This window comes from Sphingobium sp. (assembly GCF_035511395.1).
Lineage (GTDB): Bacteria > Pseudomonadota > Alphaproteobacteria > Sphingomonadales > Sphingomonadaceae > Sphingobium.
The window spans coordinates 1-57,532 of the sequence record NZ_DATKFP010000126.1 but is presented as its reverse complement, the minus strand read 5'-3'; the positions used below and the strand labels follow the sequence as shown (position 1 = coordinate 57,532).

The window sequence follows — 57,532 nt, the reverse complement described above, 5'->3', positions numbered from 1 at the left end:
CGACCAGCGCCTTCGTAGCGCTCACCGCACGCATGTAACCACGGCCGATCGCTTGCAGGAAGGTGTCGGGATGCGGGTCGGACCACGCGGCCCAGCCCGCCCATTTCCCTTCGGTCAGCGGTTTCCCGCCCGCAACGCCGTCGCTCGTCAACTTACAGCTGCCGTTCGACCATCATCTTCTTGGTTTCGGCGATCGCCTTGGCCGGCGAAAGACCCTTGGGGCAGACATTCGCGCAGTTCATGATGGTGTGGCAGCGATAAAGGCGGAACGGATCTTCCAGATCGTCCAGACGCTCGCCGGTATATTCATCGCGGCTGTCGGCCAGCCAGCGATAGGCCTGGAGCAGGATCGCCGGACCGAGGAACTTGTCGCTGTTCCACCAGTAGCTGGGGCAGCTGGTCGAGCAGCAGGCGCACAGGATGCACTCGTAGAGGCCGTCCAGCTTCTCGCGGTCGGCGGGCGACTGGAGCCGCTCCTTGCCGCTGGGCGCAGGGCTGACGGTTTGCAGCCAGGGCTTGATGCTGTTGTACTGGGCGTAGAAATGCGTGAAGTCCGGCACCAGATCCTTGATGACGTCCATGTGCGGCAGCGGCGTGATCTGCACCTGCTTGCCGGCGCACTCGTCGATCGCGGTCGTGCAGGCCAGGCCGTTGCGGCCGTTCATGTTCATCGAGCAGCTGCCGCAAATGCCTTCGCGGCACGACCGGCGGAACGTCAGCGTCGGATCATATTCATTCTTGATCTTCAGCAACGCGTCCAGAACCATCGGACCGCACGTATCGAGGTCGATCTCGAACGTGTCGTAGCGCGGATTTTCGCCGGAGTCGGGATCGTAGCGATAGACCTTGAAGCTGCGGACATTGGTCGCACCGTCGGGCGCCTTGTGGGTTACACCCTTGCCGCTGATCTTGCTGTTCTTGGGCAAAGCAAATTCGGCCATCGCTCGTCGAGCCTCTTCGTCGATGTCTGTCTGTTGGGGGTCCGCATAACGAAAAATCTGCAAAGGTCCAGCACTGAGGACCATGTTTCTGCCCTCAAGTCCTTGTTGCAAATGGCTTGCAATTATTCGGACGCAACCCTGGCTCCTTCTTGCTTCCTCCAATATCCACGCTAGGGCGGCGAAATCTGTAGGAAACTTCATATTGCCGATCGACATCGCCTTTCTCGCCATCGCAGAAGCGCAGCAGCTCTATCACTGGCTGCCTGCCGCGCTGGAACTGGCGCGCCGGCCCGATGTCCGGGTCAGCGTCCTTTCACCCTCGGACCAGATATTGGCGCTGATCGGCAGCTATGATGCCGAAGGCAGCCTGCACCATATCCGGCTGCGCCGCCCGCTGGCCGGCCCCGACTCGCTGTTCCGCCAGCCCTCGCGACTGGCGACGCTGCTGCTCAACTACGCGACCATCGCCCGCTTCCCGACGCTGGTGACGACCGAGATCAGCAGCGCCTGGCTGCGCCGCGTCCCCGGATTCCGCTCCCGAATGATCCTCATCAAGCATGGCGCAGGCGACCGGGAGGGCGGCTACAAGAAGCGCCACGCCGATTTCGACCTGACGCTGGTCGCTGGCGAGAAGGATCGGCGTCGGATGATCGATCGCGGCCTTTGCACGCCCGATACGGTCGCGGTCGGCGGCTATCCCAAGTTCGAACTGAAGGCGGAACGCCAGCGCTTCTTCCCCGACGACCGGCCGGTCCTGCTCTACAATCCGCATTTCGACCCGGCGCTATCCTCCTGGGTCAAACATGGGCCGGAAATGCTGGCGACCCTTGAGTCGCTTGAGGGCTGGAACGTCATCATCGCGCCCCACACCAAGATGGCGCGAAACGTGCCGCCGATCGCGAGCAGTGCGCCGCATATCCGCATCGACATGGGTAGCCGCCATTCGATCGACATGAGCTACACCGTGATCGCGGACGTCTATCTGGGCGACGTGTCGAGCCAGGTCTATGAATTTCTCATACAGCCCCGCCCCTGCATCTTCCTCAACCTCGACCATCGCGACGCATCCAGCGAAACCTTCGCCCATTGGCGGCTGGGGCAAGTGATCGAGCGCGCGGATGCCCTGCCCGACGCCCTGTCCCGCGCGAACGACTTGCAACCGACCTATGTTGCTGCGCAAAAGGCGGCGATGCAGCAATCCATCGACCTGTCTCCGGTCCCCGCCTCCCAGCGGCAGGCCGACCTGATCCTGAATTTTGCCAAGAGTCCTGCATGAGCCAGATCCTGACCACCACCCTCGGCCCCGTTCGCCTGATCGGCGAGAATGCGACGCCGATCTGGGGCATGTCCAATGCCGAGCGCAACCGGCGCATGGCGGAAAGCGCCGCCAAGAACGGCAGCAAGCTGGCGGAGGGGCATGAACTGCTGTTCAACCTGACCTATGCCTTCGACCCGCTGCTGCTGCGCCTGGCGCTCGAAACGCCGGGCACCTTGTTCGCCTGGGCGGGCACGCCGATCGTCGGGCAGGTGGCGCAGGGGAGCGATCCACTTACGGCGCCGCATGTCGTCGACCTGTCGGACGGCCGCAAGCTCTACAACCGCCAGCTGCGCAAGCTGGAGCAGCCGATGGTTCGCGAACTCACCCCATCGACCCGGCGGGAGATCGAGCGGCGCAGCTATTTCGGCGCCTACAAGGGCGTGACCGACCTGCTCACCAAATATCTCTGGCCCGAACTGGCGCTGATCCTCACCCGCATCGCCGCGCAGCTGAAGATGACACCCAATATGGTATCGGTGATCGGCGTCACCCTCTGCCTCGTCGCGACCTTCCTCTTCGCCAAGGGGATGTACTGGACCGGCTTCCTGTCCGGCTTCATCTTCATGGTGCTGGATACGGTCGATGGAAAGCTCGCCCGCTGCACCATCACCTCGTCCAAATGGGGCAATGTGATCGATCATGGCGTAGACCTCGTCCACCCGCCCTTCTGGTGGTATTTCTGGGGTACCGGCCTTGTCTATTGGGGTCTGCAACTCTCACCCGGCACCTTCACCTTCATCATGACGGCCGTGATCGTGGGCTATGTGCTGCAACGGCTGATCGAAGGGATGTTCCTCAAGGACTTCAAGATGGACATCCATGTCTGGCGTCCGTTCGACAGCCAGTTCCGCCTCATCACCGCGCGGCGCAACCCGAACATGGTGATCCTGCTCTTCGCGCTGATCCTGGGTCGCCCCGACATCGGCCTGATCGCGCTGGCGTGGTGGACGATCATATCGCTCGTGGTCCATGCCGTGCGGCTGGCACAGGCCTATGGCGTGAAGCGGTCGGGCAAGCCCATCGTCAGCTGGATGGATGAAGCCGAGGCGGCAGCCGCATGAACGCGACCATCGAGAAATTCGGCCACCCCGCGACGCTGATCGCGGAGTTTGAGCATTGGGTCGTGCTGCTGCGCCCCGCCCAGCCGACACTGGGTTCGCTGGTGCTGGCTGCGAAGAGCGACGCGACCGCTTTTGGCGACCTGCCGGCGCAGGCCCATGCCGAACTCAAGACCGTCACGGCCACGATCGAGACCGCATTGGCCCAAGCGGTGAACTACAGCAAGATCAACTATCTGATGCTGATGATGGTCGACCCGCACGTCCATTTCCACGTCCTGCCCCGCTATGAGGGCGAACGGAGCGCCGCCGGCGTGACGGTCGCGGACGCAGGATGGCCCGGCCAGCCCGACCTGGGCGCGGCGGTGAAACTGGACGATGATCTGGACAATCTGCGCGACTGGCTGAAGGGCTGTTTCGGCAATAGCGCAGCCCGTCCCTGATCGGTCACACGCCTGCGACAGGCAGCAGCGGGTTCGGATGCGCGGCATCGGGACCGCCGCTGCCATAGGGTCGGGTCAAGACTTCGAGTATGTGCCCGTTGGGATCGTCGAAATAGACGCCCCGGCCATCGTCCCAATGATTGATCGCGCCGGCCAATGTGTGAAAGGGGTCGGCCCAATAGCGCAGCCCGCGCTTCTCGATCCGCATCATGACGTCCGTAAATTCCGCCTCGCTCACAAGGAAGGCGAAGTGGCTTGCAGCGATGGCCTGATCGGTCTGCAACATGTCCAGCGACGTCTCGCCCACCTGAAGCACGGTGAAATGTCCCAGCTGGCGGGCCGGCGGCAGGTTCAATATGTCGACATAGAAGGCGGCTGTTGCGGCCGGGTCCGCAGCATGGACGATGATATGGTTCAGAGTGACCGGCATCGACAGCCTCGGTAACGCGGCGCGGAATGACCAGAGATGTTATATACGGACCGTCATCGCGATGGAAGACAGACCGATTGTTCGGTCGGCTTTCCCCTGTCCTACACGGTCCGGGCAGGTTATAGGGACAGGCAGGCTCCTTGAACCTGCCGCCGCTCAGCTGACAAAATCGAGCAGGAAACCGATACCCAGCCCGATGGCGATGCCGCCGATGATTGCGACCTGGCATTTCTCGAAAATCGACAAAGGGCGGCAATAGCCATTAAGCTCTTGATCCACAGGCGACCTTTCTTTCGTCAGAAGTCGCCGCGGCTATTGCATCCCTGCATCCTGTGCGCCGTGACGGGGATCACGCCATGCCGCCGCAGCCCACTATGTGGGTTAATCGGCGGAAACCATGATTGGCACATCCGGCAACGAACGTAATAAAATGTCGGGAGGAAGACAGGAAATTTCAGGATATGCGGGACATATGCGAAGTTAAGCCCGCAAAATCCTATTTTGCGTAGCGCCCTTCGGCCACCCACCTGGCGGTCAACTTCTTGGCCGCCTCGACATCCTGCGGGAAATCGACTTCCTGCCAGTCCAGCCCTTCGATCGACACGGTGCCGACGCGATTGCCCTTGGCGATGATGTCGATCGCGCGCAGATACCAGCGCTCGACGCCTTCGGGCGTGCGCATCATCTGGTCGATCTGGTTGCGGAAGATCGCCGGACCTTCGCCCCGGAACGCCAGCATGCCGATCGATTCGGCGTTGGTGTCGGGCGGCAGCAGCCGCTTGCCGATGGCGTGCAGGCGGCCGGTCGCGTCGCGGTTCACCTTCATGTCGTCATCGTCATATTCGCCGTCCGCCTTGATATCGACGGTCACGGTTATGGCGTCCTGCGCGCCGTTCACCAGCCTGGCGACGATCTCGTCCGACACGATGGTGTCGCCGTTCAGGATGATGAAGTCCCGGTCCATCTCCTCCCGCACGATCCAGCAGGTGCCAAGATTGTCGGCGACCTGGAAGAAGGGATTGAAGACGGTGCGGATGCGCGCGCCCGTTTCACGATAGAGTTGCAGCGCATGATCCTCCACACGCTCGGTGCGAAAGCCGGTGACGACGACGATGTCGGTCACGCCATTGGCCACCAGCGCCGCGACCTGCCAGCTGATCAGGCTTCGTCCGTTGAAGTCGATCATGCATTTGGGAATGTCGCGGGTCAGCGGCAGAAGGCGCGAGCCCTGCCCCGCCGAAAGGATGATAGCTTTGGTAATCGTCATGGCGCGCGCTTTAAAACGCAATTGGGCCGAAAAAAAGGCGACTTCAAACGGGCGGCCTCAGCCCTTAGATAGGCGCGCGCCGGACGACCGGCTTCAGCATTGAAAGGCCGGCAGTCATAAAGATGTTCAAGCGCGGATCGGGAGCGGCAGGCGACGGTTTCGCCCGCATCCTGGCCAATACCGGCTGGCTGCTGGGCGGCAAGGGCGTGGGCGCGGTGCTGAGCCTCGCCTATCTCGCCATCGTCACCCGCACGCTGGGGGTAGAGGATTTCGGCCGCTTCGCGCTCGTGTTGAGCGCCGCCAACGTCATCAAGGCGCTGGTCAGCTTCGACAGCTGGCAGATCGTCGTGCGCTACGGCCAGCCGCATCTGACGGAGGGGAATGGCGATGCCCTCAACCGCGTGCTGCGCTTCTGCATCGTCATCGACCTGGCGTCCGCGCTGGCCGGCGGCGTCATCGCGGCCGCCATCATCCTGATCTTCGGCGACGCGCTGGAACTGGGCGCGGGTATGGGATGGCAGGTCTGGCTATTCTGCATGGTGATGATGATCACCATCCGGTCCAGCCCGACCGGCGTACTGCGCCTGTTCGACCGGTTCGATTCGGCCGCTTTCGCCGAAACCATGATCCCGGTGGGCCGCATGATCGGCGCGGCCGTCGCGCTGGCGGTCATGCCCAGCATCACCGGCTTCCTGATCGCCTGGGCCTTTTCCGAACTGCTCTGTGCGATCGCCTATTGGTGGCTGGCGCTGCGCGTCGGACGCGGCCGCATCGGCAGCTGGCGCACGGGCCGGGCGCTCGACGCGCGCGCCGAAAATCCCGGCATCATCGGCTTCCTCACCGCCACCAACCTCCAGACCAGCCTCGGTTCGATCAGCCAGCAGGTCGCGGTGCTGATCGTCGGCGCCTTTGTCGGCCCGACCGGCGCCGGCCTCTATCGCCTCGCCAACCAGCTCGCCAATTCACTGACCAAGATCAGCAGCCTGCTCTCGCGCAGCATCTTCGTCGAACTGTCGCGCACCAGCAGCCATGGCAGGGAAGCGCTGGGCGCGCTGTTCCGCCGCACCAACCGGCTGGCGCTGGTCGCGGGCGCGGTCATCATCGGCCTGATAGTGACGATCGGCCATCCGCTGCTGGGCCTGATCGCGGGCAAGGAATTCCTGCCGGCCTATCCATTGCTGCTGATGCTGGGCGTGTCGGCCTGCATCGACCTGATCGGGGTCAGCTATCGCCCGCTGCTGATGGCGACCGACCGGGCAGGCCTGTCGCTGCGCATCACCTTCATCTCGACCTTCCTGCTGCTGGGGCTGCAATCCGCGCTTCTCCCCCATTTCGGGACGAAGGGCGCGGCGATGGCCAATATCATCACCGCGCTGGCCAGTTTCGCGATGATGGGCCTCGCCAGCCGCCGGGCGATGGCGACGAATATCTAACGACGCGCGAGGATCGATTCGATCAGGGTGACGTCCGCCGGCTTGTCGGCGTCGATGCAGGCTTCCGGGCTGTTCATCGCCACCAGCCGCGCGGCAAGGCCGAAGCGCCGCCCGATCCGCGCGATCCCGCCGCGCAGGGTGAGGATGCGCAGCAACGCCCCGATCAGCGCGAAGGGGCCGAAGGCGGACAGGATCTTCCAGCCCTTCTTCCGGTCCTGCTCCACCTCCTGCCAGAGGGCAATCACCGGCTTCGCCTTGGCGCTGCCGAACCAGAAGATGTTAGCGCCCGACCACCAGCCGTCACGGAATTTGAGCCAGGTCCGCCGCGATTCCGGGTAGCGCGCCAGCAGCGTTGCCCGCTCCACCATGGCGACGGCGATGTCCGCGCCCTGCGCCTCGCCGACGAACTGGTCGAGCATGGCTGTGTCGAGCAGCACATGGTCGGCGGTGGTCAGCAGCAGCGGGAAAGGTAGGTCGCCCTGCTCCATCAGCGCCAGCAGAGAGGAGGCGATCCCCTGCCCGCCCGTCTCGAACCGCACGCGCGGCTGCTCGGCGAGCCAGGCGGTGGCGGGATCGGCGGCGAAGACGTCCGGCCGCTGCGTCAGCACGACCATCTGCCCGATGGCGGGATGGTCCAGCAGGGCGCGCGCGGGCCGGTTGATCATCGGCTCGCCCGCGACCGGCGCGAGCGGCTTGACGGGCACGCCAGCGGCCAGGGCCAGCGGATCGGGAATGGGGCGCGCGCCTGCGAGCAGGATGGCGGTAACGGAACCTGTCATCGCCGCGCGTTAGAGCGATTTCCAGTCAGATGGAACATCTGACGGCTCGGAAATCACGGAAAGCACAGAAATTGGCGCACGATCCGGCTCAACAGTATCGGATCATGTTCGATCGGCGTGGGCGGAGCGCAGGAAGCGGCTTATTTGCCGCTCGCTACCGGAGCGGCCGGGGTCTTCTGCGCGAAACTGTCGTGCAACCCGACCCGCAGCCCCTGATATTGAGCCAGCCGCCCGCGGAAGGCGGCGAGTTCGCGGCCGGCCAGCTGCGCCGTCGTGGTGAACTTGACCGACAGCGGATTGACCGTCGCGCCGCCGCGATACAGCTCATAATGGAGATGCGGCCCGGTCGACAGGCCGGTCGAGCCGACATAGCCGATCACCTGCCCGCGCCGCACCCGCTGGCCCGCTACCGCCGCGATACGGCTCATATGGGCATAGCCGGTGGCGAGGCCGCCACCATGCTGGATGCGGACATAATTGCCATGGCCGCCATGTCGCCCGGCAAAGGCCACCACGCCGTCGGTCACGGCATAGATGGGGGAACCATAGCGGGCGGCGAAGTCGATGCCCGCATGCATGCGGGTATAGCCCAGTATCGGGTGGCGACGCTGGCCATAACCCGACGACATGCGCCCGGCGACCGGCGCCGACAAAACGCCGCGCCGTTCGCCCACGCCCGACGCCTCGAACCATTCGGTGCGGCCGTCCCTGTTCCATTTGAGCATCGCGACCGACTTGCCGCGCGACCGCTTGAGGCCGGCATAGAGCAGGTCGCCCACCTCCACGTCGCCGGTTTCGGCGCGGCGATATTCGCTGACGATGTCGTAGCGATCGCCCGCCGCGATGCCGCCCAGGTCGACCTGCTGCGCGATGACGCGTAGGAAGGCCTGCACCGCCTTGGGCGGCGCGCCTGCCGCGCGGGCCGACCGGTAGATGCTGTCGCCGACCACGCCCTGAATGCGCAGCGGCGTATTGTCGACACGGATCGGAACGCGCTTCACCGACAGCACGCCGCCATTGCGGGTCAGCTCGACACCAAGGTCGAGCCGCGCCCGGAAGGCGAGCTTGTCGAGCGGCCGGGGCCGGTCGCGGCTGGCGCGACGGCCAAGGATGATATCGAGCCGCGTGCCGGGCTTCACGCCCGCATCAATGTCGCCGCCGACCATCGCCATCACGGTCGCGACATCGCCGCTGCTGACGCCGGCGCGCGACAGGGCGCGGGGCAAGGTGTCGCTGCTGCCGACCTGGGCGCTCAGTTCGATCTGCGGGCGCTCAGGCGTTTCGCGCAGCGGCTGCACCGCGTCGGTCGGCCCCATATGCCGGCCGCTGTCCGCGCCCATCGCCAGCGGCGTGATCATCTGGCTGCGCACTTCGTCATAATGCGCGTCGGACAGGATCGGGCCGGACGCGCCGGGAACGGGCTGGAAACCGAGGGAAAGATAGAGAGCGGTGGCGCACAGGCCGAAGCAGGTGGCAAGGCCGCGGAACCAGGTGAGGCTGCCGATGCGCTGGCCAAGGTCGGGAACCAGTTCCACATCATCGGCCCAGTCGCGCAGGCGGCTGCGCCAGTCCTGCGACGGCGGAGCGACCGCCCGATCGAGCGAGTCCGCCAGCCAGAGGGATGCGGATGCACCGCCCTGCTGAGACCCGAACTGCCTGTCCTGAAACAAAATCCGCGACCCCCAAGGGTGTTTTTCATTGCCGCGCCAGCAACATCCCCGCCACGCGTGAGCGGCACCGTTGTGAACGCACAAGGTTAAAGTCAAATAAAGACGATGCGGTGATGGGGATCGATGCGGCGAACCGTGCCCGTCCCCGGACGGGACCGGGAACTGCATGCTGATGCCGCGAAACCCCTTGCCCCCCGCCCCGTCCTCCCCGACATAGGGGGCATGGCCCAGTTCGCCCGTTCTTCCCTCACCGCCGTCCTGGGACCGACCAACACCGGCAAGACTCACCTCGCCGTGGAGCGCATGTGCGGCCATTCCAGCGGCATGATGGGCTTCCCGCTGCGCCTGCTGGCACGCGAGGTCTATGACCGGGTGGTCGCGATCAAAGGACCACAATTGGTCGCCCTCATCACCGGCGAGGAAAAGATCGTGCCGCCGGGCGCGCGCTATTTCCTCTGCACGGCCGAATCCATGCCAATCGGCGGGGGTAGGGAGACTGGCATTAAGGAGGATTTCGCCTTCGTCGCGCTCGACGAGGCGCAACTGGGGTCGGACCCGGTGCGCGGCCATATCTTCACCGACCGGCTGCTGCGCGCGCGGGGCCGCGAGGAGACGATGATCCTCGGTTCCGCGACTATCAGTCGCGTGGTCAAGGCGCTGGTTCCCGATGTCGATATCATCGGCCGCCCGCGCTTTTCCACCCTCTCCTATGCCGGTGCGAAGAAGCTCTCCCGCCTGCCCAAGCGCTCTGCCATCGTCGCCTTCTCCGCCGAGGAGGTCTATGCCGTTGCCGAAATGCTGCGCCGCTTCCGGGGCGGCGCGGCGGTGGTGATGGGCGCGCTTTCCCCCCGCACTCGCAACGCGCAGGTGCAGATGTTTCTGAATGGCGAGGTCGACTATCTGGTCGCGACCGACGCGATCGGCATGGGCCTGAACCTCGACGTCGCCCATGTCGCCTTCGCCTCGCTGCGCAAGTTTGATGGCCGGCGCAGCCGCCGCCTCACGGTCAGCGAAATGGCGCAGATCGCCGGGCGCGCGGGGCGGCATCACAGGGACGGCACGTTCGGCAGCCTCGGCCATGAGGATGGCGATGCCGCCTTCACGCCCGAAGAAATCGAGGCGATCGAAGCGCACCGTTTCCCGCCGGTCGAACAGCTTTTCTGGCGCAATGGCACGCCGCGCACCGACCGGCTCGACCATCTGCTCTTCGACCTGGAGCAGAAGCCCGAACGCCCCGAACTGCGCGCCGCGCCCGAAGCCGTCGACCATGCGGTGCTGCGCCGGCTGGCCGACGATCCGCTGGTCATCGAGCGGGCGAAGGGCAAGCGCCAGGTCGACCGGCTCTGGGCCGCCTGCGGCCTGCCCGATTTCCAGAAGCTGGGCGCGGAACATCACGCCCGCACGGTCAGCCGGATCTGGCGCTTCCTGTCGGAGGGGACCGGCCATATCCCGCGCGACTGGTTCGCGCAGCAGGTCGCCCGGCTCGATTCGGTGCAGGGCGATATCGACACGCTGTCGGGCCGGATCGCCGCCGCGCGCACATGGTCCTATATCGCGCACCGCCCCGACTGGCTCGCGCATCCGGTCGAAATGGCCGAACGCACCCGCGCGCTGGAAGAAAAGCTGTCCGACGCGCTGCACGCCGCGCTGACGCAGCGTTTCGTCGACCGGCGCACATCGGTCCTGCTGCGCGATATCGGCCAGAATGCCAGCAACTTGCCGGTCACGGTAGAGCCGGATGGGAGCGTCTGTGTCGATGGCGAGACGATCGGACGACTTGACGGCTTCCGATTCTCGGTCGATCCCGCTACGCGGCATCAGGATAGAAAGATGCTTTTGGCGGCCGCGGAACGGCGCCTTGGAAAGGTATTACGAGTGAAGGCTGACGAACTGGTTGCTGCGACGGATACGGATTTTGCGCTTCTGGACGAGGCGGGACAAAATCCGGGCATCGCCTGGGGCGAGACGCCGGTAGCGGCCCTGCTGGCGGGATCGAGCCTGCTGACGCCCGAAATCCGGCTGGATCGCGCGCTTCTGGCGCTTGGCCAGGATGTGCAGAAGCAGGTCGTTGCCCGCCTCGCCGCCTGGTTCGAGGCGCAGAAGCAGAAGCATCTGCTGCCACTGGTCAAGATGGCCGACAGCGCCGCTGATCCCGCCGTGCCCCCCGTGGTGCGCGCCGTTTTCGCGCAGCTGGCCGATGCCAGCGGCGTGATCGCGCGGACCGACCTCGATTCGGCGCTGGGGCATCTCGACAAGGAGCAACGCCACCTGCTGCGCAAGGCGGGCATCGATATCGGCGTGCTCGACATTTATCATCATGGCCTGCTGAAGCCCGGCGCGGCGCGCTGGCGTTCGGCGCTGCTGGCGGCGCGCATCGCCAAGCCGTGCCTGCCGCTGCCCCAGCCCGGCCTGACCCTGATTCCGGCGGGCGAGAAGCCCGCGCAGATGGGCGCGCGAATCGCGGGCTTTCGTGGTTTCGGTGAGCAGATGCTGCGCATCGACATGGCCGAGCGCATGGCCCGCGCCGCGCATGAGGCGATCGCCAAGAACGAGCCGTTCACCCATAGCAGCCCGCAGATCGTGTCGCTGGGCCTGTCCGAACCGGCCTTCCTGCAACTGATGCGCCTCGCCGGTTTCCGTCCGATAACGCCGCAGCCGGTCGTGCCCGCACAGGAAACCGCCGTCAGCGACGCCGAAGCGGAGGCCGTGCCCGCCGTCGCTGCTGAGGGCGACGAAGCGGTAACAGCAGCCGAAACGCCGCCTGTGACCGGCGCAAACTGGGCGTTCAAGGGCCGGCAGAAGGCGCGCGGCGATCGCCCGCAAGGCGGCCGGCCGCAAGGACAGCAGACGCGCGGCCCTCAGTCGCGCGACGGCAAGCCGGCCGGCGGCAATCGCCGTCCCGGCAAGGATGGCGGTTCGCCCCGTCCCGCTTCGCCGGGCAGCAGCCCCAAGCCGGTGAACAACGCCTTTGCCGGTCTGGCCGAACTTCTGGGCCGCAATGGCTGACACGGTCTCCGGCCATGGACCGGCGCTGCGGATCGACAAGTTCCTGTGGTTCGCGCGCCTGTCCAAAAGCCGGTCGACCGCGCAGAAACTGGCCGAGGACGGGCATATCCGCCTGAACGGTCGCCGCGTCGATCGCGCCCATGCCGCAGTGCGGGCGGGCGACCTCATCACTTTCCCCCATTTCGACAATGTGCGGGTGGTGCGCGTGATCCAGCTGCCCGCCCGACGCGGCGCCGCGCCCGAAGCGCAGGCCTGTTATGAGGAGTTGACCGTCGGAGGCTGAAGTTCAGGCTGTTGGCGATCAACAATATCCTCATTGACCTTCGCGCGCGCCGGGCATAGCAGGGCGGCGCTTTTCCAAACGATAGAGTGCCCTGACAATGACCTATGTCGTGACCGACAACTGCATCCGCTGCAAATATATGGATTGCGTCGAGGTCTGCCCCGTGGACTGTTTCTACGAGGGCGAAAACATGCTGGTCATCAATCCCAACGAATGCATCGACTGCGGTGTATGCGAACCGGAATGCCCGGCCGAAGCGATCCTGCCAGACACCGAGAACGGCCTTGAGAAGTGGCTGGAACTCAACACCAAATATTCCGCCGAATGGCCCAACATCACGGTCAAGGGCGATGCGCCCGCCGATGCCGACGAGATGAGCGGCGTCGAGAACAAGCTGGAGAAGTTCTTCTCTCCCGAGCCCGGCGCGGGTAACTGACAAGGGCGGCGTTCAAGCCGCTCTTCTAGCGTCCCAAATTGCGGCACACCCCCAGACTTTGTGTCCGGGGGTGGTAATTTTGTTACGAATCTGCTAAATAGCGCCCCAACGGCCGGATACCCCCTATCCGGTCCTGGAGAATAAACTTCATGTCTCGACGGGTCGCGCCGTGGACACATCGGTATTCGGCCATCCCACGGCTTGGTACCCCTGCCCGCGACGACCCGTTCCCCGGGTGAATTGGAAAGGTATCAAATGGCTGCCAAGGCGCTGTCCTTTGACGTTGGTGATTATGTCGTTTATCCCAAGCATGGCGTTGGCCGTGTAATCGAGCTGCAGAAGGAGCAGATTGCAGGCATGGAGCTGGAGCTGTACGTGCTTCGCTTCGAAAAGGAGCGCATGACGCTCCGCGTTCCCACCAACAAGGCCGAGGGCGTGGGCATGCGCAAGCTGTCCTCCAACAAGACCCTCGAAGAATCGATGGAAACGCTCAAGGGCAAGCCCAAGGTGAAGCGCACCATGTGGTCGCGCCGCGCCCAGGAATATGAAGCGAAGATCAATTCGGGCGACCTGGTGTCGATCGCCGAAGTGACCCGCGACCTGTTCCGCGCCGACGATCAGCCCGAGCAGAGCTATTCCGAACGCCAGATCTTCGAAGCGGCCTCCAGCCGCCTCGCCCGCGAACTCGCCGCGATGGAAGAGACGGACGAGCCGACCGCGCTCAAGAAGATCCTGCGCATCCTCAACGAAGCGGCGCCCAGGCACGTCCGCGTCGAGGGCTGACAGACTTCTGCCGAGCCGACCACGGCAGGTTGATACAGGGAGGGGCGTTCCGACCGGGTCGGGACGCCCCTTCTCCTTGGATTCTTACTTGGCCTGCTATCGCCGGCGTTACTGGTCCTTGACCGTACCGGCTGCATCCTTGGCAGCATCGCCGACATCGCTTGCGGCCTGGCCGACCTGAGTCGCCGCGGTCGACACGGCATTGTCCTTGCGGCTTTGGCTGCTGATCAGGAAAAAGGCGGCGACCGCCACCACGACCACCAGCAGCAATATGGCGAACATCGCACCGCCGCCACCGCTGCGCTTTTCAATGATCGTGGTCGTCGTTGCCGGACGTTCCTGATCGACCTGATAATCGGCCATGTATCTCTCCTCCTCTTCAAGCCACCCGTCCGCTTCAATGCGCAGACTCATGGCGTTGTTCCGGAAGGCAGGAGGGCCGCGTCAGTCCGCGACGGGCACGAAAGCGCCCTTGGCGCGGTCCTTCACCACCTTGTCGGCGCGGAAGACGGAGCCGCTCATGGTGATATAGACGCCCGGCTCCGCGACCTGTGCGGTAGCGAAGGCCATGCCGAGGTTGAAGCTGGCGTCGCTTTCGCCAAAGCGCGCCGGGGCGAGCGCGCCCACCAGCACGATGGTCTTGCCGGTCATGTCCTTCAGCAGCTTCGCCGTCTCGGTCATGGTGTCGGTGCCATGGGTGATGACGATATGCTTCTCGCGCGCAGCGGCGCAGCGGGCAGCGATCAGCGCGCGGTCGGTATCGTCCAGTTCCAGGCTGTCCTTGCGGGTCACTTCCTCGATACGGAAGGGACGCTTGACGCGGGCGACCTCCAGCAGCTTCGCCATCACCGTCTCTCCGACCTGATAGTCGGACAGGGCGTCGAAATAGATCTTGTCGATCGTCCCGCCGGTGGTGAGCAGCAGGATCGGGGTTTCGGGCGATAGCATAAAGGACTCCGGGGTCGATTTTCGGGCGCCTTAGAGTGATTTCGAGTGAAATGGAACATTCCTCGGCTCGGAAATCACGGAAAACTCAGTCCCAAATGGCGCTCCCCCGAGACCGCTCCTATTCCCCGCGCGCCATCGCTTCGCCGCGATCGCGGGCAGCGGCCAGCGTGTCGGTCAGCAGCGTCAGCAGCCGATCGTCGGCGTCGAGGACGTTCAGCCCCTGCCGCGTCATGCCGCCGGGGCTGGCCACCTTGTCGGCCAGCGTCGCCGGGCTGTCACCGGCCTGGGCGTCGGCACGGGCAGCCATGTTAGCCGAACCCTGTACCGTCGCCAGCGCCATGCGCGCCGCCTGATCGGCAGGAATGCCGATCGCCTCGCCCGCGCGCGCCAGCGCGTCGGCGAAGCGGAACAGGAAGGCCGGGCCACAGCCCGACAGCGCCGTCACCTGATTGAACAGCGTCTCCTCACCGATCCATTCGGCAAGACCGAGCGGCTGGATCAGCGCGTCGATATCGGCCTTCGCCTGGCCCGAGGTCGCAGCGTCGGTGAAAAGCGCGGTCACGCCCTCCCCCAGCCCCACCGGCAGGTTGGGCATGGCGCGCACGATGTCACGAGCCGCCGGAAAGCGGGTACGCAGATCGGCCAGCGTCGTGCCGGCAAGGATCGAGACGATCCGCGTCTCTTCCCCGCAGAGCGGCGCCAGAGCGGCGGCGACATCGGCGATCTGGTAAGGCTTCATGCCCAGCAGCACGGTCGTGCCGGCGGGCAGCATCGCGGGGTAGTCGGTGATGACGCGCACACCATCGGCCACGGGCTTGCCGCTCGGCCGCAGCACGGTGACGCGCGCGGGGGCGAGGCCGCAATCGAGCCAGCGGACAAGCATCTGCCCCGCCATATTGCCGCAGCCGACGAGAAACAGATGATCGGGCCAGTTCAGCGCCATCGGATCAGGCTTCGCCGCGGGTTTCGATCAGGCTGGCGGAAATCGCCTCGGTCGGGGTCTTGCCCCCCCACAGGACGAACTGGAACACCGGATAGAAGCGCTCGCATTCGTCGATCGCGGTTTCGACCAGCAACTGCGCCTGATCGAGCGTCAATACGCCGCCCGCCCCCAGCAAGGCGCCATGGCGGAACAGGACGATGCCGGACGACGACCACAGCTCGAAATGGCCGATCCACAGTTGCTCGTTGATCAGGCCCAGCGTCTCGTAGATGGTCGCGCGCTTGTCCTCGGCCACGCGGACGTCGGGCAGCGCGAGCAGTTGGAGTACCTGATCCTCGTCGCGCCAGATGCCGCGCAGCTCATATTGCGCCCACGACCCCTGCGTGTTCGCGACGATCTCATCCTCGCCGACCTGGTCGAAGCTCCAGCCATGCGCCTCGAAATAGGCCGCAAGCATGTCGATCGGCGCAGCTTCCTGGCCGCCATGTTCAAATTCGTCGCTATCCATCATCGCCGGGCCTTATCACCGCGTGCGGCGAAAGGACAGAAGGGATCAGTCCGCGTCCCTGGGCGCGTCCGCTGCCTTGGGCTTGGCGGCCTTGACGCTTGTGGTCACTGGCTCGCCACTCTTGCCTTCCAGCGCGTCGAGCCGGGCCTTCAGCAGCTCGACCTCTTCGCGCGCAGAGGCGGCGACCGCCTTCACCGCGTCAAATTCCTCGCGCGACACGAAATCCATGCCGCCGATCCAATCCTTGGCGCGTTCACGGGCATTGGATTCGAATTCCCGCGTCATGCCCGCCACGGTGCCGGCGGCGCCGTTCACCAGCTTGGCCAGATCGTCGAAAAAGCGGTTCTCGCTCTGCATTGCACTTATCCTCTTTGCGGCGCACGGATGGGCGCGCCCGAAATTCATATCTGGGTCTTGAGCGCCGGCGCGACAAGGGTCGGGGCATCCGGGTTCAGGCGGCCGATCTCATAGTTGAGGAAGGAGGCGAAAGCCAGCCAGCAGAGATAGGGCAGCAGCAGCGCGCCCGCGAACCGCCGGATCGGCCAGAACAGCGCGATCGTGGCCGCGACGGCGACGAACAGCGCCAGGATCAGTACCAGTGCGCTGTCGACCTGATGCGCGCGGAAGAAGAGCGGCGACCAGGCGAGGTTCATCACCAGCTGGATCAGGAAGAGTGCGATCGCCGCGCTCCGTCCCCTCGCCCCGCGGGCGTGCAGTACGATGGCGAAGGCGAGCGCCATCATCACATAGAGGATGGTCCACGCGACACCGAACGCCCAGCCCGGCGGCATCAGCGCCGGCTTTTCCAGCGCGTCGAACCAGCGATTGCCATAGCCGCTATTGGCCAGCTTCCCCGACAGGAAACCCAGAAACACGATGGCGGGAACCGTGACGAGCGCCCAACGGAGATAGGCGAGACGCAACTGACCTTGGGACGCAATCTGGTTCATCGACAGCAACACCCCCCATCCGGAGCGCTCTGCATCAAATCCGATGCAGGGCGCTCCAATCCCTTGTTGTCGCATCGCTTCTCGCGATGCTCATGTCACTCAGCCGGTTCAGGCGAATCCTTGAGCGCCGAATCCAGTTTCCGGCTGACGGTTTGCGGAGAAACCGTGCGCTTGGCAACGCGTGAATAGAAAATGGGGATCAGGAACAGGGTGATGAGCGTCGCGAGGCTGACGCCGAACACCACGACCACGCCGATCGAATGGCGCGCCGCAGCCCCCGCCCCGCCCCGGATAACCAGCGGCACCGCGCCGATCACCGTCGCGATCGACGTCATCAGGATCGGGCGCAGGCGGCGCTTGGCAGCCTCGCGGATCGCTTGCGCGATTTCCATCCCCTCGTCGCGCAGTTGGTTGGCGAACTCCACGATCAGGATGCCGTTCTTGGCGGCGAGGCCGACCAGCATGACGATGCCGATCTGGCTGTAGAGGTTGATCGACCCGCCGGTGATCGCCAGCCCCAGCGCGCCGCCCGCCACAGCAAGGGGCACGGTGGCGATGATGACGCCGGGGTGGATGAAGCTTTCGAACTGGGCCGCGAGCAGCAGATAGACGAGCAGGATGGTGAGGCCGAATACCAGCCAGATCGACCCGCCGGTTTCGCGCAGCGACTGGCTTTCGCCGCGATAGCCGATCGCCAGCACTTCAGGAGATTGCCGCGCCTGATCCTCCAGATAGCCGAGCGCCTGCCCCAGCGAGGTGCCGGGCGCCAGCGCCGCCGTCAGGGTGATGGCGCGCAGCTTGTTGTAACGGTTGAGCTGGCGCGGGCCGGCCACTTCGCGGATCGTCACCAGCGCCGACAGCGGCACCAGCGCGCCGGTGCGGCTGCGCACGTTGATCCGTTCCAGATCGGCCTTGGTCCGGCGTCCCGCATCCTCCGCCTGCACCAGCACGCGATATTCCTCGCCCCGGTCGACATAGGTGGTGACGCGGCGCGAACCGAGCAGGCTCTGCAACGCCTGGCTGACGTCGTTCACCGACACGCCCAGGTCGCCGGCGCGTTGCAGATCGGTATCGATCCGCATTTGCGGCTTGGTTTCCTTGTAATCGCTGTCAAGGTTGATGAGGCCCGGATAGGCAGCGGCGGCCGCCATGATCCGGTCGCGCGCGGCGACCAGCCCTTCATAGGTGGCGCCGGCCAGCACGATATTGACTGGCAGGCCGCGCCCGCGTCCCAGCCCTGAACGCGGCGCCGCATTACCGCGGACGCCCGGCTGGTCGGCGATCACCTTGTTGATGATGGTCGCGACTTCCGCCGTGGTGATGGTGCGATCCTCCCACGGGCGGAGGAAGGCGATGACGTTGCCGCTGTTGAAATCGTCAGTAGTGCCGAAGCCCGCCGGGGTACGAATGACCAGATTCTGGAGCGTCCCATCCTTGCGCAGGAAGGACAGATCATCCTCGATCTTCTTCATATAGGCCATCATCCGTTCAAAGCCGGTACCTTCGGGCGCGCTGATCTGCGCCTCGACCACGCCGGTATCCTCGGCCGGGGCCAGTTCGCTCGGCAGGCGAGTGAAGAAGAAGCCGGCCACGCCCAGGAACAGCAGCACGCCCAGCAGCGGCAACAGCGGCTTGCGGAGCGCCCCGTCGAGCCAGCGCGCATAGCCGCTCTCCAGCCGCTGGAAACGGTCGTCGATCCAGCGCGCCAGCCGCCCGCGCTCGGCTGTCCTGAGCAGTTTCGAGCAGAGCATCGGCGCGAGGCTCAAGGAGATGAAGCCGGAAAAGGCGATGGCCGCGATCATCGCGATGGCGAGTTCGCGGAACAGCAGGCCGGTCTGTCCGGCAAGGAACATCACCGGCACGAACACGGCGCACACGACGAGCGTGGTCGAGATGATGGCGAAGCCCACCTGCCGCGTGCCGAGATAGGCGGCGACGAGCGGATCGTCGCCCTGCTCGACGCGGTGATAGACATTTTCCAGCACGACGATGGCGTCGTCGACCACCAGGCCGATGGCGAGCACGAAGGCGAGCAGGGTCAGCAGGTTGATCGACAGGCCGAGCAGCCACATCACGGCGCAGGTGGCGAGCAGGCAGATCGGCACCGTCACCGCCGGGATGATGGTGGCGCGCACCGATCCCAGGAACAGGAAGATGACGAGGATGACGAGCAAGGCCGCTTCCAGCAGCGTATCGTACACATTGTCGATCGCGCGTTCGATGAACAGGGACTCGTCGGTGCCGATGGCGACCTTCATGCCCTTGGGCAGGGTCGGTTCCAGCTCCTTGATCAGCGCCTTGGCCTTTTGCGCGACCTCCAGCGTGTTGGCGCCCGACTGACGGATGATGCCGATGCCGATCGCCGTGCCCTGGTTGGACCGGAAGCTGCTATAGGGATTTTCCGCTCCCTCCTCGATCCGGGCGACGTCGCCCAGCGTCACCAGATGCCCGTCTGCACCGCGCCCGACCACCAGTTGGCCGAACTGGTCGGGGGTCGCAAAGGGCCGCTCGACACGCAGCGTCTGATTCTGGTCCTTCGATTCGAAACGGCCGGCGGGCAGTTCGACATTCTGGGTGCGCAGCGCAGCCTCGACATCGGCCGGGGTCAGACCGAAGGCGGCCAGCTTTTCGGCGTTGAACCAGATGCGGGTCGACGGCCGCGCCTCGCCGCCGATATTGACGCGGGCGACGCCATCGATCGCAGCGAAGCGGTCGGCGATATTGCGGTCGAGATAGTCGCTGATCTGGATCGGCGACCAGCCGGGGCGGGAAAAGGCGAGGAACAGGATCGAGCGCGCGTCGGAATCGACCTTGCGGATTTCGGGCGCGAGCGCGTCCTCCGGCAGATCCTCCGTCACCGATCCCACGCGGTCGCGCACGTCATTGGCAGCGCTGTCGATATCGCGCGACGGATCGAACTCGATATTGATGTTCGACGTGCCGTCCTGCGACGTCGAGGTGATGGTCTGGATGCCCTGCACGCCAGCGACCGCATCCTCGATCAGCTGCGTGATGCGGGTTTCCACGACCGAAGCGGCCGCGCCGGTATAGGTCGTTTCGACCGACACGATCGGCGGGTCGGTGTCGGGATATTCGCGGACCGACAGGCTCATCCAGCCGACGATGCCGACGATGCAGAGCAGCACCGCGACGACCGCGGCGAAGACGGGACGGCGGACGGAAAGGTCGGACAGCTGCATGGCGCGGCCCTTAGCCGGCGGCCTTGGGGGCGCCATTGCCCTTATCGTCGGCCTTCCTGTCGCCGGCGAGGCGGACGGTCATGCCGTCGGTCAGCTTGACCACGCCCTCGGTCACGACCTTCTGCCCCGGCTTCACGCCGCCGGTGATTTCGACCTGGCCATTCTGGCGGATGCCGGTTTCGACCTTGGTACGCTTGGCGGTGCGGTCCTCCAGCACGAACACGAAGCGTTCGTCGCCATCGCCGACCACAGCGAGTTCGGGCACGGCCAGCGACTGGCGCTGGCGGGCGAGGACGCTGACGGTCAGCAGCATACCGGGCTTCAGCGCCTTGTCGGGATTGGGCAGGATCGCGCGCACCTTCACCGCGCGGGTGGCGGGGTCGATCACCGGGTCGATCGTCGCGATCGTGCCGTTGAACGGACGATCGGGCCAGGCGGCCGACACGGCCTTGATCGGCATGCCTTCGCGCAGCATCGACAGGCGGGTTTCGGGGACCGTGAAATCCAGTTTGATGCGGCTGATGTCGCTGACCGTGGCGATCGGCGTGCCGGCGGTCACGATCGCGCCGGGCGATACGGTCCGCAGACTGACCCAACCGGCGAAGGGCGCGCGAATGATGCGATCGCCGATTGAGGCGCGGGCGAGTTCCGCATTGGCGCGGGCGGCGTTGGCGAGCGCCGTCTGCTGCTCCAGCGTCGCGCCGGTGGCGAAGCCGCGCACCTTGAGCGCTTCGATGCGCTGGAGCTGTTGGCCTGCCTGCAATGCGGTCGCCTCGGCAGAGGCGAGTTCGGCCTTTTCCTGGCCAACCGCGAGCGTCGCGATCACTTGACCCCGCGACACGAAGCCGCCGTCCGCGAAATTGAGCGCGGTAATCCGCTCCGTCACGGGCGCGGACAGCACGACCTGTTCATTGGCAAGTGCGGTACCGACCGCCTCGACATTGTCGGTGAAGCTGGCGGACGCGATGGCAACGGCTTCGACCAGCGGCACGGCGCGCGGCTTCTGCTGTTTCTCGCCGGTGCAACCGGCAAGACAAAGGGCTGTGAGAATGACAGGCAGGTACGGGCGCATGACGGAGGGCTATCGGGCCTTTCAGCGCGACACAATGGACCCTTGTGTCGCGGCATGTATCATTATGTATCGGGGGCGGAGAACGAAGCTGGGTCGGTTATCCGCCAGCCCGCGCACAGATAAGAAATTCTACATTGCCCTGCGGCCCGGTAATCGGGCTTTGCGTCAAGCCGGTGACGGTCCAGCCCGCTTCACGCACCCAGTCCTGCACCTCCGCGCAGACCCGTTCGTGAATCGCGGGGTCGCGCACCACGCCGTTCTTGCCCACTTCCTCGCGCCGCGCCTCGAACTGCGGCTTGATGAGCGCGACAAGATGCGCGCCGGGCTTCGCGAAGGTGATCGGCTTTTCCAGCACCTTGACGAGCGAGATGAAGCTGGCGTCGCAGACGATGATATCGACCGCTTCGGGAATATGGGCGTCGGTCAGGATGCGGGCGCTGGTCTGTTCATGCACCACGACCCGATCGTCGGAGCGCAATTTCCAGGCAAGCTGGTTGGTGCCGCTGTCGACGGCATAGACCTTTGCCGCGCCATTGGTCAGCAGTACGTCGGTGAAGCCGCCGGTCGAGGAGCCGACGTCGATCGCGACGAAGCCGGTCACGTCGATCGCAAACTCCTCCAGCGCATGGGCCAGCTTGATCCCCCCGCGCGATACCCAGGGATGATCGCGGCCGCGCACGTCCAGGTCCGCGTCAGCGGGCACCTGCTGCCCGGCCTTCTCGACTTTCCGGTCGCCCAGATAGACGAGGCCGGCGAGGATCAGCGCCTGCGCGCGCGCACGGCTTTCGGCGAGGCCATTGTCGACGAGCAACTGGTCGGCGCGCACTTTCGCCATCAGGGCACCAGCGCGGTCAAGGTGGCGGGGGTCAGCAATTGCGGCAATGTCTGGGCCTCCTTGCCCGGCGCATACCAGAGGTAAAGGGGAACGCCGGAACGGCCCTGGCCTTCGAGGAAGCGGGTAATGGCGGGATCGGCATTGGTCCAGTCGCCGACCATGACGGAGACGCCCGCTTTTTCAAAGGCCGCGCGGGTTTCGGCGCGATCGATGGCAGCGGCTTCATTGGCCTTGCAGGTCAGGCACCAGTCGGCGGTGAAATAGAGGAAGACCGGTTTGTTGGCGGCGCGCAGTTCACCCAGCTTCTGGACATCGAACCGGACAATTTCACCGTTTTGTTCTGCGGCGATTGGCGCGCTGGTCGGCAGCGCGATGGCAGCCCCGCCCAGCAGGGCGCTGCCGACGATCGCCGCGATCAACCCACCCCCCTTGCCGATCCGCTGGCGACCGCCCAGCCACCAGAGCAGCAACGCCAGCAGCAGCGCTGCGCTCAGACCGATTGTCATGCCCCACACGCCGCGTTGCTGCCCCAGCAACCAGACAAGGCCCAGCGCGGTCAGGAACATGGGGATGGCCAGTATCTTCTGGAACCTGCCCATCCAGCCGCCGGGTTTCGGCAGACGATTGCGCAGCGCGGGGATATAGGCGAGCAGCAGGAAAGGCAGCGCGAGGCCAAGCCCCAGCCCCGCGAACACCGCGAGCGCGGCGGGCAAGGGCAACAGTAGCGCCGCCCCCATCGCCGCCGCCATGAAGGGGCCGGTGCAGGGTGTCGCGACGAAGGCTACCAGCGCCCCGGTCCAGAAGGAGCCGGCAACGCCGCCCTTGCCGACAAGCCCCTCGCCGCCGCCATAGGCGCGCAATTCGAACAGGCCAGCCAGGTTGAAGGCGATCGCCGTCACCAGCAGCAGCAGCGCCAGGATGATGCGCGAATCCTGCAACTGAAAGGCCCAGCCGACCGCACTCCCCGCCGTCCGCAGCGCCAGCAACAACCCGCCCAGCGCAAGACAGGTGAGGATGACGCCCAGCGTGTAGGCCAGCGCTTCCCGCCGCACGCTGCGTTCGTCGCCGCCTGCCTTGGCCAGTTTCATCGCCTTGATGCCCAGGATCGGGAACACGCACGGCATGATGTTGAGCAGCAGCCCGCCCAGGATCGCGCCGCCCAGCGCGGCGAGGATCGCGCTCCACTGGCCGCCTCCGCCGGATGCCGACGCCACCTCGCCGGACCTGGCCGTCAGCAGGAAGCCGACATGATCGCCGGTCCGCAGCACCGCCTGCACTGCGCCATTCCTGCTCCCCTCACCCGCATCCGTTTCGACCAGCAGCCGGTCGCCGTCGCGCGTCACCGTCTGCGGCGCGGCATAGCGCAGCAGCCCTTCGGCCAGCGCGAAGAGATGGACCTCGCTCGCTTGCGCGCTGGCGGGGAACGGCACCGAAAGGCGCAGCTTGCCGTCTTTCAGCGCATAGGTCGCTTCCGAACCCAGCGGCCGGGGCAGATGGGTGCGCCAGCCGTCGAAACGGGTGCGCTCCGTCGGTGCGACGCTGCCGTCGCCCGCGATCAGGTCCAGCGTCAGTTCGCCGCTTTCGGGTACGCAGACCTTGTCGGTGCAAGCCAGCCATTGCGCCTTCGCCCGCACCGGCAGGCGCGTACCCGGCGCGATGTCGGGCGCGACCTTCAGGTCCGCCAGCACCGCATAGGGGCCTTCATAGACATGGTTCATCAGGCCCGAAATCAACAGAGTCTCGGGCACCGGATAGCGCAGCGGGCCTACGCTCACTCCCTTGGGCAGGGTCCAGTCGACCGTCATGCCAAGGCCCGCGTCCCCCGGATTTTCCCAATAGCCGTGCCAGCCCTGTTCGGGCGCCATCGCGAAGGCAATGGTCGTGCCCTTGCCCGGTGCGGGATTGTCGCTTTCGCTGTCCAACTGCGCGGCGATATGCGCCGTACCGCCTCCGAAGGCGCTTTGCGCGGCTGCGGTGGACGTCTGTACGGTGAACAGGCCTGCCAGCAGAGCAAGCGTCATGAATATGACTTGAAAAATCCGCATCGGGCCTCTGGTCGCGTGGATGCAAGGGGGCTAGGTCGCTCCCTATCCGCCGTCAAGGCATGAGAAGGTACTGCATATGTTGAAAAGAGTCGCCGCCGCCCTGTTGCTCGCTACCGCCCTTGTCCCGGTCGCACCGGTCGCGGCGCAAAGCCCTGCTCCGGCACCTGCTGCCGCAGCGCCCGCAACAGCCGCCTTCGCGACTCCGCCCAAGCTGATCGTCGCGATCAGCGTTGACCAGTTTTCCGCCGACCTGTTCAGCGAATATCGCCAATATTATACCGGCGGCCTCAAGCGCCTGACGACGCAAGGCGCGGTCTTCCCGCGCGGCTATCAGAGCCACGCCGCGACCGAGACCTGCCCCGGCCACTCGACCATCCTGACCGGCAGCCGCCCGTCGCGCACCGGCATCATCGCCAACACCTGGTTCGACCTCGACACCCAGCGCGAGGACAAGGCGGTCTATTGCGCCGAGGATGAGACCCAGCCGGGCACCAACAGCAACGACTATGTCGCATCGCCCATCCATCTGAAGGTGCCGACGCTGGGCGGTCGGATGAAGATCGCGAACCCCGCCACCCGCGTCGTGTCCGTTGCCGGCAAGGACCGCGCCGTCATCATGATGGGCGGGCCGACCGCCGACCAGAGCTGGTGGCTGACGCCCAAGGGCTATGTCAGCTACAAGGGCATTCCTACCCCACCGCTGGTCGCCAAGGTGAACGAGCAACTGGCCGCACGCCTCGCCCAGCCCAATCCGGGCTTCGAGCTGCCACCCCAGTGCGCGGCGAAGGATTTCGCGGTCAATATCGGCGCGGGCCAGACCGTCGGCGACGGCCGCTTCGCGCGCGACGCGGGCGACTTCAAGAAGTTCCGCGCGTCGCCCGAGCAGGATGCGCTGACGCTGGTGCTGGCCGCCGGTGCGATCGAGAGCATGGGCCTTGGCAAGCAGGCGCAGACCGACATCATCTCGATCGGCCTGTCGGCGACCGATTATGTCGGCCACACCTATGGCACCGAAGGCACGGAAAGCTGCATCCAGGTCGACCGGCTCGACCGCGAGCTGGGCGCCTTCTTCGATCGTCTGGACAAGGACGGGATCGACTATGTGGTGGTGCTGACCGCCGACCATGGCGGCCATGACCTGCCCGAGCGGCATCAGGAAAATGCGATGCCGATGGAAGCCCGTGTCGATGCGGCACTGACGCCCAAGGCTCTGACCGCGGCGATCGGCGCGAAGACGGGCCTGACCGGCAAGAAGCTGATCTGGGGCGACGGCCCTGCGGGCGACCTCTATTTCGACAAGGGGCTGACGAAGGCCGAGCGCGCGAAGGTAGAGGCCGAGACGCTGAAGCTGCTGCGCGCCCATCCGCAGGTGCAGACCGTCTTCACCAAGGCGGAAATCGCCGCCGCCCCCGCCCCCTCCGGTCCGCCCGAAAGCTGGAGCCTGCTTCAGGAAGCCCGCGCCAGCTTCGACCCGCAGCGGTCGGGCGACCTGCTGCTGCTGCTGAAGCCGCGCGTCATGTCGATCCCCGACGGCACCAAGGGCTATGTCGCGACCCATGGTTCGCCCTGGGACACGGATCGCCGCGTGCCGATCCTGTTCTGGCGCAATGGCATGCGCCATTTCGAACAGCCGCTGGGCGTCGAGACGGTCGACATCCTGCCGACGCTGGCCGCGCTCATCAAGCTGCCGGTGCCCAAGGATCAGATTGATGGGCGCTGTTTGGACCTGATCGCCGGCGAAGGCGACAGCTGCGCGCAGTAATGCGTGGCCGTTCATTTCGGGCGGGTCGGGAAACGGGGAGCATCGCGCTATCCGTTTCCCGACCCGCCCGAAGCGATCGGAAGTTGGGTTACGGCGGTAATGCAAGCGCCTGAATACGACCAGGAATTGCCGTCCGTTTGTTTCGCGGCCGCGCCTGAAATCCGCCGTTTCCCGCAGCCGTCATCCCGGACTTGATCCGGGATCTATTTAGAGCTTCCTCACGACCGTGGCGCTGAATGGATCCTGACTTTCGTCAGGATGACGGCTGTAGGTAAATGGCAACAAGCGACCAGTTGCGGACATTTGAGGGGCGAGATAGTCATATGCTATGTCTCTCAAACGCTACTTGATGACCTGCTACATCATAACGCTAAGCCTGCTTCTCCTAGCAGGATTTATGCTGTCCATTACTGATCCAAACGCGAAATTTTTAGGTTGGCTGGTTCTCGCTCCTATACTGTCAACAGTGAATACCTTTATACAAATTTTCCCTTTTGCTCGCATGGTTCCGGTACACAAGCGTCATGGCTTTTGGTCTTACAAATGGACGAGCATCATTTTCATCGCTTTTCCCGCTTGTGTGCTAATGCTTGGCGTTCTGATAGCGGCAATTGACGCTCTTACCGCGAGCTAACCGTCCGCTTCCCACCCCATTGCGTCATTCCCGCGCAGGCGGAAATCCATCTCTTGACGTGACCCCAAGCACTAGGCCGGGGAGATGGATCCCCGCCTCCGCGGGGATGACGAATTCAAGGATGGCCCACTTTCCACGCCTCTCGACGACGCGCCGACCTCAGATATTCTCCCCGATCCCGTCCGTGCTTTCCAGCAGTGCATGGACGCGGTGGGGGGCCGAGACCTCGACGCGGCTCGTGACTTCATAGTGCGCCTTGGCCTGGCGCACGTTGGAATCGGCCGGCACGCTGTCGGTCAGCCAGACATTGCCGCCGATCACCGACCGGCTGCCGACGATGATCCGGCCTAGCACCGTCGCCCCCGCATAGATGACCACGTCATCCTCGATGATCGGATGGCGCGGCAGTGCCTTTTCGAGCTGGCCCTTCTCGTCCGCGGGAAAGCTGCGCGCGCCCAGCGTCACGCCCTGATAGAGGCGCACCCGATTGCCGACGATCGCCGTCTCGCCGATGACGACGCCTGTGCCATGGTCGATGAAGAAGGACTGGCCGATGGTCGCGCCGGGGTGGATGTCGATCCCGGTCTTGCCATGGGCGATTTCCGAAATGATCCGCGCCACCAGAGGCGCGCCCAGATCATGCAGTCGATGTGCCAGCCGGTGATGGATGATCGCCAGCATGGACGGGTAGCAGATCAGCACCTCGTCCACGCTGCGCGCGGCGGGATCGCCCAGGAAGGCGGCATCGACATCGGTGTCGAGCAGCACGCGCAGCGCCGGCAGGCTCTGCGCGAAACCGCCGATGATGCGCGCGGCTTCGCGGTCCACCACCTGCGCCGGCTCGTCCTTCAGCGCGTAGATCAGTTCCAGCCGGATCTGCCCGTAAAGGCGGCTCAGGACCGTTTGCAGCGTCTCGGCGACATAGGCGTCTTCATTGTGAAGCCGCACGAAGCTGGGGCCGAGGCGCAGCGGGAAAAGCGCGCCGCACAGCGACTGCATGATCTTGGTCAGGTTGTCGCGCGAGGGGAAACCCTCCGCACCATATTCGGCATGATGCTGCTGCGCCTGCCGCCAGCGGCTGCGCGCGACGCCCAGGTCCGCGACAAGCTGGTCCAAATCCCAATATCCCTCGACCCCATGCCCTTCTGTGCTGCGGTCGTCTTTCGGTCCGTCTGCGATCATATCCGCCTCATATCTCTATGGCGACGGCATAGCTTGGGCGCGGGCGCGGTGATAAACGAGTTTTGCTTGGGGTCGGACAGTTTCTCTTTTAGGCGCGGGTCGCGGCCTTGGGCAGATGCAGGCAGATTTCGGCACGCAGCCCGCCTTCGGGCCGGTTGGCGAGCAGGAACTGGCCGCCCTCCGCCTTCACCGCCTTATCCACGATGGCAAGGCCCAATCCCAGCCCACGCGTGTTACGCTGGCGCGCATCGTCGAGGCGGGAGAAAGGCCGCAGCACCTCCTCCAGACGTTCGCGCGGTATACCGGGCCCGTCATCGTCAACGCGGATCAGCACCTCGCTGCCCTTGCGCTCCAGCGAGACGCGGGCGCGATCGCCGTAATGCAGCGCATTCTCGATCAGGTTGCGTACCGAGCGGCGCAGCGACAGGCCGCGCACCTCCATCTCCAGATGGTCGGGCCCCTCATAGGTGACGTCCTGATCATGGTCCTGGAAGGCATCGACCACGGTCGCGATGCTGACGGCGATGTCGGTGCGGACCGGCGGCTCGGGATCCTTCTCTCCCCCCAGGAAGGCAAGCAGCGATTCGAGCATCGCCCCCATTTCCTCCAGGTCGCCGCCCATGGCTTCCTGCACCTCCGGATCCTTCACCATCTCCAGCCGCAATTGCAGACGGGCGAGCGGTGTGCGCAGATCGTGGCCGACCGCCGCCAGCGTCTCGGTCCGTTCGTTGATCAGGCGATGGATGCGCGCCTGCATCGCGTTGAAGGCGGTGATCAGGTTGCGCACGTCATTGCTGCCGGCTTCCGGCACGACCACTTCCGACCCGCGCCCGATCTTGTGCGTCGCATGGGTCAGGTCGCGCAGCGGCGCGAGCGTCCGGCGCATCAGCAGCAGCCCCGCCAGCAGCAGCGCCAGCACCGGGATCAACGCCAGACCCATGCGGCCGATGGTGAAGGCCCATTTGCCTCCACTATGGTGCATCCCGAAATAGAGCCAGCTGCCGTCGTGCAGCTGGACGCCGCCATTGACCTCCGAATGGCGGCCGGGGGTCAGGCGCAGCCACAGGCCCGATTTTTCGAGACTGGGTTCCCAGGTCACGATCTGACGCCGCATCCGCTCCAGTTCGGGCGACAGCGGCGGCGGCGGCGGGGCGGCCGGCGACCAGTGGACGTCGTAGCGATCGGTGGTGAGTTGCAGGCCGAGCGCCGGACGCTCCCCGCGCGGCTGTTCGGCGAGCAGCTTGCGGGCGATGACGAGATGTTCGGCCAGCCGCCGCGCCTCGTCATCCTGTAGCGAAAGGTGGCTGGCCCGCTCGTAGATCAGCGTGCCGACCGCAAATTCCAGCGTAACAGTCAGCAGCAGGATCGCAAAGAGCCGGCCGAGCAGCCCCAGCGATCCCCTGACATGGCGCCTCAAGCGCGGCTGACCTCTGCGTTGAACATATAGCCGACACCACGGACGGTGGTGATCGGCGCGCCCTTGTTCTCGGTCGACAGCTTGCGGCGCAGGCGGCTGACGAGGACGTCGATGCTGCGGTCGCTGCTGTCGCCCATGCGGGTGCGCGACAGTTCGATCAGCCGCTCGCGCGCGATGACGCGCTGCGGGTGGCTGAGGAAGGAACCGAGCAGGTCGAACTCCGCGCCTGTCAGGTCGACGATCGCGCCGGTCGGGGACCGCAACTCACGACGCGGGAAGTTGACGCTCCAGCCGTCGAAATGGGCTTCGCTCTCGCGATGCTCGTCTGGGCCGCGCTCAACACCAACGCGGCGCAGGATGGCGCGGATGCGGGCGATCAGTTCGCGCGTGCCGAAGGGCTTGGGAAGATAATCGTCGGCGCCCAGTTCGAGGCCGACGATGCGGTCCGTCTCGCTGCCCTTGGCGCTGATGAAGATGATGGGGACGTCGCTCTTGCGACGAATCTGGCGGCACAGGTCGATGCCGTTGGTGCCGGGCAGCATGACGTCGAGTACGACCAGATCGACCGGGCCGGCATCGAAGGCCACCCACATTTCCGGTCCCGATGATGCGGGGCGAACCTGGTAGCCATGTTCCTGGAGCGCGCGGGCGGTCAGCGTGCGCAGCGGCGGATCGTCTTCGACGAGGATGATCGACGGGGCGGTCATGGGAGCGTCAGCGCGGACAAGGACATGCACCGGAGATAGGCCCCGCCCTGATGGGGGTCAACCGCGCGGCCGGCTGGAAAGGGGCAATCGCGACTGTAGCAACAATTTGTCACGACAGGGAAAGAGGTCGGCCCACCATATGGCGGGCCGACCTCCTTTGACGGATCAGAAGGCCGCCGTGAGCGAGAAGACGACCTGGCTACGCACGATCGACTTGCCGGCATTGTCGGCATCCGCGACCGACAGGTTCGGACGCAGATAATTTTCCTCGACGCGGGCGATATCGGTATCGACATAGGCGATGCCCAGCGTCAGCGGCGTGCCGGGGATGGCAAGGTCGGCACCGACCAGCCAGTCCATATATTTGCCGGTCGGCGCGACCGAAGTGCCGTTCGGGCCAAGGCCGCTATTGCCCTTCGAATAGCCCAGATGCGCCTTCAGCGTGACCGGTGTGTTGGGAACCGAACCGCTGACATCGCCCCAGATGTAGAGGTTGTCGTTCTTCTTGCCGGGGCTGTCGGGAATGCCCAGCGCATAGGTGTCGGCGCTGTTATACCATTTGCCGAGCGCCTGCTGCTTGGGCGCATAGGCGACGCCGAGCAGACCCTTGACCGGCCCTAACTGGCTCGACAGCTTGACATAGGGTTCGGCGAAATCGGTTTCGTCCGCGCCCGACGGATACATGTACCAGGTCAGGCCGACGTCCAGCGTCGTGCTTTCGTTGAGCGGAATGGCATAGCCTGCGAACAGGTCCAGCTCGATGCCAGCGCCGCCGAAGGTGCCCCAGCCAGCGAGGTTGGATGCCCAGGTGCCGGCATAAGCGCCACTTTCATGGGTTGCGGTGATGCCGCCCTGCACGGCCATGGCCTTGTCCGACTGCGACACGCCACGGAAGCGATAGTCGGACACGAGGCCGACGCTGCCGGAGACGGTGACGGGGCTGGTGGGTTCTTCCTGAGCAAAGGCCGGCGCGCTGGAGAAAAGCGCGAGGGCGGCACAGGCGATCTGGTACTTCATGAACATTCCCCTTTTACGTTGGAATGTTCCGTCCTGCATCCGCTGCTCGGAGATCTTTGGTTGATCGTCCCCAATGCCAGCGGATGTCTTTGGACTATTCCCTCCCGTCGCGCAGGCAAACCGCTTTTACTGCAACTGCGAAAGGATGAGGCCCGTTGTGATATTGAAACCACGGTTAATTGCTAGAGTCGCAACTAATGTTTCTATTTCATTTCCTAATTGCAACAGGACAAAGAAAAGCCGCCGTGCCAAGGGGGGAGGCACGGCGGCTAAGGGGTCGCCTTCAACGGGGGTGGAGTCAGGCGACCAGTTGGCGCATCCGTCCGGTAGCGCCGAACAGCTCGACCGGGGCGCCGGCGCCGCGACGGCGATCGACCCACTCGCGCAGCATTTCCGCGCAGGTATGGTCGATATGGCCGAGGCGCTCGACATTCAGGATGACGAGGCCGGCTGCCGGCAGCGATTCGAGCTTCGCCGACAGCTTGGGCAGGCTAAGGAAGGTGGCGGTGCCGCGCAGCGCCAATTCATGCGCGTCGCCGCGGCTTTCCTCCTCGACCTTCAGGCGCAGCTTCCTGGCATGCGGCAGCAGTTCGATCATCGACAAGCCAATACCCACGAGCACGCCGGTCAGCAGGTCGGTTGCGACAACGCAGATCAGCGTCGCTGCCCACACCACGGCCGGGAGCGGGCCATAGAGGTGGAAGAGATGCTTGACATGCGCGACGCTCACCAGACGGACGCCGGTGATGACGAGGATGCCGGCCAGCGCAGCCATCGGGATTTCACGCAGCAGCCAAGGCAGCAACGCGACGAAGCCCAGGATCCAGACGCCGTGCAGGATTGCCGACATACGGGTCTTGGCGCCCGCCTGGACGTTGGCCGACGAACGGACGATGACACCGGTCATCGGCAGCGCGCCGGCAAAGCCGCAAAGCAGGTTGCCCACGCCCTGCGCGCTCAGTTCCTTGTTGTAGTTGGTCCGCACGCCGTCATGCATGCGATCGACTGCCGCCGCCGACAGCAGCGTTTCGGCGCTGGCGATGAAGGCGATGGCAAAGGCGGTGGCGATGACGGCCGGGTTCATCAGCTGCGCCAGCAGACCCTGCTCGGGCAGGCTGACCGCAGCCACGATCGATTCCGGTACGACCACGCGTGCGACGTTCAAGCCCAGCGCGAAGGCTACGATCGTCGCCAGCACGACGCCGACCAGGGCTCCCGGCACCAGCTTCATCGACGCGGGGCGGAACTTCTCCCAACCCAGCATGCCGAAGATGGTGACGAGGCCGACCGCAAAGGCAGTGGCGGCGTCGCTGTTCGACAGGCCGAGAATCTGGCCCGGCATGGCGATCAGATTGTGTAGGCCGCTCGACAACGGCTTGTCGTCGAACAGCACATGGAACTGGCCGACCACGATCAGCACGCCGATACCCGCGAGCATGCCATGCACGACCGCCGGCGAAATGGCGCGGAACCAGCCGCCGACCTTCATCAGGCCGGCGATCACCTGGATCGCACCGGCAAGGATCAGGATCGGGCCGAGGGCGGACAGCCCCTGTTCGCGCACGATTTCAAAGACGATGACGGCAAGACCGGCCGCAGGACCGCTGACCTGAAGCGGCGAGCCTGCCAACAGGCCGACGACGATGCCGCCGATGATGCCGGTGATCAGGCCCTTTTCCGGCGGCACGCCGGACGCAATGGCGATGCCCATGCAGAGCGGCATGGCCACCAGGAAGACGACGATCGACGCCGTGAAGTCGCGGCCGAATGAGCCGCCGGAAAGAGCCTTCAACATGATTTACTCCGCCGCTTGGGCATAAGCTGATTCGCCTGCAAGGCGACGGCCGTGGGGAAGCGCTACAGGCATCGTCTGGCCTTCACGCAAGGGCGAGAAGCGGCCGGTTTCGCCGTCGAGTCCGAGCACCTGGCCGGCATGGATATCGACATACCAGCCGTGAAGGGCGATCTCACCACGGGCGATGCCCGATGCGACCGATGGATGGGTGCGCAGATGGGCAAGCTGGGCAACGACATTTTCCAGCGCCATGTTGCGCAGCTTTTCAGCATCGCTCAGGTCGTCGGCATAGCTTTCGCGGCAGACCTTCTGTGCAGCATGGCTGTGGCGCAGCCAGGCGGCGACGTTGGGCATGGCGGTAAGATCGGCGTTGGTGGACAGCGCCTTCATCGCACCGCAATCACTATGACCGCATACGATGATGTCGCGCACGCCCAGCACCATCACCGCATATTCCACGGTCGAGGTCACGCCTCCATTCTGGGTGGCATGCGGCGGCACGATGTTGCCGGCGTTACGGCAGACGAACAGATCGCCGGGTGCGGCCTGCATGATATGTTCGGGAACGACGCGCGAGTCGGCGCAGGAGATCATCAGCGCCTTGGGGCTTTGACCATGGCTGGCCAGCTGGTTGTAAAGCGCGCTCTCGTTCGGGAAAACCTTCGTCTCGAAATTGACGACGCGACCGATAAGCTCATTCATGGAGTCTATCCTCTTCTCTCTATGGCGTTGCCGGTCAGGGGGCGGACCGGTGTAGTTTGAAGGATAGAGAAGGGATTTTGCTGCGACGCAGCGCATTTGTTAAATAATATGTCTGACTGATAAACGATTGGAAAGGCGCGCCGAACCGCGAAAAACCGCCATTCGGCGCGGAAACCCTCCAGTCAGCGCCGGTCCACGACGGCGCTGAACATGTATCCGACGCCCCGTACGGTAACAATCGGAGCGGGTCGCCCGCCCTCGCCCAGCTTGCGGCGCAGGCGGCTGACCAGCACGTCGATGCTGCGATCCGACGAGGGTGCATCGCGCACCCCTGCCAGCTCCATCAGTCGCGCGCGGGCGATGACCGCCTGGGGATGATCGAGGAACACCGCCAGCAACGAAAATTCGGCTGCGGTCAGTTCGACCATCTCGCCTTGCGGGTCGACCACCTCGCGCCGGGCGAAGTCGACAACCCAGCCATCGAAGATCGCCTGGGTCTGGCGACGCAGGCCGAGCGCCCGCTCCCCCCGCCCCCGCCGCAGCACTGCGCGCAGGCGCGCGGCGAGTTCGCGGGCAGAATAGGGCTTGGCCATATAATCATCGGCACCCAGTTCCAGCCCGACCACGCGGTCGACCTCAGAACTGTTGGCGCCGACCAGAATGATCGGCACGTCACTGCGTTCCCGTACGTCCCGACACAGGTCGAGCCCGTCCGAGCCGCGCAGCGCGGCGTCCAGCACGAGCGCCCCCACAGGCGCGCTCGTCAGGGCATTGAAGATATCGTGCGCCGAAGCGGCAGGGAGCGCGCGGAAGCCGCTCTGCTCCAGAAACTCACGCACATTGTGCCGCAAATCCTGCTGGGTTTCGGCGATCAGGACCAGCGGTGGATTCATCCGCGCTGCTTGGCGCCCTGTACGGTCAATGCCCGCACGCTGTCCATCTCGTCCACCAGAACGGCCCTGTCCTGCTTCGCAATGGCGACGGACTCGGTCGCCTTGGCCCTGGCATAACGGGCGACCTGCGCATCGATCTGGCTCCGCGCGGCGGCGCAACTACCGGCATAGCTGCCCGACAGCGGGGCGAAGCGGTGGATCGCCTTGCCGAAGGCAGGCACAGCCTGCCCCTGCGCGGCGACAACGCGGCTGACGGTCAGGTCCGCCTGCCAGCGGCAGACGGGCACGGCATTGCGATTGGCGAAGCGCGGCTCGACCTCGCGCAGGCTGACGGCCGGCTGGGCGTGATAGCTGGCGGTGTATGCCTGCGCGCCATGGCTGATTTCAGCGCTGTGAACGGGCGTTGCGGCGGCGGCCAGCGCCGCGACGAACTGGGATGCGATGGTGAGGAACATGGATGCTACTCCGCTGCGTCCGGACGGAACGACCGGATGATTGCGTCGGGTGTAGGTACCATGAATGTCTGCGTAATTGGCTGAATGTAACAAATCATTGCTGGCGCAACTAAACGCCTGTCATTGCGCCGCCATCAATACCGGCATGGGCTGCTCGCGGCCCGTAAGATGAGCCACCAGCGCGGCGAGCCAGAGGGCGTCGCCCGCCGCCCGATGCCGCACGGCACCGCCATTGTCCGCATGCTCGACCGCTGCCGCGATCTGCGCCTCGTCCGCGCCCTGCTCATCGAACAGGGTCGCGACATGATCGATCCGGAAGGGCGTGGGTGCGCCAACAGCCATTGCCAGCGTATCGAGCCAATATTGGTCGATCAGGCTGTCGGCGATGACCCTGGCACCTTGCGTCGCGGCCACCAGTTCCGCCAGCACTGTTGCCGCCGGCAGACCCTCCGCCTCGACCCGTGCGTAGCTCAGGCCATGAAGCGCCTCCGCTTCCATGGCCCAATGCCACCCCGTCCAGCAATCATGCGGACGAATCAGCCAGCTGCGGACGATCCCGTCGCCCGCGATGCCGACCTCTATGGGGAAGGATCGGCCATGGCGGGGCAGGCAGGACGCCTCGAAATCGATTGTGATTATGGTCAAGTTTCAGGCTCCGGTCCCACGCTGCCGGCCCTCTCCAGCCTATTCAGCGTGCTTCGTCATGCGCCCCCTATCGACCGCAACTATGTCAGGGTGAAGTCAGGCGCCACCCCCTTTGGCAAAAATCATATGGGCACAGGCAGGCATGGGGCGAACCGCATGTCAAATGAGACGCCATCGCCGCCATCTGCTAATCGATGGAAACAAGAAGGAAACAGAAGCGCCAATGACCGTCGTCGCCGCCTATCTCTATCGCCATGGCCAGCGCGTGCGCGCCGTCTCGATCGACGAGCGGGTCGCGATCAGCGAGGACAAGTCTGAGTTCGTCTGGATCGGCGTCGCCGACCCGTCCGTCGGGGAAATGCAGACGCTGGCGCGCACTTATGGCCTGCACCCACTGGCGGTGGAGGATGCGATCAACGCCAATCAGTTGCCCAAGGTCGACCTGTTCGGCGACCAGCTGTTCGTCGTCACCCGCACCGCGCACATCGAAAGCGACGCCATCTGCTATGGCGAAACGGCGATCTTCGTGGGCCATGGTCATATCATTACCGTACGCCACGGTTCGGCGCGCGCCCATCTGGCTTTGCGCCAGGAACTGGAGGCAGTGCCATCCCGCCTGGCACAGGGGGTGGACTATATTCTCCACGCCATTCTCGACTTCATCGTCGACGGCTATCTGCCGATCATCGAGGGGATAGAGGATGAAGTGCTGGAGATGGAGCAGCAGATGATCGACCATTTCCTGGGTCGGCAGGAGATCACCCGCATCTTCAACCTGCGACGCCAGTTGATCCGCTTCCAGCGCATCCTGCTGCCGATGCAGGAAGTCGCGACCAAGTTCGTGAAAGTGGAGTTGCCCTGCATCGATCCGGAAGCGCGCCCTTATTTCAGCGATGTACGCGATCATGTCCGCCGGGTTCAGACGATGGTGGACGATCTGCGAGAGGTGCTGAACAGCGTGTTCGAATCCTCCAACCTGCTGGAACAACAGCGCACCGGCGACATCACCCGCAAGCTCGCCGCCTGGGCCGCCATACTGGCGGTGCCCACGGCGATCGCCGGCATTTACGGCATGAATTTCGAATATATGCCCGAACTCAAGGACCGGTACGGCTATCCAGTCGTTCTGGGGGTGATCGCGATCGTCTGTGCCCTGCTCTACACCCGCTTCAAAAAGCTGAAATGGCTGTAACAGACGCTGTCCATACCGATCGCGACAGCCCATCCCATGTCCTTTGAACTGTCCCGCAGAACGCGGCATAGCGCCGGACCTTATTCCTTTGGCTTAACTCTTTTGGAACAGCTACATGCCTATTCAGGCAATGCTGGAAATCGGAACGGAAAAGCTATATTCTGAACCGTACCTGACTAAAGCCGGAACAAAATGGCGAATTCAGGCGATAGGTCGTTAGTTGAAGACGGAGGAAATATGACAGGTCTTCCTACCGAACCGAAGGAAAAGACTGGCGAAATTGCAACATCGACTGTTGCCCCCCGCCACGATCCACCCGTGCGTACGGACATATTGGCGTCCCCGTCCCACAGCCGAACGCCAGCCTACGAACGGGCAGAACGCGCAGTTCAGCAATTGTCCAAATGGGCAGGTCCGGTGGCTCTTTTGGGGGCAGTCGCTTTGATCGCTTGGTGGATCATCGACTGATTCGGGCCTGACGGGCCGACCTATTGTTCCCGTTTATTTCTGCCGCACCGCAGCGCTTGCGGCGCTCAAGTCATCGCAACTTTAGGGCGGCATGTCCATGACGGCCCTCAAGTCATCGGAAAACCGTGTCTTCGCGCCTTTATCCGGATTGCCAGCGCCTGATTATTATGGCGTGCTGCTTCGCAACATAAATCAACGCGTAGGGGATGACCTGGAGCCGGGCAGCAACAGCAGCTCGGTGCATGGTTGTGACGTCATGACGCTAAAAAGGGTTGCAGATGTCGAAAATCGATCTGGCGATCAAAGATATTCCTCGCTTTCAGCCCGTTACCGCCGCCAGCCTGCGGAATGTGCGGCTGATGCTCTGTCTGCTGCTACTGGTGGCGGACATGATTGCACTGACGACCGGCTTCGCGCTCGGCCTGAAGGCGGCCGGGCAGCCGGTCATGTCGAACTGGCTGTGGCAACCGCTGACGGGCGGCATGATCGTTTATGGCATGCTTGCTTTCCACAACCAGGCCTTCAATCCCCGCTGCCTCACCAGCATGACTGCATCCTGCCGTAGCGCCGTAACGGCGTTGGCGGGCACGGTGCTGATCTTCATGCTCGTGGTCTTCTCGCTGAAGGCGACCGGCCACTTGTCGCGACTTGGCGTATCGTCGGGTATTTTCACAGGCGCGGCACTCATCATGATCCAGCGGATGATGATGGTGCAGGCGGTACGTCGGCACTTCGGCGACGGGCTGTTCGCGCAGTTGCTGATCGTCGATGGCGGCATCCTGCCCGACCATGTCGACGGCATGACCGTGATCGAAGCGGACGCAGCGGGCCTGCGCCCGGACCTGGACGATCCCTATATGCTTCACCGGCTGGGCACGATCCTGGAGGAGTTCGACCGCGTCGTCATCGCATCGGCCATCGACCGCAAGGATGACTGGGCGCAGATGCTCAAGGGTGGCAATATCGTGGGCGAGATCATCGTCCCCGACCTGGATTCCATGGCGCCGCTCGCGGTCCAGAACTGCCGCGGCATGCCCACCCTGGTAGTGGCGCGTGGCCCGCTAAATCTGGCCAACCGAGCCAAGAAGCGGCTGCTCGACATCGTTCTGACCGTGCCGGTGCTGATTGCGCTGGCCCCGGCGATGGCCGTGGTCGCCATCCTCATCAAGCTCGACTCGCCCGGCCCCATATTCTTCCGCCAGGAACGGATCGGACGTGGCAACCGCATCTTCCACATCCTCAAGTTCCGCAGCATGCGCGTGAACCAGGCTGGCACGGACGGCGCCACCTCCACCCAGCGCGATGACGACCGGATCACGCGCGTCGGCGCGTTCATCCGCAAGACCAGCATCGACGAGTTGCCGCAGTTGATCAATGTATTGATGGGCGAGATGAGCCTGGTCGGGCCTCGCCCCCATGCGCTGGGATCGAAGGCCGAAGACCAGCTTTTCTGGGAAGTCGACCGCCAATACTGGCACCGCCATGCACTCAAGCCCGGAATTACCGGCCTGGCGCAGATCCGCGGCTTCCGTGGTGCGACCGAAACCCGCCGCGACATTCTCAACCGCGTCGAGGCGGACCTCGAATATCTGCACGGCTGGAGCCTGATGCGCGACATCGCCATCATGGTCGGCACGCTTAACGTGCTGGTTCACCGTAACGCCTATTGATAATAACCTTCGCGCGGCGGGAATGCGACGAGCCGTTGTTCCGCCGCCCTGATTTCCTACCTTTTGTTAACCCAAGACATATATCCCGCCTCCATCAGGAACAGGCGGGATTTTTTTGTGTCATGCGGAACCAAGAGTCTGCTGTGATCGTTGCACCCAGTTCGGCCACAGAAATTCGTCCAAAAGCGCGCGTTCCGGCCCGTCATCGCGCAGATGCGACGCTGGTCGATCGTCTCGAAATCGCGGTCCAGCTCGTATCGCGATGGGCCGGCGTTGCAGCGCTGGTCGCGACCGTGGCGGCAATAGCCTGGGCGATTCTCTAAGACGAAAACACCCGATTTAGCTTGCTGCCAGATTAACAGGTAAGACGCCGCGGGTTCCGGCCTGTAACGGACCCGTTTCGGACAATCCGAAGCGTTGTTTTGCTGCGACCAATTGCATTCCGGCGAGTGTCCACGGGATGCAAAGAGGGTTAGCATGCCCTCATTGCTGCAACGCAACAAGGATTCCTGTTTTTGATCGCACTTCATCGTCCGCTCAAGCGGAGGGGCAATGGCGCGCCCGATAAAGACAATAGGCCGCGCGGGCACCGCTTCATGCGCACCGCGATCGGCACTGCCGCGATTCTCGTCGCGACGCCTTTTGCTGCGCATGCGCAGGAAGACGGCATCCCGCGTCCGCCGTCCGACAGCAAGCGCCTCGCAGACTATGGTTTTCACCTGACGGCCGGGTTGGACCTGCTCTATGATGACAACGTCTATCGCGTCGACGATGCGGTGGATGATCCCAAGAGCGACCTGATCGTCACGCCGTCGATAGAGGCGACATTCGGACGGCCGATCGGGCGGCACGACATATTGCTCCGGGGCAAGCTGGGCTATGACCGCTTCATATCGGAGCAGCAGCGCAGCAAGCTGCGGGTCGATACCGAGGCGAAAGCCAATATCCGCTTTGGCGCGACCTGCCTGGTGACGCCACGCGCGTCCTATCGGCAGCAGCGCGCCGATTATGGCGACCTCAACACGGCGACTGAAAATCTCCAGCGCTTCACCTCCTTCGGGGCGAAGTTCACCTGCGAACGGCCCGGCCTGTTTCCGGTCGCCGAATATAACCACGACCTGACGCGCAACGCCGACCGGTTCGACTACGCCGACCAGACAAGCGACACTTTCATGGGCGGCGTCGGCTATAACAAGCCGAGCCTGGGCACTTTCACCGCTTATTATGAACGGGTGAACAGCAAGCGCGACACGCTGGGGATCGAAAACCGGATCAACAGCTACGGCCTGCATTTCGAACGTGCGGTTTCGCCGCTGACCCAGATCGATGCCGATCTGCGCTGGTTGGATGTCAGCAGCGATTCCGCTGCCGTCGGCAGCTATGACGGGCTGGGCTGGAAGGTAAGCCTTTCCTCCAACGCCATTTCCCGCCTGAAGTTGACCGCCACCACCGCGCGAGTCATCACCAATGACAGCCTGATCGCGGCCGGCTTCGCGATCGAGACCAGCTATCGGGTGCAGGGCGACTTCGCCATCTCCGAGCTGACCTCGGCCGGCCTCTATGCGGAATGGGAGAAGCGCACATTCCGGCAGGACGCCGCGCTGCGCCCATTTACCATAAATTCCGACCGGAACCAGCGGCTCGGCGCGGTGTTGAGCCGCAAGCTGTCGGACCGTTTCATGCTGACGCTGGACGGGCAACATTATCGGCGCCGGACCGACACCGACATTTCTCAATTCAGCGGCACCCAGGTGACACTGGGCGCGACCATGACATTCTGATCGACCCAGGGAGTATAGACCTGTGAAAGCAGCCCAGACCCTGACCATGTTGCAGGCCGCGACGCTGGTCCTGCTGCCAGTGGCGGCCATTGGCCAGACCCCGCCCGCAGCGCCGACCCCGACCAGCACGGCCGCGGCGGTTTCGCCGGCCGCGCCGCAGCCAGGCGCTGCCGCCGGCTATCTGCTCGGCCCGGATGACGAAGTGAAGATCGCCGTGTTCGGTCAGCCCGATCTGTCGACCACCACGCGCATCAAGCCGGACGGTACCGTATTGCTGGCGCTGATCGGCCCGATCCAGGCCAACGGCAAGAGCACCACCCAGCTGGCGCAGGATATCGCGGCGGGCTATGCCGGCGGCGGCTATCTGACCAAGCCGTCGGTCAGCGTCGAGGTGAGCAACTATGTCAGCCGCTTCGTGACCGTGCTCGGCAATGTGCCGCAGGCTGGCAATTATCCGCTCGACCGCCCCTATACCGTCGCGTCGATGCTGGCCAAGGCCGGTGGTTCGACCAAGGACGGCGCCAACGCGGTCATCCTGACGCCGGCCGAAGGCGGCGCGCCGATCCGCATTTCGCTGGCGGACATGTCGGCGGGCGCCAATCGGCCGCTCAAGCCCGGCGACACATTGTTCGTACCGCAGGCCGAGAAAATCTATGTTTACGGCCAGGTACAGCAGCCCGGCGCCTTCTCGTTCGCGCCGGGGCAAAGCTTCCGCCAGGCGCTGGCGCTGGCGGGCGGCCCGACGCTGGCAGGTTCGACAAAACGCATAAAAGTACGCCGGGGGGGGAAGGAAATTCAGGCCAATCTGGACGATCCGGTTCAGCCTGAAGACGTCCTCATCATCCGGGAGAAACTGTTTTGACCGCGATAGATCAAGGGATCTTACCTGACCGACCCGGCCTTTTGAGCCGGTTCCTCTCCTCCGCGCGCGGTGATGCGCGGCGCAACGACCGGGTCATTCCGGACGAGGTGCTGCTGCAACCAGAAATGCGCGCGCTGCCGGGCTTCCGCCACGAAGCGGGGGAAGACATGGAAACGCCCGACCAGCAACCCCGCCCGCTGTCGATGAGCGCCATGGCCGCGCCGATCCGGCCGATCAGCCTGCGCCGCGACAGCATCTATTCCGCCTTCAACACGGCGATGCCCGTGACCGACCGCCATGGCCTGGCCGGCCGCAACACCGAGCTGGAAAAGCTGGTCGAGGCGGTCGTCGTGCAGCGCAAGCATGCTGTCGTGTTCGGCACGCGCGGGTCGGGCAAGACCTCGCTCGCCCGTGTGTTCGGCGATCTTGCCGACGAGGCAGGCTGCGTCGCGCTCTATGCATCGGCCAGCGGCGAGTCCGATTTCGATGCGCTGTTCCGTCCCTTCCTGCCCGAACTGCCGATGAGCGGCGCCGGGCGCGAGCGGCTTAAGACCATGCTGGGCGACCGGCTGGACGTCTCCCGCCTCGCCGCCCTGCTGGTGGAGGAAGTTCGCGAACGCTCCATATTGATCATCGACGAATATGACCGGGTCGAATCCGACGGCGCGAAACAGGATGTCGCCACGCTGCTCAAGCTGCTGACCGACATTCATTCGCCGGTTCAGGTGGTGCTGGTCGGCATCGCCAGCGACATTGACGGGCTGATCGCGGCCCATCCCTCGCTGCGCCGCCATCTGGTACCGCAGCGGGTCAGCCCGATCCCCCGCCCGCAGCTGGAGCGGCTGCTCGGCGCCTGTGCATCAAATGCGCGGCTGACGATCGATCCCGACGCGATGGAAGCGCTCGCCGGTGCTGCGATGGGGTCGCCCTATCATGCCCGCCTGTTCGGCATGCACGCCGCGCTCATCACCGAGGCGGCAGGCCGCGATCTGATCACCATCGCCGACGCGGAACAGGGGCTGGCCGATGCGCTGGCCGCCTGGACCGAAATGAGCGAGGCAACCCATGCGCTGTTCCGCCGCATCCTGTGGGAAGCCGGATCGAACCGCCGAATGATTGGCCTGGCTGCCGTCGTGGCGGCGCAGATGCTGGCCATTTCCTACGAACGTCTGGTGCGCCTGGGCCATGAAGTGCTGGGCGGCGGGTCCATCAACGAAGGGCAGGCACGCGACGCCATGGCCCGGTTGCAACCCGCGCTGGTCGCTACCCCCAATGGCGAGCTGTGGATGTTCGAGGACACGCTGGCGCCTCAATTCCTGTTGCTGATGGCCAAGCAGCCGGTGGACGCCGCACCCCCAGAAACATCGCCGGCCGAAGAGATGCGCGCATTGCTGCGAGGAGTGGACGGGCTATGAGCATGAACCCAATCGATTTGCTGGCCGCGCTTCGCGCACGCTGGCAGACCGCCGCGACGATCGGCGGCATCCTGTTCCTTCTGGTGGCGGTCCTCGCCTTCATGCAGCCGCGGCAATATATGGGCACGGCTTCGCTGCTGCTCGACCTGTCGCAGACCGATCCGACCTCGACGTCGACCGATCAGGGCAGCCGGGTCGATGTCGAAAGCATCATCGGTACCCAAACCGACGTGATCCGCAGCGCCAAGGTGATCAACGCCGTGGCCAAGGAAGCCGGCTTCGTCGATGCCCTGCCCGCCGATATGCCCGCCGCCGCCCGCATGCAGCAGGCGGCCGCGATGGTCCGCGCCAACCTGATCATTACCACTGGCCGCCAGAGCAACGTACTCCAGCTGCAATATCTGGACCCCAGCCCGGAAGTCGCGGCCAAGGTCGCGAATCTGGTGGCGAAAATCTACATGCGCGAGCAGGTCGAACTGCGCGCGTCGCCCGCACGCGGATCAGCCAAATGGTTCGACGAACAGACGCAGGAAGTGCGCCACCGCTACGAGATGGCGCAGAAGAACCTGTCCGACTTCCAGCGCGCCCATGACATCATCGGCATCAACCGCATGGACCTTGAGGCGGAAAAGCTGAAGAACATGTCCTATCAGCTGACCCAGGCGCAGGCCGAAGCCGCTGCCGCCCGGTCGAAGGCGCGAGCTGGTAGCGTTTCCGACATCGAAGGATCGCTGATCGTCCAGAATCTGCAGGAGCAGGTCGCGGCGCAGTCGGCCCGCGTGTCCGAACTGGCCAAGACGCTCGGCCCGAACCATCCGAGCATGGCGGCCGCTACAGCGCAGCTGTCCGAACTCCAGTCGAAGCTGGGTTCGGCCCGGGCCAGCCAGGCTGGCGCGGTCAACGCCAACAGCGTAGCGGCGAACGGCCGGGAAGGCGACCTGAAGGCCAATATGGCGTCGCAGGAAGACCGCATGATCCGCATGTCGGACGTGCAGGACCAGTTGATGGTGCTCCAGCGCGACGTCGATGCCGCACGCCAGACCTATGACACGGTGCGCCAGCGCTTCAACGAGGCAGCTCTGAAGAGCCAGATCTCGCAGCCCAATGCGAGCCCGCTGGACGAGGCGGTGGTGCCGCTGCTGCCCGCCAAGCCCAATATTCCGCTGATGCTGGTCGCCGGCTTCGCACTGGGCCTCGTCGGCGGCATCGCTGCGGTCATCCTGATGGAGATCATCAGTCCCAAGGTCCGCTCCGCCTCCGGTGTCGCCCGCGCCACCGAAGTCGACGTCATCACCGAATTGATGCCCGCCCCCGTACGGGCCGGGTGGTTCCCCAAGCATAAGGAGGCCGCATGAGACTGCGTTCGACGGCAGGCGCCCCGCCGCAGATGAACCCCGGCGGCACCGCCGCCTCCCGCCCTCGCGTCCGCGACAGCAAGGGCTTTGCCCGGCTCGCGGTCGAACATGGCTTCCTCGCCGAAGCCGATGTCGCCCGGATCGAGGCCCATGCCCGCACCGAAGGATTGGCGCTGCATGACGCTGCCGTCGACCTTGGACTGCTGGACAGCGAGGATGCCGGCATGCTCGGCGCGCTTCAGGGCGGTTTTGCCCTGCTGCCGATGGGCGATCCGCGCGTCGACCCGCTGGTCGCCGCTGCGTTCGACCCGGCCGATCCCTATGCCGTCAAGATCCGCACCATCCGCGCCAAGATGCGGGCGGTCGGCAAGGATGGCGATCCAGCGGCGCTGAAGCTGGCAGTATTGTCGATCGAGGCAGGCGATGAAGGGGCGATCATGGCCGCCAACCTCGCCGTCGTGCTGGCACAGATGGATGGCCCGACCATGGCGGTCGACGTCGACATGGACCGCCCCTCGCTTGACCGCCTGTTCCGCGTCGCCAACAAGGCGGGCCTCGCCGAACAGCTAATCGGCAGCGCCGCCCTGCTGCCCGCCGCCAAGACGGCGGTCGAGGGGCTGTGGCTGATGACCGCAGGCCGAGCGTCGGGCAGCGCATCCAGCCTCGTGACCCGTGGCCCGCTGGCGGAAACCGCCGTTGGCTGGGGTCTCAAGGACATGACGATGCTGTTCTACCTTGCCGAGCGCAAGGGCGAGCAGACGCCCTATGGCAGCATCCTCGCCGGCTTCGACGCGGTCACGCTGGTCGTGCGGCGCGGCAGTACCGCGATCGCGACCATGCGCCGCGTGATCGACGATCTCGACCGCCATGGCGTGCCGATCGCCGGGACGGTGATTGCATGAACGACCTGGCAGCCGGCAACCCGATGCCCTGGCCAGACGGCGCTCGCACGGAAGCCCCGGTCGCGCAGGTCGGAGGCATTCCGGTGTCGACCTTGTCGCTGAAAGCGCTGATCGACAAGATGCTGCGGGAAGCGCCGCTGCGTCGGTCGCTCGACCAGCCCGCTTGGCTGATCTTCGACTGCAATGGTCAGGGCCTGTCGATGAACGCCAGCGATTCCGCCTTCCGCGCCGATCTGGCGCAGGCGGACCTGATCCATGCCGATGGGCAGGTCGTCGTGACGGCCTCGCGCTGGCTGGGCGGTCCGGAGATCGCCGACCGGTCCAGCACGACCGACATGTTCATCGACAGCCTGAAGCCGGCAGCGGCATCGGGCGTGACCTATTATCTGCTGGGCGCAACGGAGACGGTGAATGCCGAATGCGCGCGGCGGATCACCGCCATGGCGCCCGGACTGCAACTGGCCGGACGGCGCGACGGCTTCTGGTCGGCGCAGAATGAGGATGCGGTGATCGACGCGATCAACGCCGCCGCCCCCGATGTTCTGTGGGTCGGCACCGGCAAGCCGCGCGAGCAGGCCTTCTGCGTGCGCAACCGCCACCGGATCAAGGCCGGCTGGATCGTCACCTGTGGCGGCCTGTTCAACTATGTGACCGGCGACTATCCGCGCGCGCCGATGTGGATGCAGAAATCAGGTCTGGAATGGCTGCATCGCATGGTCACACGCCCGCGCCAGCTCGCCTGGCGCTACATCACCACCAATCCCCACGCACTCTGGCTGATCTGGAAGCATCGCCATGGCTGAAGCGCAGGTCGCTGAAGAAGGCCCGGCAACGGGCCGCATCCAGCGCCTTGGCAGCGTGCTTGGCCGTTTCGGCCTGGCCAGCCTGTCGTCGGCGATCGTGTCGGTCAGCCATCTGGCCGTCCAGCTTTTTTCCATCCATCATCTGGGCACGTCGGCGATCGGTACGCTGGCGTTCCTGCTGGTGATCATCCAGTTCGGCTACGGCCTGTCCAACGCGCTGGTGTCCACGCCCTATACGATCATGGTCAATCAGGGCGAGGAAGCGGACGCCCGCCGTTTCGACTTCTTCTTCCCGGTCAACCTGCTTCTGGCAGTCAGCCAGGGGCTGATTTGCGCCGCGATCGCCTGGGCCACCGCCTCGCCGACTGCCGCGCTGCTGTTCGGCCTGGCCGGCATCTTCTCGCTGATCCGCTGGTTCGGCCGGTCGAACGCCTATGCCCATCACGCGCCGATGCGCGCGGCGCGGTCGGACCTCGCCTATGCCGGCACGATCCTGATCGGCCTGATGGTCGCGATGCGCACCGGTGCCAGCCTGCCCGCGATCGGCGGCATGCTGGTCGCGGCCAGCCTGATCGGGATGCTGCCCTTTGGCCTTGCCTTCCTGCGCCGTCATGGCGCGATGGGTCCGGGCCGCGCGCTCCGCGCCTATCGCCCCGTATGGCGCGAACAGTCGGCCTGGACGCTGGTCGGCGTGCTGTCGACCGAGGCGACGTCCAATTCGCACAGCTATATCGTAACCCTGCTCGCCGGGCCGACGGCCTTCGCGCCGATCGCGGTCGGCATGCTCTTCTTTCGCCCGGTCAATGTCTGCATCACCGCCCTCACCCAGCTGGAGCGCCCCCGCATGACCCGCGCCGTCGCGCGCGGTGACCATCGGTCGGCGATCAAGTCCGAACGCATGTTCATGGGCGCGCTGGTCATGCTGTGGCTCGGTACCTGCGTCCTCGCGGGGATCGTGCTGGAATTTTTCCCGAGCCTGATCCTCAAGCCCACGCTCGACCATGGGGCCGTCGTCCTCGCGGTCGCGCTGTGCGCCCTGCTCTCGCTGGTCCAGTGCGTGCAAACGCCGATGAGCGTGATGACGCAGGCGCGCCGCGCCTTCCGGCCGCTCGCCGCGCAGAGCCTGCGCAGTTGCGGTGTCGGCGTCGTCGCGGTGACGCTGATCGTACTGGGCGCCGATCCGGTGCTGTCGATCGGCGGCGTGGTACTGTCGCAGCTGGTGATGATGCTGGGCATCTGGCGGCTCGACCGTCAGTGGCGTCTGACGCAGCAGGCGGAGGGCTGAAGCCATGGCGACAAGCTGGCACCGCGTCCGCCCCGCGACGACCATAGATACCGGCGCCGACACGGGCGCTGATACGATCATCCAGACTGCGCCGGTCACGGACGGCGGCAGCGAGACGCTCGTCTGGGTTGCGCAAATCTTCTATTTCGTCTTCCTGATGATGGTCTTCATCGGCCAGCAGCCCTTCGCGTCCCGTACGCAGGACGAACTGGTGGCGATGGCAGAAGCCAATGACGGGTCCGACCTGTTCAAGCAGGCGCTGTTCATCGGCTTCGCCCTGTTGCTGACGGCGGTGCAGCTCATCCGCAAGCAGCCGCTGCGCTACAAGTTCAGCTTCTGGCCGCTCGCCATCATGCTCGTCTGGTTCTTCATCACCTGCACCTGGGGGGTCGATCCCTTCGTGTCGTTCAAGCGCGCGATGCAGCAGTTGATCGTGATCTACATCACCTTTTGCGCGCTGTCGCTGATCGGACCGCAGCGTCTGTTCGACTCCCTGCGCGCGGCGCTGATCGCCTCGCTGCTCATCTGCTGGATCTCGCTGCCCCTGACGCCGAACGCCGTGCATCCGCCAAGCGAAAATGACCGGGCGCTGGTCGGCGCCTGGCGCGGTTTCTTCTTCCACAAGAATATCGCCGGCGCGGTCATGGCGCTGACCTTCATCGTGTGTGGCAATGCGTGGATCGACAAGCGCAAATGGTATTATGCGCTGTTCGCGGTCATGGCCTTCGTCTTCGTGATCGGTACGAAGAGCAAGACGTCGCTGGCGCTGTGCGTGGGCATGCTGGCGATCAGCAACATCTATCGCGGGCTCAGCGGCAATACCCAGAAGCGCGCGATCCTGTTGCTGGGGCTGGGATTCGGCATGGTCGGCTTCCTGGCGCTCTACATCGCCTATCAGCCGACGATCGAACGGCTTTTCGCCGATCCCACCGCCTTCACCGGCCGCGTATCGATCTGGCGCGTGGTGTTGGACTATCTTGCCGACCATCCCTATCTCGGCTCCGGTTTCGGCGCCTTCTGGCAGGTCGGCGCGCAGTCCCCCTCGCACGACTATCTGAACCAGGCGTTCCAGATGCGGACCGCCCATTCGCACAATGGCTATCTGGAAATCTGGGTCACGACCGGCCCGCTAGGCCTCATCATGCTGCTGATCAGCTTCCTGGCCCTGCCGGCTTACTGGTTCCTGACGGGTTCGACCCGCGAGAACCAGACGCTGATGGTGCCGGCCTTCGCCATATGGGTGTTCGTCATGTACCAGAATCTTCTGGAAACCTCCTTCTTCGACAAGGATCGCCAGGTCTGGGTGATCTTCCTCGCGGCGATCGCAACCGCGCACGCGACCTTCAAGGCGCGTCCCCGCCCGGTCTGGAACCGCCGCCATCTCTCCAACGATCGGGAGGTCGCCCATGACTAAGGTCATTCTCGGCATCGCCACCTGCAACCGGCCGCAGGGGCTGCTGCGCACGCTTCAGTCGATCGCGCAGCTGGATACGCAGTTTCAGCTCGAAGTGCTGGTCGCGGACAATGACGCCTCCCGGCAGGAGGGCATGGCCGTGGTGGAGCGGATCGCAACGCAGGGCTATCGCTGGCCGATCCGCGCCATCCTCGTCGCAGAACGGGGCATCCCCCGCGTCCGCAATGCGCTGGTCGCGCAGGCGCTCGGCCATCCCGATGTCACCCATGTCGCGATGCTCGACGATGACGAGGCCGCCTCGCCCGGCTGGCTCGACGCCATGGTCGGCGCGGCGCTGCAATGGAATGCCGACGTCGTCGGCGGCGCCGTGCTGCGCGAGATGGACGCCCCGGTGCCGAACTGGGCCGCGCCCCATCCCCTGCTCCAGCCCAAGAAACGCGGTGCATCCGGCCCCGTCGACCTGGTTGACAGCACCGCCAATGTGCTGATCGCCGCCTCGGCCCTGCGGGCCATGGGCGATGCCCCGTTCGACGAGCGGATGGCGCTGACCGGCGGGTCGGACAAGCAGCTTTTCTCCCGCATGCAGCGCGCCGGCCATCGCTTCGCCTGGTCGGAGGATGCGGTCGTGACCGAACTCATCCCCGCCAGCCGGGTGACGCAGAAATGGCTGCTGATGCGCGGCTATCGCATCGGCATGACCGACATGATGGTCGAACGCTTCCACAAGGGTCGGCTGCGCGCACTTGTCGGCGAAACCCCCCGCATCCTGGGCGGCGCGACATCGGGCGCATTGGGCGCCCTGCTGACACTCGACCGGGGCAAACGCATCCAGCGGCTCGGCCGCCTCTATCGCGCGGCCGGCAAGATTGCCGGCCTCGCCGGTGTCCACTATGAAGAATATCGAAAGGTGCATGGCGCATGAGCGATGCGACGCATCAGAATAACCGTCCCTTCTTTTCCGTCGTCATCCCGCTTTACAACCGGGCGGACATTGTCGGCGACACGATCCGGTCGGTGCTGGCGCAGGACTGGCAGGATCTGGAGATCGTCGTCATCGACGACGGGTCGAAGGACAACCCGCGCCCGGTGATCGACGCAATCGGCGACCCGCGCGTCCGTTACATCCGGCAGGACAATGCCGGCGGCGGCGCGGCGCGCAATCACGGAATACTGGCGTCCGTCGGCCAATATATCGCCTTCCTTGATTCCGATGACCTGTTCCTGCCCGGCAAACTGTCGATCATGGCAAAGGCGCTGGCCAAGGATGACGGACGCACCGTCCTTTATTCGCGGATGAAGGTCGACCGGGGCGTCGATCGCTACTGGATCAGGCCCGATCGCGGCATTCGCGAGGGCGAGGATGTCGGCGAATATCTCTTCTGCGCCAACCAGTTCATGCAGACGTCGACCATGGTCGTCCCCACCGAAATGGCGCGGCAGGTGCTCTTCGACCCGGCCCTCAAAAAGGGGCAGGATCTCGATTTCTGCGTCCGTCTTCAGGGTGCGGGCGCGCGGTTCCGGATGATTGAACAGCCGCTCACCGTCTGGCTTGACGCGACCGAGGCGGGGCGGACCTCCTATGTGAAGGGCTATGAAACCTCGCTCGACTGGCTCGACCGGTGCGGCCACATGCTGACGACGCGGGCGCGGCGCGGCTATCGCGCGACGGTGCTGGCCTATCATATGGCGCCGATCCGCCCGGTGCTGGCGATCCGCGACCTGGCGGTGGGGCTGGTCGCGGGCGGCGTGCCACCCAAGATCATCGCTCGGCAGGTGCTGCGCTCCTATCTGCCAAAGCCGCTCTACCGGTCGCTGGTCAACCGGTTCGTCCTCCACTTCGGCAAGGCGGAAGCCGCCCGCCGACCCCCGCAGCCGTCATGAGACTGATGGAAGTCGCCCCCACCAGCGCCGGCACAACGGCGACCCCGCTCTTCTCGGTCATCATACCGAGCTATCAGCGGCGCGAGGAGACGGTCGCCGCCGTCGTTTCCGCGCTGGAGCAGACGATCGCCGAAATCGAAGTGATCGTCGTCATCGACGGGTCGACCGACCAGACCGAAGACGCGCTGCGCGGGATCGACGATCCCCGTCTGACCGTGATCATCCAGTCCAATCGTGGGGCGGCAGCGGCGCGCAACACCGGCGTAGACCATGCGCGCGGCCATTATATCGCCTTCCTCGACTGCGACGACCTGTTCCTGCCACATCATCTGTCCGACCTGCTGGTGCTGCTTCAACATGGTGAAAATATCGTTGCCTATGGCCAGGTCGTGGCCGACCGGGGCGCGGGCCGCCAGTTCCTGAAACCGCCCCGCGCCATCGCCTCCGACGAGACGATGGACAGTTATCTGATGTGCGACCGGGGGTTCATCCAAACGAGCAGCATGGCGCTCGGCCGCGCGCTGGCGCTCAGGGTCCGCTATCGCGAGGATGTGGGTTTCGGAGACGATACCGATTTCGCGATGCGCCTGTCGCTCGCCGGCGGACGGTTCCTGATGACGGAACGACCCGGCACCATCTGGACCGACCGCCAGACCGGCAACCGCCTGTCGCAGGTGCGCGACAATGTCGGCAACCTCGTCTGGCTGCGCGACCTGCAACCCCATATTTCGCCCCAGGCCTTTTCCGCCTATATGGGCTGGCACGCGGCCAAGAGCATCTGGCCGACCAGCCGCCGCCGGGCGATGCGCTATTATTTCTCGGCTCTCTGTCGCGGCGCGTTCAAGCCGCGCCTCGCCGCCACCGTCCTGCTCCAGATCGTCATGCCCGACCCGGTCTATCGCCGCATGTCCGACGGCTGGATCGATTTCTCCCACATGCTCGTTGGCAAGGAGCCGCGGCTTTGAGGCGACGCGAATTTCTGGCCGGCGCCCTCGCCCTGTCCGGTTGCGCACCGATGCCGCAAAGCTATGCGCGCGACGGCGCCTCGACCGAAAGCCTCGCCACTCGCGCCCGCCGTTCGGGCCGCTGGTTCGGCGCAGCCGTCAAGTCGCGCCAGTTGCGCGAAGACCCCGATTTTACCGCCGCGGTCGCACAGCAATGCGACATCGTGGTCCAGGAATATGAACTGAAGCGCAAGACGACCGAACCCAAGCCCGGCCAGTTCGATTTCAGCGGCGCCGACCAGATCATCGACTTCGCGCAGCAGCACAAGATGCGCGCCCGGGGCCATGCGCTGGTCTGGTATGCTGCCAATCCAGACTGGCTGGAACCCGCGCTCCAGGCGGCCAGCCATGATCGGCGCGAAAAGCTGATGTTCGACTATATCGATGCCGCCATGCCCCGCTATGCCGGCAAGATCGCCGAATGGGACGTGGTCAACGAGCCGCTCGAACCCAATGAGGGGCGTGCCGACGGCATGCGCCAGGACAGCATGTGGATGCGCGCGATGGGCGAGGAGTATATCGACCTCGCCTTTCACCACGCCCGCGAGACCGATCCCGGCGCGATGCGGTTTTTGACCGATTTCGGCCTAGAACATGATTCTCCCCGCTGCGAGCGCCGCCGCACCGCGATGCTGAAATTGCTCGACCGGCTGGAAGCACGCAAGGTGCCTGTCGACGCCGTGGGCATTCAGGGCCATCTCAAGCCCTTCCGCGAAGGCTTCAATCAGGACATCTTCGCCCGCTTCCTCAAGGATCTGAGCGATCGCGGCCTCAGCCTGTCGATCACCGAATTCGACATCGCCGATCGTGGCGGACCGCCCAATCCCGACAAGCGCGACCGGGAAATCGCGTCGGTCGCCAAGGCATTTCTGGACGTCGCCTTCGACAATCCGGCAACGCAGGCCCTGCTCTGCTGGGGCCTGTCGGACCGCTATAGCTGGCTGTCCAACTATCCCGACTATAAATGGCCAGACGGACAAAAGTCGCGCGGCCTTCCCCTTGATGATAAAATGCGCCGCAAGCCGCTCTGGGATGCGATCGGCGCCGCCTTCGATGCTGCCCCTGCCGCGCGGCGTCAGGCCAGCCTTCGGAGTCATAACGCATGAGGATTTCCTCGCTCACCGGCCTGCGCGGTATCGCGGCAGTGTCAGTGCTGCTCTACCATATTCCGCATAATCCGACCTTCGCGGCCTATGCCATGCCGCTCTTCTCGCGCGCCTATCTGGCGGTCGACCTGTTCTTCATCCTCAGCGGCTTCGTCATTTCGCTGGGTTATCATGACCGGGTGATGGGCCGTCCCGGCTGGGCCAGCTATGCCGATTTCCTGATCAACCGCATCGCCCGCGTCTGGCCACTGCATTTGATCGTGACCCTGGTTTTCGCGGCGCGCATCCTGCTAAACGTGTCGGGCAATCAGGCAATCACGCTCGACGCGCCTAATGTGATCAGCAACCTGTTGATGGTCCAAAGCTGGGGCTGGGGCACGGAGCCGATCGCGGGCAACAGCTGGTCGGTCAGCACGGAAGTCGCCGCCTATCTGGCCTATCCACTGATCGCCCTGCTCGCCTTTTCCCGCATCGCATGGTTGCAGGGCGCTGCGGCGGTGGTGGCGCTGGCGCTCGTGGCGGGATTGGGTCACGGGTCGAGCGGCCCTCTCGACGTCAACGACAGCGATTCCGTGCTGACATTGGTGCGCTGCCTTGCCGGCTTCTCGATCGGTGTACTCGCCTATCGCATCGCGGACCAGCGCTGGTGCAAGCGGCTGATCGACCGGCCCGGCGCCTTTGTGGCCATCTGCGCCCTCATCGGCGTCGCGCTCTGGCTGCCAAACAAGCGCGATATCCTCGTAGTCTGCCTGATGCCGGCCCTGGTCTTGAGCTGCTTTTATAACGGCCCTGCCGCGCGCGCGGTCATGTCCAATCCGGTCAGCTTCCACCTCGGCCTCATCAGCTATTCCATCTATCTCTGGCATCCGCTGGTCCGCGATGTCGTGGCACGCGCCATGAATGTCGCGCATGGACACGGCATCACCGGCATGGACGGGCTGTTCATCCTTGCCATGCTGGTTGCGACCTGGCTGCTCTGCTGGGCCAGCTATGCGCTGGTCGAGGTGCGCGGGCATCGCCTCATCAAATGGCTGCAAAAAAACGGCTTTCGTCGTGAAACGCGGCGGGCAACGGCATGACCGGCATGGGCCATGCGATCTGGATCGCCGTCCCGACCTTCCGCCGGCCCCAGCAGCTGCGTCATCTGATGGAAACGCTGCCCGCTATCGTCGCCGGGCATGAGGTGATGCTGCTGGTCGCTGACAATGATCCGGCCGGACAGGAGGCCGCCGGCGTCGTGGAGGAGCTGCGCGGCGCCGGCTACGACCTGCCGGTCACGCTGCTGCCCGTGCCGGAGCCGGGCCTGTGCGCCGTGCGCAACGCCATCGTCGCGACTGCCCTGGGCGATCCGGCGATGCGCTTCCTCGCCATGATCGACGATGACGAATGGCCGCAGCCCGGCTGGCTCGATGCGCTGCTCGCCTGCCAGACGGCGGTCGATGCCGATGTCGTCGCCGGTCCGGTCGATTCCATGTTCGTCGGCCCCGCCCCGCGCTGGGCGCGCGAGACGCTCGTCTTTCGCGCCGAAGAACGGCCGAAGGGCGCCACCGACATGCTCTGGGCCAGCAACAATCTGCTGATCCGTCGCGCCGCGCTGGAGATGCTGGAGCGGCCCTGGTTCGATCCGCGCTTCAACCGCAGCGGCGGCGAGGATCTGGACTATCTGTCGCGGCTGGCACGGGCCGGCGCCCGCTTCGGCTGGGCGCCCGACGCACGGGTCAGCGAATGGGTGCCGCCCGAACGCGCGCGCCTGTCCTGGGTCTTACGACGTATGTGGCGCATCGGCTGCACCGAAACCATGGCACGGCGCAAGGATATATCGACGCCCGTTCTGTTGGTCCGGTCGGTCGGCATCGTGGCGCTGCGCACCGCGGGCCTCGCCGCGATCCTGCTGCCCGGCGCGCATCGTGTCGATATCGCCGGACAGTGGATCAAGAGTTGGGGCCGCCTCTACGCTCTGGCGGGCGGCCACCAGAAGGCTTATGGCGCGCTGTAGATCTTGAAGCTGCGGATGATCATGTCGCCCGTGCCATCGGTGTAGGCGCTGTTGGTCTTCACCGCGACATTCATGATCGGATACCAGCGGAAACCTCTGAACGGGTTGACCGACTGGTAGGTCTCCTTCCCGTCCACGAACCAGGTTATATAGTCACGCTGAATATCGACGGCGAAGCGGTGGTAATCCTGCGAAAAGCCGCTGAGGCCATAGGCCTGCTCCGCCTGGATCACAGTCCCGCGCTGAAAGGCCCGCACGCCGCCCGATCCGCCATGAATGGTATGCGCGACATGTCGGTCGAAGTCCCAGTAGCTCTGCTGGCCAAAGCCTTCATACACGTCGATTTCCGGCGGCCAGCCACTGGTCGATACCAGCCAGAAGGCCGGCCAGGATCCACGCCGGGTCGGCATCCGCGCATCCCATTCATATTGGCCATAGCCGATCTGCGAAGCGATGAAATTGCGTCCGTCCAGCACGGAGGCGCCATATTTCCAGCTCTGCCCTTCATAAGAGATCGGGCTCGCCAGCTTCTGCGTGTGCAGTACCAGCCCCTTGCTGCTCCAGTAGACCGGCCCTTCGATACCGGGCCAGAGCGAGGAATCGACGTAAAGTCCCGTCTCTTCATTGGCGATCTGGGTGCGGCCATGCGACAGCGACGTCGCCCAGCGATCCCACCCGCCTTCGGGCGAGCGCTTGTGCGTGTTCTTGAGCAGTTCAAACTGGAGCGTCCCCGTCGCCTTGAAGGTGCGCGGCGCGCGGAAGGTACCGGTCGCCTTCGCCGTCGCCGCGGCATAACTCGCCGTCACCGTCGCCGCCGACTGGCCCTGCAACGCCCCCCATGGCGCCTCGCGCAATTTCAACTGGAAGAACTGGCCCTCGGTCGCCGATATGATCGGTACCTCCACCGTTTGCACCAGCGGATCGCCGGGGCGGAAGATCACCACCGTGTCGACCGTCTTGTAATTATAACCGGAAATGGCGCGCAGCGTGCCGGACCCGTTCGCCGTGGTAATCCGCGCGATCACGGTGTTGGGCGTCGCCCTATCCAGCTTGACCGGCACATAGGCGGTGCCCCCGCTACCCGGTCGGAATGTCGCATTGCCCACCCACAGGGTCGCCTTGTCCGGCAGCTTGGTTCCATTCGCGAAGTCGAAGGTCGAAAAAGCGATCGATGTCGATGAGGCTGGCGGATTGGCGATCGGCGCGCTGAACGTCGCCGTCGTCGTCGCGACGCCGGCCGACACCGACGCACTGGTGGTGGAGCCACTCGAACTCGTGCTCGACGTCGTACTCACCGACAATATCGTGGCAGCCCCGGCGGCGAAGACGCACGACAGGGCTAGTCCGGCTCCCACCAGGGAGCCAGTATGTTTGGCGACCATTGCAATTCCCCATGTTGTTGTGCCCGAGGGCTAATCGTCATCAAGCCCAGGCCGGGCCGAATGGACGCACTATTCCGTTCGCTGAGACTGGGTACGAACCCGGTCGCCAGCGTGCGAAAGTCACGCTTTCGGCCCTCTCTGAAACTTGATGTCGATTAGCCCAAAGACTCGGCGATCAGGGTTAACAAAATCCCACTCGCAACAACCGCTCATCGTGTTCCAAGGACATTATGCGACGAGTCGTGAAAAAGACTCCGCTCGTCTTAAAAATGGACGGACATACGGTGCCGCCCGTCGATTACTCGACGGAAAGCCCGCGGCGATCACAAATTGATTGCAGCCCAGGATGAATTGCTCACAATCCACTCGCCATTCCGGAAAGATACTTATCGGGAGACTGAGGATGCGTGTGATGGTGCTCGTCAAGGCGACCGAAGACAGCGAAAAGGGCTTTACCCCCACGCCCGAGACGATGACGGCGATGGAAGCCATGGGCCGGTTCAACGACGAACTGCGTGCGGCCGGCATATTCGTAATGGCCGATGGCCTCCAGCCCTCTTCCGCAGGCAAGCGGGTCGCTTTCGACGGCGCGGATCGCTCCGTCAAGGACGGCCCTTTCCCGCATCCGGGCGAACTGGTCGCGGGCTTCTGGCTCTGGGACGTCAAGGACATGGATGAAGCAGTCGCCTGGGTGAAACGCTGCCCCAACCCCATGCCGGGGCCGAGCGAGATCGAGATCCGACCCTTCCACGGCCTTGGCGATTTGCAGACCGGCTGAAGTGGCATTGTCCCGAAATCGGGAGCGGCGGGCCCAACACCTACCCGTAATTGCCATTGCCGGGGAATGGGGCATCTTGCCATCATTCTCCGGGGGAGCGCGCATGAGCCGACATAGGGGCGCATTCCCATATGCACGGTGCCGACTGGCGCGGGATGGTCCAGATGCTTCAGATTCGCGGCTTGTCCGGAAAGTTGAACCTCGCTGCGGATCCTGAATGGCTGATTTCCTGGGGACGGCTGATCGCGGTCATGTTTGCCGCGATGGCCATCTATCTCGATCCGACGCGCCCGGCCCGGTCGCTGAGCGAAGTCCATATCGTCCTCGCCATCTACCTGCTCTTTTCGCTCTGCATGGCTTTGGGGCTGATCCGCCGACCCCTGTCCCACCCGACCCACCTGATAGCCCATGGCACCGATGTGCTGGCGCTCACCATCCTCGTCTACCTGACCGACGAACTGGCCAGCCCCTTCTTTCCCTTCGTGCCCTTCATCCTGCTCGCGACCACGATGCGCTGGGGCATGCCGGGCGCCGTCCTGGGCGCGCTGGTGATGGAAGCGATGATGATCACGGTCGGCTGGCGAGATCTGACCGACGGCGATTCCGAACTCAATCTCGTCATCATGCGCTCGGCCTATTTTCTGGTCGCGGCCGCCATGCTGGGCTATTTCGGCGCCTGCC

The 57,532-nt window shown here is 64.7% G+C and carries 55 protein-coding genes (1 of these 55 cut by a window edge); 28 read left to right on the top strand and 27 right to left on the bottom strand.

What is annotated here, in order from left to right; all coding sequences use genetic code 11:
• Both VMR39_RS08300 and VMR39_RS08295 read right to left on the bottom strand, forming a co-directional pair.
• A protein-coding gene (locus tag VMR39_RS08300) for a PaaI family thioesterase (RefSeq protein WP_325415511.1) crosses the window boundary here: on the bottom strand, positions 1-151 show its 5' portion. It extends 311 nt beyond the left edge of the window; only the first 151 of its 462 coding nucleotides appear in the window; its start codon is at positions 149-151; its stop codon lies off the left edge, out of view.
• A gap of 1 nt (position 152) precedes the next feature.
• Positions 153-941 (bottom strand): succinate dehydrogenase iron-sulfur subunit, encoded by a 789-nt coding sequence (locus VMR39_RS08295; protein WP_325415510.1) that lies wholly within the window; start codon positions 939-941, stop codon positions 153-155.
• Positions 942-1,143: 202 nt separating this feature from the next.
• On the opposite strand from VMR39_RS08295, the gene VMR39_RS08290 reads away from it, so the two are divergent.
• Genes VMR39_RS08290 through VMR39_RS08280 form a run of 3 tightly spaced genes read left to right on the top strand, consistent with a single transcriptional unit; the run spans position 1,144 to position 3,760 of the window.
• Positions 1,144-2,217: a glycosyl transferase gene (locus tag VMR39_RS08290; RefSeq protein WP_325415509.1), complete on the top strand. Its 1,074-nt coding sequence runs from the start codon at positions 1,144-1,146 to the stop codon at positions 2,215-2,217.
• The gene (locus tag VMR39_RS08285; RefSeq protein WP_325415508.1) at positions 2,214-3,320 is read left to right on the top strand and encodes a CDP-alcohol phosphatidyltransferase family protein; all 1,107 of its coding nucleotides are present in this window, start codon (positions 2,214-2,216) and stop codon (positions 3,318-3,320) included. The genes VMR39_RS08290 and VMR39_RS08285 overlap by 4 nt, the downstream gene beginning before the upstream one ends.
• A complete protein-coding gene (locus VMR39_RS08280; protein ID WP_325415507.1) occupies positions 3,317-3,760 on the top strand; it encodes an HIT family protein in 444 nt (147 codons plus the stop codon). The genes VMR39_RS08285 and VMR39_RS08280 overlap by 4 nt, the downstream gene beginning before the upstream one ends.
• Positions 3,761-3,764: 4 nt before the next feature.
• On the opposite strand, the gene VMR39_RS08275 is transcribed toward VMR39_RS08280, so the two are convergent.
• The 3 genes from VMR39_RS08275 to VMR39_RS08265 all read right to left on the bottom strand — a co-directional run bounded on the left by VMR39_RS08275 (position 3,765) and on the right by VMR39_RS08265 (position 5,457).
• Positions 3,765-4,190, bottom strand: a complete 426-nt coding sequence (locus VMR39_RS08275; protein ID WP_325415506.1) for a VOC family protein — start codon at positions 4,188-4,190, stop codon at positions 3,765-3,767.
• Positions 4,191-4,346: 156 nt separating this feature from the next.
• Positions 4,347-4,469: a hypothetical protein gene (locus VMR39_RS08270; RefSeq protein WP_325415505.1), complete on the bottom strand. Its 123-nt coding sequence runs from the start codon at positions 4,467-4,469 to the stop codon at positions 4,347-4,349.
• 217 nt (positions 4,470-4,686) lie between these two features.
• Positions 4,687-5,457 carry a phosphocholine cytidylyltransferase family protein gene (locus VMR39_RS08265; protein WP_325415504.1) on the bottom strand — a complete coding sequence of 257 codons (771 nt, stop codon included), beginning with the start codon at positions 5,455-5,457 and terminating at the stop codon, positions 4,687-4,689.
• 122 nt (positions 5,458-5,579) lie between these two features.
• Between VMR39_RS08265 and VMR39_RS08260 the strand changes: the two genes are divergently transcribed.
• Positions 5,580-6,890 carry a lipopolysaccharide biosynthesis protein gene (locus VMR39_RS08260; RefSeq protein WP_325415502.1) on the top strand — a complete coding sequence of 437 codons (1,311 nt, stop codon included), beginning with the start codon at positions 5,580-5,582 and terminating at the stop codon, positions 6,888-6,890.
• Here the strand turns inward: VMR39_RS08260 and VMR39_RS08255 are convergent.
• Together VMR39_RS08255 and VMR39_RS08250 are read right to left on the bottom strand one after the other, a co-directional pair.
• On the bottom strand, positions 6,887-7,669 hold the full coding sequence (locus VMR39_RS08255; protein WP_325415501.1) for a nucleotidyltransferase family protein: 783 nt from the start codon (positions 7,667-7,669) through the stop codon (positions 6,887-6,889). The two genes, VMR39_RS08260 and VMR39_RS08255, sit on opposite strands and share 4 nt — an antisense overlap.
• Before the next feature lie 140 nt (positions 7,670-7,809).
• A complete protein-coding gene (locus VMR39_RS08250) occupies positions 7,810-9,339 on the bottom strand; it encodes a M23 family metallopeptidase (RefSeq protein ID WP_325415500.1) in 1,530 nt (509 codons plus the stop codon).
• A gap of 222 nt (positions 9,340-9,561) precedes the next feature.
• Between VMR39_RS08250 and VMR39_RS08245 the strand changes: the two genes are divergently transcribed.
• From VMR39_RS08245 to VMR39_RS08230, 4 genes are all read left to right on the top strand, one after another.
• Positions 9,562-12,345: a helicase-related protein gene (locus VMR39_RS08245; RefSeq protein WP_325415499.1), complete on the top strand. Its 2,784-nt coding sequence runs from the start codon at positions 9,562-9,564 to the stop codon at positions 12,343-12,345.
• Positions 12,338-12,628 carry an RNA-binding S4 domain-containing protein gene (locus VMR39_RS08240; RefSeq protein ID WP_325415497.1) on the top strand — a complete coding sequence of 97 codons (291 nt, stop codon included), beginning with the start codon at positions 12,338-12,340 and terminating at the stop codon, positions 12,626-12,628. The genes VMR39_RS08245 and VMR39_RS08240 overlap by 8 nt, the downstream gene beginning before the upstream one ends.
• Before the next feature lie 97 nt (positions 12,629-12,725).
• On the top strand, positions 12,726-13,064 hold the full coding sequence (gene fdxA / locus VMR39_RS08235) for a ferredoxin FdxA (protein WP_179043118.1): 339 nt from the start codon (positions 12,726-12,728) through the stop codon (positions 13,062-13,064).
• Positions 13,065-13,319: 255 nt separating this feature from the next.
• Positions 13,320-13,847, top strand: a complete 528-nt coding sequence (locus VMR39_RS08230; RefSeq protein ID WP_325415495.1) for a CarD family transcriptional regulator — start codon at positions 13,320-13,322, stop codon at positions 13,845-13,847.
• A 108-nt stretch (positions 13,848-13,955) separates the two neighbouring features.
• On the opposite strand, the gene VMR39_RS08225 is transcribed toward VMR39_RS08230, so the two are convergent.
• From VMR39_RS08225 to VMR39_RS08180, 10 genes are all read right to left on the bottom strand, one after another.
• Positions 13,956-14,210 (bottom strand): hypothetical protein, encoded by a 255-nt coding sequence (locus tag VMR39_RS08225; protein ID WP_325415494.1) that lies wholly within the window; start codon positions 14,208-14,210, stop codon positions 13,956-13,958.
• 81 nt (positions 14,211-14,291) lie between these two features.
• Positions 14,292-14,795 carry an asparaginase domain-containing protein gene (locus VMR39_RS08220; protein WP_325415493.1) on the bottom strand — a complete coding sequence of 168 codons (504 nt, stop codon included), beginning with the start codon at positions 14,793-14,795 and terminating at the stop codon, positions 14,292-14,294.
• A 118-nt stretch (positions 14,796-14,913) separates the two neighbouring features.
• Positions 14,914-15,738, bottom strand: coding sequence for a pyrroline-5-carboxylate reductase (locus VMR39_RS08215; protein ID WP_325415492.1), 825 nt, complete (start codon positions 15,736-15,738; stop codon positions 14,914-14,916).
• 4 nt (positions 15,739-15,742) lie between these two features.
• Positions 15,743-16,249 (bottom strand): YbjN domain-containing protein, encoded by a 507-nt coding sequence (locus tag VMR39_RS08210; RefSeq protein ID WP_325415491.1) that lies wholly within the window; start codon positions 16,247-16,249, stop codon positions 15,743-15,745.
• Positions 16,250-16,291: 42 nt separating this feature from the next.
• Entirely contained in the window at positions 16,292-16,603 is a 312-nt protein-coding gene (locus tag VMR39_RS08205) for an accessory factor UbiK family protein (protein ID WP_325415490.1), read from the bottom strand.
• Positions 16,604-16,647: 44 nt separating this feature from the next.
• Positions 16,648-17,196: a TspO/MBR family protein gene (locus VMR39_RS08200; RefSeq protein ID WP_325415489.1), complete on the bottom strand. Its 549-nt coding sequence runs from the start codon at positions 17,194-17,196 to the stop codon at positions 16,648-16,650.
• Positions 17,197-17,291: 95 nt separating this feature from the next.
• Positions 17,292-20,396 (bottom strand): efflux RND transporter permease subunit, encoded by a 3,105-nt coding sequence (locus tag VMR39_RS08195; RefSeq protein ID WP_325415488.1) that lies wholly within the window; start codon positions 20,394-20,396, stop codon positions 17,292-17,294.
• Between the two features lie 10 nt (positions 20,397-20,406).
• On the bottom strand, positions 20,407-21,468 hold the full coding sequence (locus VMR39_RS08190; protein ID WP_325415487.1) for an efflux RND transporter periplasmic adaptor subunit: 1,062 nt from the start codon (positions 21,466-21,468) through the stop codon (positions 20,407-20,409).
• 97 nt (positions 21,469-21,565) lie between these two features.
• Positions 21,566-22,303, bottom strand: coding sequence for a TlyA family RNA methyltransferase (locus VMR39_RS08185; RefSeq protein WP_325415485.1), 738 nt, complete (start codon positions 22,301-22,303; stop codon positions 21,566-21,568).
• Positions 22,303-24,348, bottom strand: a complete 2,046-nt coding sequence (locus VMR39_RS08180; RefSeq protein ID WP_325415484.1) for a protein-disulfide reductase DsbD family protein — start codon at positions 24,346-24,348, stop codon at positions 22,303-22,305. Before VMR39_RS08180 ends, VMR39_RS08185 begins: the two co-directional genes overlap by 1 nt.
• Before the next feature lie 76 nt (positions 24,349-24,424).
• Here VMR39_RS08180 and VMR39_RS08175 point away from each other — a divergent pair, with 76 nt between their 5' ends.
• On the top strand, positions 24,425-26,110 hold the full coding sequence (locus tag VMR39_RS08175) for an alkaline phosphatase family protein (RefSeq protein ID WP_325415483.1): 1,686 nt from the start codon (positions 24,425-24,427) through the stop codon (positions 26,108-26,110).
• Positions 26,111-26,903: 793 nt separating this feature from the next.
• Here the strand turns inward: VMR39_RS08175 and epsC are convergent.
• From epsC to VMR39_RS08130, 9 genes are all read right to left on the bottom strand, one after another.
• Positions 26,904-27,926 (bottom strand): serine O-acetyltransferase EpsC, encoded by a 1,023-nt coding sequence (gene epsC / locus VMR39_RS08170; protein WP_325415482.1) that lies wholly within the window; start codon positions 27,924-27,926, stop codon positions 26,904-26,906.
• Positions 27,927-28,014: 88 nt separating this feature from the next.
• Positions 28,015-29,343: an ATP-binding protein gene (locus VMR39_RS08165; protein ID WP_325415481.1), complete on the bottom strand. Its 1,329-nt coding sequence runs from the start codon at positions 29,341-29,343 to the stop codon at positions 28,015-28,017.
• Entirely contained in the window at positions 29,340-30,050 is a 711-nt protein-coding gene (locus VMR39_RS08160; protein WP_325415480.1) for a response regulator transcription factor, read from the bottom strand. Before VMR39_RS08160 ends, VMR39_RS08165 begins: the two co-directional genes overlap by 4 nt.
• Positions 30,051-30,215: 165 nt before the next feature.
• A complete protein-coding gene (locus VMR39_RS08155; protein ID WP_325415479.1) occupies positions 30,216-31,073 on the bottom strand; it encodes a TorF family putative porin in 858 nt (285 codons plus the stop codon).
• Positions 31,074-31,365: 292 nt separating this feature from the next.
• Entirely contained in the window at positions 31,366-32,862 is a 1,497-nt protein-coding gene (locus tag VMR39_RS08150) for a SulP family inorganic anion transporter (RefSeq protein ID WP_325415478.1), read from the bottom strand.
• A gap of 3 nt (positions 32,863-32,865) precedes the next feature.
• Positions 32,866-33,564, bottom strand: coding sequence for a carbonic anhydrase (locus VMR39_RS08145; protein WP_325415477.1), 699 nt, complete (start codon positions 33,562-33,564; stop codon positions 32,866-32,868).
• A 182-nt stretch (positions 33,565-33,746) separates the two neighbouring features.
• Positions 33,747-34,457, bottom strand: coding sequence for a response regulator transcription factor (locus VMR39_RS08140; RefSeq protein ID WP_325415476.1), 711 nt, complete (start codon positions 34,455-34,457; stop codon positions 33,747-33,749).
• Positions 34,454-34,912, bottom strand: a complete 459-nt coding sequence (locus tag VMR39_RS08135; RefSeq protein WP_325415474.1) for a hypothetical protein — start codon at positions 34,910-34,912, stop codon at positions 34,454-34,456. Before VMR39_RS08135 ends, VMR39_RS08140 begins: the two co-directional genes overlap by 4 nt.
• 120 nt (positions 34,913-35,032) lie before the next feature.
• On the bottom strand, positions 35,033-35,557 hold the full coding sequence (locus VMR39_RS08130) for a hypothetical protein (RefSeq protein WP_325415473.1): 525 nt from the start codon (positions 35,555-35,557) through the stop codon (positions 35,033-35,035).
• A gap of 223 nt (positions 35,558-35,780) precedes the next feature.
• Here VMR39_RS08130 and VMR39_RS08125 point away from each other — a divergent pair, with 223 nt between their 5' ends.
• From VMR39_RS08125 to VMR39_RS08045, 17 genes are all read left to right on the top strand, one after another.
• Positions 35,781-36,749: a magnesium and cobalt transport protein CorA gene (locus tag VMR39_RS08125; RefSeq protein WP_325415471.1), complete on the top strand. Its 969-nt coding sequence runs from the start codon at positions 35,781-35,783 to the stop codon at positions 36,747-36,749.
• Positions 36,750-37,495: 746 nt separating this feature from the next.
• Positions 37,496-38,887: a sugar transferase gene (locus tag VMR39_RS08120; protein ID WP_325415470.1), complete on the top strand. Its 1,392-nt coding sequence runs from the start codon at positions 37,496-37,498 to the stop codon at positions 38,885-38,887.
• Positions 38,888-39,030: 143 nt separating this feature from the next.
• Positions 39,031-39,210, top strand: a complete 180-nt coding sequence (locus VMR39_RS08115; protein ID WP_325415468.1) for a hypothetical protein — start codon at positions 39,031-39,033, stop codon at positions 39,208-39,210.
• Between the two features lie 300 nt (positions 39,211-39,510).
• Positions 39,511-40,668: a hypothetical protein gene (locus VMR39_RS08110; protein WP_325415561.1), complete on the top strand. Its 1,158-nt coding sequence runs from the start codon at positions 39,511-39,513 to the stop codon at positions 40,666-40,668.
• Between the two features lie 22 nt (positions 40,669-40,690).
• A complete protein-coding gene (locus VMR39_RS08105) occupies positions 40,691-41,530 on the top strand; it encodes a polysaccharide biosynthesis/export family protein (RefSeq protein WP_325415467.1) in 840 nt (279 codons plus the stop codon).
• Positions 41,527-42,945: an ATP-binding protein gene (locus tag VMR39_RS08100; RefSeq protein ID WP_325415466.1), complete on the top strand. Its 1,419-nt coding sequence runs from the start codon at positions 41,527-41,529 to the stop codon at positions 42,943-42,945. Before VMR39_RS08105 ends, VMR39_RS08100 begins: the two co-directional genes overlap by 4 nt.
• Positions 42,942-44,300, top strand: a complete 1,359-nt coding sequence (locus tag VMR39_RS08095) for a GumC family protein (protein ID WP_325415465.1) — start codon at positions 42,942-42,944, stop codon at positions 44,298-44,300. Before VMR39_RS08100 ends, VMR39_RS08095 begins: the two co-directional genes overlap by 4 nt.
• On the top strand, positions 44,297-45,202 hold the full coding sequence (locus tag VMR39_RS08090) for a capsular biosynthesis protein (RefSeq protein WP_325415464.1): 906 nt from the start codon (positions 44,297-44,299) through the stop codon (positions 45,200-45,202). The genes VMR39_RS08095 and VMR39_RS08090 overlap by 4 nt, the downstream gene beginning before the upstream one ends.
• Before the next feature lie 23 nt (positions 45,203-45,225).
• A complete protein-coding gene (locus VMR39_RS08085) occupies positions 45,226-46,005 on the top strand; it encodes a WecB/TagA/CpsF family glycosyltransferase (RefSeq protein ID WP_325415560.1) in 780 nt (259 codons plus the stop codon).
• Complete coding sequence (locus tag VMR39_RS08080; protein WP_325415463.1) at positions 45,998-47,290, top strand: polysaccharide biosynthesis protein; 1,293 nt, start codon at positions 45,998-46,000, stop codon at positions 47,288-47,290. Before VMR39_RS08085 ends, VMR39_RS08080 begins: the two co-directional genes overlap by 8 nt.
• A 4-nt stretch (positions 47,291-47,294) precedes the next feature.
• The gene (locus VMR39_RS08075) at positions 47,295-48,704 is read left to right on the top strand and encodes an O-antigen ligase (RefSeq protein WP_325415462.1); all 1,410 of its coding nucleotides are present in this window, start codon (positions 47,295-47,297) and stop codon (positions 48,702-48,704) included.
• Positions 48,697-49,626 (top strand): glycosyltransferase family 2 protein, encoded by a 930-nt coding sequence (locus tag VMR39_RS08070; RefSeq protein ID WP_325415461.1) that lies wholly within the window; start codon positions 48,697-48,699, stop codon positions 49,624-49,626. The genes VMR39_RS08075 and VMR39_RS08070 overlap by 8 nt, the downstream gene beginning before the upstream one ends.
• The gene (locus tag VMR39_RS08065) at positions 49,623-50,585 is read left to right on the top strand and encodes a glycosyltransferase family 2 protein (RefSeq protein ID WP_325415460.1); all 963 of its coding nucleotides are present in this window, start codon (positions 49,623-49,625) and stop codon (positions 50,583-50,585) included. The genes VMR39_RS08070 and VMR39_RS08065 overlap by 4 nt, the downstream gene beginning before the upstream one ends.
• A gap of 5 nt (positions 50,586-50,590) precedes the next feature.
• Positions 50,591-51,550, top strand: a complete 960-nt coding sequence (locus VMR39_RS08060; RefSeq protein WP_325415459.1) for a glycosyltransferase family 2 protein — start codon at positions 50,591-50,593, stop codon at positions 51,548-51,550.
• Complete coding sequence (locus VMR39_RS08055; protein WP_325415458.1) at positions 51,547-52,695, top strand: endo-1,4-beta-xylanase; 1,149 nt, start codon at positions 51,547-51,549, stop codon at positions 52,693-52,695. The genes VMR39_RS08060 and VMR39_RS08055 overlap by 4 nt, the downstream gene beginning before the upstream one ends.
• The gene (locus VMR39_RS08050; protein WP_325415457.1) at positions 52,692-53,774 is read left to right on the top strand and encodes an acyltransferase; all 1,083 of its coding nucleotides are present in this window, start codon (positions 52,692-52,694) and stop codon (positions 53,772-53,774) included. The genes VMR39_RS08055 and VMR39_RS08050 overlap by 4 nt, the downstream gene beginning before the upstream one ends.
• A complete protein-coding gene (locus VMR39_RS08045) occupies positions 53,771-54,691 on the top strand; it encodes a glycosyltransferase family 2 protein (protein ID WP_325415456.1) in 921 nt (306 codons plus the stop codon). The genes VMR39_RS08050 and VMR39_RS08045 overlap by 4 nt, the downstream gene beginning before the upstream one ends.
• Here VMR39_RS08045 and VMR39_RS08040 read toward each other — a convergent pair.
• Positions 54,676-56,073: a glycoside hydrolase family 16 protein gene (locus VMR39_RS08040; protein ID WP_325415455.1), complete on the bottom strand. Its 1,398-nt coding sequence runs from the start codon at positions 56,071-56,073 to the stop codon at positions 54,676-54,678. The genes VMR39_RS08045 and VMR39_RS08040 overlap by 16 nt on opposite strands.
• A 403-nt stretch (positions 56,074-56,476) precedes the next feature.
• Here VMR39_RS08040 and VMR39_RS08035 point away from each other — a divergent pair, with 403 nt between their 5' ends.
• Both VMR39_RS08035 and VMR39_RS08030 read left to right on the top strand, forming a co-directional pair.
• Positions 56,477-56,851: a YciI family protein gene (locus VMR39_RS08035; RefSeq protein WP_325415454.1), complete on the top strand. Its 375-nt coding sequence runs from the start codon at positions 56,477-56,479 to the stop codon at positions 56,849-56,851.
• A gap of 164 nt (positions 56,852-57,015) precedes the next feature.
• A partial coding sequence (locus VMR39_RS08030; protein WP_325415453.1) for a hypothetical protein occupies positions 57,016-57,532 on the top strand: 517 nt, incomplete at its 3' end.

Coding starts and splice junctions, on each gene's coding strand:
- VMR39_RS08045 (WP_325415456.1), top strand. CDS start 53,771: ATGACCGGCATGGGCCATGCGATCTGGATCGCCGTCCCGACCTTCCGC.
- VMR39_RS08160 (WP_325415480.1), bottom strand. CDS start 30,050: ATGACCGCCCCGTCGATCATCCTCGTCGAAGACGATCCGCCGCTGCGC.
- VMR39_RS08125 (WP_325415471.1), top strand. CDS start 35,781: ATGACCGTCGTCGCCGCCTATCTCTATCGCCATGGCCAGCGCGTGCGC.
- VMR39_RS08035 (WP_325415454.1), top strand. CDS start 56,477: ATGCGTGTGATGGTGCTCGTCAAGGCGACCGAAGACAGCGAAAAGGGC.
- VMR39_RS08040 (WP_325415455.1), bottom strand. CDS start 56,073: ATGGTCGCCAAACATACTGGCTCCCTGGTGGGAGCCGGACTAGCCCTG.
- epsC (WP_325415482.1), bottom strand. CDS start 27,926: ATGATCGCAGACGGACCGAAAGACGACCGCAGCACAGAAGGGCATGGG.
- VMR39_RS08180 (WP_325415484.1), bottom strand. CDS start 24,348: ATGCGGATTTTTCAAGTCATATTCATGACGCTTGCTCTGCTGGCAGGC.
- VMR39_RS08120 (WP_325415470.1), top strand. CDS start 37,496: ATGTCGAAAATCGATCTGGCGATCAAAGATATTCCTCGCTTTCAGCCC.
- VMR39_RS08275 (WP_325415506.1), bottom strand. CDS start 4,190: ATGCCGGTCACTCTGAACCATATCATCGTCCATGCTGCGGACCCGGCC.
- fdxA (WP_179043118.1), top strand. CDS start 12,726: ATGACCTATGTCGTGACCGACAACTGCATCCGCTGCAAATATATGGAT.
- VMR39_RS08260 (WP_325415502.1), top strand. CDS start 5,580: ATGTTCAAGCGCGGATCGGGAGCGGCAGGCGACGGTTTCGCCCGCATC.
- VMR39_RS08155 (WP_325415479.1), bottom strand. CDS start 31,073: ATGTTCATGAAGTACCAGATCGCCTGTGCCGCCCTCGCGCTTTTCTCC.
- VMR39_RS08255 (WP_325415501.1), bottom strand. CDS start 7,669: ATGACAGGTTCCGTTACCGCCATCCTGCTCGCAGGCGCGCGCCCCATT.
- VMR39_RS08085 (WP_325415560.1), top strand. CDS start 45,226: ATGCCCTGGCCAGACGGCGCTCGCACGGAAGCCCCGGTCGCGCAGGTC.
- VMR39_RS08065 (WP_325415460.1), top strand. CDS start 49,623: ATGAGCGATGCGACGCATCAGAATAACCGTCCCTTCTTTTCCGTCGTC.
- VMR39_RS08150 (WP_325415478.1), bottom strand. CDS start 32,862: ATGTTGAAGGCTCTTTCCGGCGGCTCATTCGGCCGCGACTTCACGGCG.
- VMR39_RS08220 (WP_325415493.1), bottom strand. CDS start 14,795: ATGCTATCGCCCGAAACCCCGATCCTGCTGCTCACCACCGGCGGGACG.
- VMR39_RS08095 (WP_325415465.1), top strand. CDS start 42,942: ATGAGCATGAACCCAATCGATTTGCTGGCCGCGCTTCGCGCACGCTGG.
- VMR39_RS08225 (WP_325415494.1), bottom strand. CDS start 14,210: ATGGCCGATTATCAGGTCGATCAGGAACGTCCGGCAACGACGACCACG.
- VMR39_RS08075 (WP_325415462.1), top strand. CDS start 47,295: ATGGCGACAAGCTGGCACCGCGTCCGCCCCGCGACGACCATAGATACC.
- VMR39_RS08175 (WP_325415483.1), top strand. CDS start 24,425: ATGTTGAAAAGAGTCGCCGCCGCCCTGTTGCTCGCTACCGCCCTTGTC.
- VMR39_RS08135 (WP_325415474.1), bottom strand. CDS start 34,912: ATGTTCCTCACCATCGCATCCCAGTTCGTCGCGGCGCTGGCCGCCGCC.
- VMR39_RS08190 (WP_325415487.1), bottom strand. CDS start 21,468: ATGCGCCCGTACCTGCCTGTCATTCTCACAGCCCTTTGTCTTGCCGGT.
- VMR39_RS08195 (WP_325415488.1), bottom strand. CDS start 20,396: ATGCAGCTGTCCGACCTTTCCGTCCGCCGTCCCGTCTTCGCCGCGGTC.
- VMR39_RS08145 (WP_325415477.1), bottom strand. CDS start 33,564: ATGAATGAGCTTATCGGTCGCGTCGTCAATTTCGAGACGAAGGTTTTC.
- VMR39_RS08285 (WP_325415508.1), top strand. CDS start 2,214: ATGAGCCAGATCCTGACCACCACCCTCGGCCCCGTTCGCCTGATCGGC.
- VMR39_RS08070 (WP_325415461.1), top strand. CDS start 48,697: ATGACTAAGGTCATTCTCGGCATCGCCACCTGCAACCGGCCGCAGGGG.
- VMR39_RS08140 (WP_325415476.1), bottom strand. CDS start 34,457: ATGAATCCACCGCTGGTCCTGATCGCCGAAACCCAGCAGGATTTGCGG.
- VMR39_RS08205 (WP_325415490.1), bottom strand. CDS start 16,603: ATGCAGAGCGAGAACCGCTTTTTCGACGATCTGGCCAAGCTGGTGAAC.
- VMR39_RS08240 (WP_325415497.1), top strand. CDS start 12,338: ATGGCTGACACGGTCTCCGGCCATGGACCGGCGCTGCGGATCGACAAG.
- VMR39_RS08080 (WP_325415463.1), top strand. CDS start 45,998: ATGGCTGAAGCGCAGGTCGCTGAAGAAGGCCCGGCAACGGGCCGCATC.
- VMR39_RS08060 (WP_325415459.1), top strand. CDS start 50,591: ATGGAAGTCGCCCCCACCAGCGCCGGCACAACGGCGACCCCGCTCTTC.
- VMR39_RS08230 (WP_325415495.1), top strand. CDS start 13,320: ATGGCTGCCAAGGCGCTGTCCTTTGACGTTGGTGATTATGTCGTTTAT.
- VMR39_RS08210 (WP_325415491.1), bottom strand. CDS start 16,249: ATGATGGATAGCGACGAATTTGAACATGGCGGCCAGGAAGCTGCGCCG.
- VMR39_RS08265 (WP_325415504.1), bottom strand. CDS start 5,457: ATGACGATTACCAAAGCTATCATCCTTTCGGCGGGGCAGGGCTCGCGC.
- VMR39_RS08050 (WP_325415457.1), top strand. CDS start 52,692: ATGAGGATTTCCTCGCTCACCGGCCTGCGCGGTATCGCGGCAGTGTCA.
- VMR39_RS08245 (WP_325415499.1), top strand. CDS start 9,562: ATGGCCCAGTTCGCCCGTTCTTCCCTCACCGCCGTCCTGGGACCGACC.
- VMR39_RS08215 (WP_325415492.1), bottom strand. CDS start 15,738: ATGGCGCTGAACTGGCCCGATCATCTGTTTCTCGTCGGCTGCGGCAAT.
- VMR39_RS08090 (WP_325415464.1), top strand. CDS start 44,297: ATGAGACTGCGTTCGACGGCAGGCGCCCCGCCGCAGATGAACCCCGGC.
- VMR39_RS08280 (WP_325415507.1), top strand. CDS start 3,317: ATGAACGCGACCATCGAGAAATTCGGCCACCCCGCGACGCTGATCGCG.
- VMR39_RS08295 (WP_325415510.1), bottom strand. CDS start 941: ATGGCCGAATTTGCTTTGCCCAAGAACAGCAAGATCAGCGGCAAGGGT.
- VMR39_RS08200 (WP_325415489.1), bottom strand. CDS start 17,196: ATGAACCAGATTGCGTCCCAAGGTCAGTTGCGTCTCGCCTATCTCCGT.
- VMR39_RS08185 (WP_325415485.1), bottom strand. CDS start 22,303: ATGGCGAAAGTGCGCGCCGACCAGTTGCTCGTCGACAATGGCCTCGCC.